This is a genomic window from Actinophytocola sp., from assembly GCF_035762905.1.
Classification (GTDB): domain Bacteria; phylum Actinomycetota; class Actinomycetes; order Mycobacteriales; family Pseudonocardiaceae; genus DASYTH01.
Genome location: NZ_DASUCC010000130.1, coordinates 1 through 57,671 on the forward strand (window position 1 = coordinate 1; position 57,671 = coordinate 57,671).

Consider the following 57,671-nt stretch of genomic DNA (forward strand, 5'->3'; position numbering starts at 1 on the left):
CAGGGTGGCCACCGTCTCCTGGTTCGTCGTGACCCCCTCGCCGAACGTGGTGTAGCTGATGGAGACGTTCTCCGCCGTCCCGGTCACCTCATACACGATCGTGGCCTCCCGGTTCGACTCCTCCTGGACATCCGAGATGGCTTCCCGATCACCGCCACCCACAGAATGCACACCACCAACCCCAACGCCGACAGCACGACCCCCGCCGATCGCCAAACCCCGGTTGGTGGCCCGCCCCTGTTTGACCCGGCCCAGACCCAGAACCGAGAGAATCAACCCCAGGATGACCAGCGGCCAGGCGATGAGCCCGATCACCGGAATCGGCAAGAAGATCAGACCCAACCTTCAGGCTCATCCGGTGACCGACTGGCACACCGTGCTCGACAGACTGCCGATCGGAACCGTGCCAGTCTCGCCTGAGATCGCCCGCACCGCAGGACGAATGGCCACCCGTTGTCCCCCATCCGGGTGGGACCGCTGGCATCATCCCCGACGTCGACCACTTGGCAGCTCCAAAGAGCTTCGATGACAACGAGCTGGGTTGAACTGACAGATACTCTCGCCGGCGCGAGCACCGCGCGCAGATCGTCGCCTATCCTACGATTTCCGGAATAAAGTCCGGTAGGGAGCGAAGAAAGCGGTAACCGACTTTGCGAAGCCAATCCATCCAATAGCTCGCATCTCGATCTGTCGGTGCGCACGAGCACGGCGGCCATGATCTCTGGCGAGCCGATGATCATCGGGTGGTCGTTGTTGTCATGACCGGCTCATGATCGAATTGGGGGTACGGTGCGTCACGGATGTTCCACGCCACGTGGTGCAGTACTCCCCATGCCACGGGTCCGTGCCCGGCAGTCGGCGCTGGTCCTGCGCTGCTTCCACCAAGCCCGAATTAGTCGATCTTGTGAAGGAGTGTTCTGGCTGATGGAGCGGGGTGGGGCGGGTGGGACTCGAACCCACGGCCAAGGGATTATGAGTCCCCTGCTCTAACCGGCTGAGCTACCGCCCCGTGGAGGGGAGGTTAGCTTACGGGGGGTGAGCGGGGGTCTTGGTATGGCGGGGAATGGGGGTACGGGGGTGGTCTGGGGAACTGGAGGGGAGGGTGTTGGGGCGGTAGCTGCCGATGGCGGGGCGCCAGGTTATGGGACGGCGATGGGGGTGGGTTGGGGCGGGCGCGGGCGGCCAGGGTGGGCCAGGGTGGGTAGTTCCAGGCGGGCTGGGGGGCCGCCTATGCAGTAAGTGGGGCCTCGGGGGGTGGGGGCGGGAGGGGACGGTGATGTCGAAATAGCGCCGTTCGGGGAGGCTTGGGGTTGCGTTGGGCGGCTTTGACGTCGATCAGGAACATGGTGTGGGCGGGGATTTGTTCGTTGTGGGAGGTGAAGGGTTCTGCGGTGAACCGGAAGGCGGCGTTGGAGGGGAGCCAGCGCTTGAGGTCCACGGCGGCTTGGCCGGCGAGGTGGGGGCAGCGGCCGAGGAGGGGCCACTGGGTCGGGGTGCTCGGCGGAGGTGACCAGGGCGTTGGCCAAGTTGGAGCAGGGTGGTGTCGCGACCACGGCGCTCGCTCCGGCGGTCTGGCTGTGGCCGGCGCTGCTGGGCATCTGGGCGGTGCTCGGCGCCGGCTGCGGCGCGGCGATCACCACGGTCGGCCGGTTGATCCGCGGGTGCGGCTCTGGCGGGTAGTGGCCGGCGCTGTTCGCCGGCCAGTTCGCGGTCTCGCACGCCGGCTGGTTGCTGACCTACCTGCTTGTCGGTCCACTCGGGACGGTGGTCGGCGGGCTCGGCGCGGCGGGTGTGCTCACCACCCGCCTGGCCGGGCCGACACCGCCGGCCGGGTGGGAGCTCCGCCCGGCGGTGCTGCCCGTTGGGGTGGGGGGCGGCTCCCCGACGCGCTCCCGGAAGGGGCTGACCGGCCCCGGTCCGCGACCGCCATAGTGGCCCGAAAGCCGGATGTCGAAGGGGACCGTCATGAGCAACGTTCCGCAGGGCGCGACGCTGTCCGATGACGGGCACTACTGGTGGGACGGCACCGACTGGCAGCTCGTGCAGGACAACGGTGACGCGGGCGGCGCGGGTGGGTCGGACGGCTCGGCCGACGCTGGCACGCCGGTGATCGTCTTCGTCGACGTCTACGCGGGGTCGGCGAATACCGGGCCGGGGCCGCGGGTGATCGTCGACCAGGACGACAACCCGGACGACCACCTGGTGCTGCACGTCGATGCGGGCTGCCTGGCCGTGTGGGGCGAGGGTAACGCCGGCACCGCGGACGGTGTGTACTCCGACAGCTGGTCGCTCGAGGACGGGACCACCGGGACCCTGGACGACCTCAGCCTGCTCCCGGAGCACACCGTGACCCGCTCGGTCCGGCTTGGCCGGCTCGGCGCCGGCCGGCACACCTTCTCCGTCACCCTCAACGGTCAGGCCTTCGGCGAGGACCGCGACTTCGACGTCGCGGGCTGACCACCGCGGCCACTTCGATCGCCGTTCCGGCACCGAAAACCACGGTCGGCGAGACACCATTACGCAAGCCGCACGGCGGGCGGGTCTCGGCGAAGCCCGGTCGGCGAGCGGCGGCGACGGGTGCGCCTTTCGCGGCTCCGGAATCGGAATGATGATTCTGCACAAGCGTCCGGAATCCATGAACGCAAGGCGATCGCCGAACTCTGGGCGCCAGGGGCCGTTTCGCCGAGGAACACGAAGCGGCACATGATCTCGGCGCCGACCCCTTCAGTGGCCGCACACGTGCCCGGGCCGGCGACGCGGACGGTCACCGCAACGTCGTCAAACAATTGACGCCGAGCGGCACTCCGATCGGTGCCGCGGCGTCAGTTGAGGAAGGTCAGGCCGACCGGCCGGCCGAACAGCGGCGCGAACGGGCGGGCCTTGCCGGTGGCCAGGTCGATCTCGACCAGGAACGCCCAGCCGTAGAACTCCGGCGCTACGGCCGCGACGGCCCGGTAGTCGGCGGGGTTGAACGGGCCGGCGGGCGCGGCGCCCGTGATGTCGAAGGCGAGCGCGTCCCGCACGCGCAGGCCCAGCCCGCCGACACTGAACAGCTGTCCGGTGTTCGGCGACACCGGGGTGGCGGCTCCGGGCACCGAACCCTGCAGCACCAGCACATCCCGGGCCGAGTCGATGCCGTAGAGCGCGGTGCTCGTGGCCCCGGTGACGCTGTTGGTGTAGCCGGACCCGACGACCCGGGGCGAGCGGCCCGCGGCCACGTCGGTCGCGGCGTAGGCGAGGTTGGTGTCGGTTCCGGCGACGGCCCCGTTGTCCGGGTTGAGCCGCAGGTTCTGCCCGGTGGCGGTGACCACCCGGATCCGGTCCACGGTGGGGTTGAAGTCGAAGCCGACGGCCCGGCCGGACAGGGCGATCCTGGCGCCGACCGGCGTGACCCGGCCGGTCCGGTGGTCCACCGTGTACAGCTGGCCGGCCGAGGACAGCGCGTACACGATGCCGTTGGCGGGTCGGGTGTCCAGGCCGATCAGGCGCTCGCCCGCGGCCAGCCCGACGACCTTGACGCGGGCGCGGGGCAGCACCGGCCGCCGCACGTCGTGCCGGCTGAGCACGCCGTCGTCGGTCAGCACCAGCAGTTGCCCGGACAGGGCCGGGCGCGGCGCCGCGGTCGCGGTGCCGGCGCCCAGCGTCGCGGCCGCCAGGGCGGCGACCGCGATCGTGGTGATCGTCTTGCGCATGACTGCTCCGTTCTCGAAGGTGACGTCCACCTGCATTCGAGACGGAGCCGGACAAAGTTCGCCGACACCGCGAACTTTCCCCCATCGAGTGAGTAACCGGGTGATTACCGGCCGACATCCGGCGCATCAGGACACCGCATTAGCAAGATCCTCTTGGGGGTTACCAAGATCGCCTCGTCGTTGCATGACCCACCCCATCGTGATAACGTGGATGAATTGCAAGATCTTTTGTGGTCTTAAAGGGGGAAGATCATGACTGCGGACATCACGCCTATTCACGATGTGGCGTTACCGAACAACCGCAAAGGTCTGCCGATCGTTTCGCTCGACGAAGCGCACGCGCCCACGAAAGTCCTTGCACACGAGGACGCGCTGCGTAAATTCGTCGAGGGGCAGGAGATCCAGCCGATTCACATGCGGATCGGGATCATGGGCGCCTGCAATATGCGCTGCAATTTCTGTAACTTCCACTCGCCGAACGAAGAGAACTTCTACGACCTCTTCTCGTTCAAGGATCTCATCCCCACGGCCAAGGCGATCAAGCTCATGGGCGAGTTCGCCGGCACCGGCGGGCGGGCCGTGACGTTCTGCGGCAGCGGCGAGTGCACGATCCACCCCGGCTACACCGCGATCTGCCGGAACGCGCACGAGTTCGGGTTGCGCGTCGGCCTGATCACCAACGGATCCAGGCTGCACACCGAGGATCTCGCCACCTGCGTGGCCGAGACGCACACCTGGGTGCGCATCGGCATGAACGCCGGGACCGAGGCCACCTTCAACATGATCACCAGGGACCGGGAGCAGACGTTCTCCCGCTTCGTCTCCTCGCCCGCCCGGCTGCGGGCGCAAGCCCGTGACCCGGAGTTCCGGGTCGGTTTCAACTTCGTGATCACCCAGCAGAACTACCGGGAGATCCGGGAAGCCGCCGAACTGGCCAAGGAATCCGGCGTGCACTACATCCGGTTCGAGCCGGAGTTCTACAGCGCGTTGGGGCACGAGACGGTCGAGTCGGTGATGTCCGAGGTGACCGACGCGCTCACCGAGGTCGCGACGCTGGCCACGCCCGACTTCGAGGTGTCGGTGCCCAAGCTCGACCGCGGGCCGATGGACGTGACCGACAACGTGGAGGGCGATTTCGAGCACTGCCACTACAGCCGGTTCGTGACCGCGGTCGGCGCGGACGGCCACCTCTACCCGTGCCCGCAGGTCCACCTCAACAGCCGTTACCGCATCGGAAACGTGCTGGAGGAGGGTTACCAGCAGGTGCTCGAAGGCGGACCCCGGGCCGAGTGGGAGGCGTCCAACCCGCGCCGGACCGACCTGTGCAAGTCCTGCTTCTACCGGCCGCAGAACGAGTTGCTGGAGTGGCTGCACCGGGGCCAGATCTCCCTCGACGACGCCCTGGCGAGCTACCGCGTCGAGATTCCCCGGACGCTGCACGCCGACTTCGTCTGACGGCACGACCATGAAAACCGACCTGACGGGTGCCGTCAGCTCGAACGGCATCGAGCTGCCGTTCTCCGCGGAGTTGTTCGAGCCGATGCGGGACAGCACCGCGTTGTGCGGCGATCCGGCCGCCCTGCGTGGCCGGTTGCGAGCCGACGGTTACCTGCTGCTGCGCGGAGTGCTCGACCCCGCCGCCGTCCTGCGGCTTCGAAAGTCCTATCTGGACAGTTGGGCGGCGGACACCTCGAGCCAATCGGCTTACGGGGTGGCCGGGCATCCGGCCTACAACTTCGTCCGCTCGGCGGAGTTCGCGGACTTCGTCGACCAACCGGCGCTGGCCGACCTCGCCGCGAAGCTGCTGGGCGGCCCGGCACACCGGCTGCCGCGGGCCATCCTGCGGCATTTCACCGGCGGCACAAGGCAGTCATCCCGGGCCCACACCGACTTCGCCTACATGGACCAGGGTTCGGAAGACCTGATCACCATGTGGATCCCGGTCGGGAACTGCACGCCGCAAGGCGGCGGGCTGGTCTACCTGGACGGTTCCCATGACGTCGAACCAGATGGCCTGACCGCGTTGCGCTCGGTCACCGACCGGCCAGACGATCCGAGGCCGTTGAGCCATGATCTCGGCTGGGTGGCGCGCTCGCTCGGCCGGCGTTGGCTGTGGACCCACTACCGCGCCGGCGACGTGGCGATCCACACGCCACACCTGGTGCACGCCGCGTTGGACACCAACACCCCGACCGCGCGGGTGTCGGCCGACATCCGGTTCCTGCGCAACGGCGCGCGGGTCGACCCACGCTGGACCCACCCGTGGTCCGCCGTCGACGGCGCCTGACAACGCCCGGCCAGTACCCCGGATCTTCCGTGCGAAGCCCGCACCCGACCGACAGCCACCTCAGGGGCACCGTAACGAAACCCAGCCACAATCAACCCGCGATCCGCACGTTCGCTGGAACGCAACAACAGCAGTTGATCCCGGAGAGGCGGAACAGCTAAATCCGGAGAGGCGGAACAGCGATCAGGGTGTCCACCAGCGACGCGTCGGCGAGCGGGCACACCGGCGCGGTGGATTCGCGGACGGCGCGGGCGAAGTCGATCACCAGCGGGGTGTGCGGGTTGGCGGCCAGGCCGGCGTCCAGCGGGTCGAGCACGATCTCCCCGCCGGGGCCGGTGATCGTCATGCGGTCGGCGGCCGGCCCCGCGCACCAGCTGAACCGGCAGTTCGCGACCGGTCCGGACGACCAGCCCAACCGGACCTGGGCGGTCCGCTCGGCGCCACCGGGGAACGGGTCGGCGATCCCCCCGGCAACCGTGTCCGGTGGGCCGAACAGCCAGCACAGCAGGTCCAGCCGGTGGCTGCCGGCATCGGCGAGCACGCCGCCGCCGGCGACCGAACGCTCGGTGCGCCAGTGCATCGGGTGGTCCCGCGCCGGGTCGAACGGGTGCCGGAAGTCCACCTCCACCTGCCGGACCGGTTGCACGGCAAGGGTTTTCCGCAGCTCGATCAGCGTCGGGTTGAGCCGGCGGTAGTAGGCGACCCCGACCGTCACGCCGCGCTCCGCGGCCAGGGCGGCGAGCCTGCCGGACTCGCTGCCCAGCGCTCCCGCCAGCGGCTTCTCCACCAGCGTGTGCCGGCCGGCGCCGACCGCGGCCAGCGCCACCGGCACGTGCGCGACCACCGGTGTGGCGACGTAGACCGCGTCCACCCCGTGCAGCAGCTCGGCCAGATCCGTTGTGGCTACCGGGATCCCGAACCGGGCGGCGACGTCGGCGGCGCGGGCCCGGGTGCGGCCCCAGATGCCGGCCAACTCCTCGCCGGCTTCGCGCAGGGCCGGCAGCACCCGGCGGACCACGACGTCGCCGTACCCGGCGACCGCCCACCTCACGGGCAGATCGCGATTTTGAGCACGTTCGGCGGTGGGCCGGCGTGCACCTCCGCGCCCTCCGGGGCCAAGGTTCGGTTGGCGGACAACCGGTCGATCGCCTCCGGCAGCTTCTCCAGCGGATAGACGTCGGTCAGCAGCTCGGCGAGCCGGATCCGGTCGGTGTAGACCAGCCGCTGCGCGATCGCCATCGACTCGGCCCGCGCCTGGTCGGTCGGCTCGGCCGCGGTGTGCACCCGCAGGCCCTTCTTCTCCCAGGTGACCAGGTCGAAGGTGACCTTCGTGTCGACGTGATGGGTGCCGAGAAAGACAACCAACCCGTTGTGCCGCACCAGATCCACGCACGCGTTGGCGGTGGTCGGGGTGCCGACCGCCTCGATCGCCACGTCGAAGCCGGTGCCGATCTCGTGCAGCGCGGCCAGGCTGCCGTCCACCTGCTCGGTCCGGTCGGCCCCCAGCTGCCCGGACCGGGCCAGTCGCCACGGGTCCAGGTCGGCCACCACGATCTCGGCCGCGCCGCGCAGGGCGGCCACCTGCAGTGCCATCAGACCGACCGGGCCCTGACCGATGATCACCACCCGGTCGCCGAGCCGCACCCCTCTGGTGGCGTGCACGGCCAACGGAAGCAACTGGAGGATCGCACCCTGCTCGAACGGGATCCGCTCCGGCAGCCGGCCGAGCGCGATCGTCCTGGCCAGCGCGAAGTCGGCGAACCCGGACGTCAGCGGCGTCCGCACGAACACCCGCTCGGCCACGGAGAACCCGGTGACCCCGGCACCCAACTGATGGACGACGCCGGCCACCTCGTGTCCGAAGCAGCCGGTCGCGCAGTGATCACGCAGCCCGAAATAGTGGTAGTAGGCCAGATCGCTGCGATTGCACAACGTGTTCGCGCGTACCATGACCAGCACTTCGCCCGGTCCCGGTACCGGCACCGGTGCCTCGTGCGTGAGCCGAATCTCCTTGCGGTCCACCAACTCGAACTTTCGCATCACTCCCCCATCCCCGATGCCGCGCGGCGGCGCAACCGTCCGTCCGCGCAACATGCGATCAAAGCGCCGGCATACCCGGCGAGCGCCGTCGCCCCGGGTCCGCACCCACCGTCCACCCACTCGGACCCGTCAGCACATAATCGGCTGCGCACACCACCGCGCCCGGTCACGGCGAACAACCGCCCGCTCACGCCGGCCAACGAGATCACGTCGGCGGCGTCACCGGCGCACCGCCAGGCCCCGGCGTCGTGCGGCGTGGCCAGGGGCACCGACCACAGCACGCCGTCCGCCGTCACGGCGAACAAACTCTGGTAGCACACCGCTATGTCGATCGTGCCGGCCGGAACGCGGCAGAACGGCTCCCAGGGTGCCGGCTCGGACAGCGGTTCACGGAAGGCCACCGTGTCGTCGCCGAACAGGCCGTACAGGCCGACCGGGCAGCCCACGATGGCCTCGCGCGGTGCGGCCACGGACCGCAGACCGGGTGCGGTGTCCACGGTCCGCCAGGCGAGGTTCTGTGCGCAGTAGTCCCGGGTGGTCAGCGCGCCACTCCCGGTCACCCCGAACAGCCGGTGCTCGCAGGCCGCCAACGCACGGATCCCCGCGCTGGAGCCGATGTCCTCCCAGTCCTCGGACACCGCGGTCGGCGCCGCCAGCCGGTCCACGACGTTGGCGGTGATCCGGGCCACGATCGGATCCCCCAGCCGGTTGGCCCAGTTCACGGTGGCGGCGTTGAACACCGTGCCGCGGCCGCGCCGGAAGATGCCCATCGTGGCGTGCCCGCCCTGCCCGTAGCGGCGCCAGTGCCGCAGGTCGGCCGTTGCCAGCACGACGAAATCCGGCGGGGTGCCGTCCCGGCCGGTGACCCGCGGCACCCCGTCGAGCTCCTCGAAGTCCGCGGCGTCGGTCTCATAGCCGACCGCTCCGGTGGCGAACTCCTGCCCGTCGCACAGTCCGGTGCCCTCGAACACCCAGTGCTGCGCGAACCGTGCCGTGTAGCCGGCCGTATCGACCTGGGCCATGTCCTCCCAGCAGCCGGCGCCACGGCGGAAACTCACGCCGGTCATGCTGTTCTCCGCGCGGTTGACGGGCGCGCTGGACCACTCGACCGTCGTCCGGTTCGGGTGGACCGCCGCAACCGGATCGCGCACCGCGTCGCGGTAGCAGATCATCGTGCGCAGGTCGTCGGAGAACCGCACCTGCCACCAGCAGGTGTTGCCGGTGAAGAACGCGAGGTTGCCGCCGGCATCGACGAATGCCTCGACGCTGTCGCGCATCTCCCACGACCAGTACTCGTCGTGGCCGGCGCAGATCAGCAGCCGGTAGGAGTCCAGGGCGGCGGCGCCGGTGTGCAGGTCAAGGGCCGAGCAGTACTCCACCGTCCGGCCGGTGGCCGAAAGCCAGCGGTAGAACGGCAAGTCCCAGCCGCCGGCGGTCACCGGACCGCCGCCGGGCCGGTCGAACCGCACCCGCACCGCCCGGTCCGGCTGCTCGGTCAGATACAGCCCCTGACCGGGCACCCCGAGGTGGTTGTACGCCTCCCAGGTCGGGAACGGCACCGAGACCAGGATCGCGGCGGTGGAACCGGGATCGGCCGGGCGCACCACGAAGTGCGGCCGGCTCCGCTCGTCGTCGTCATCCCCGAACTCGGCGCGATAGAGCGAGCTCGGCCACGGCGCCCGTATCGTCCACTTCGGACCCGCGGCGATTCCGGTATGCACCGCGGTTCCGGTCGCGACGTCACGGATGGACACCGGAACCCGGCCGGGCGGCAGGCAGAAGTCGAGTAGGTCGCCCTGGCGTACGGAGGTGTGCGCGGCATAGGCCCCTACCGTCATCGAGACGGCTCCGGGTCCGGTTGCCACGGCCCGGACAGCCGCCCATATCCATACCCCGCTCGCCAGCTCAACGGCTCCAGGTGGGCGTTGAACGGCGCGCCGCCGTCGTCGACCATCGGCGGGCGCGGATGGTCCAGGTGCAGGAACGGGTCGGTGAAGCGCCGCACCGGGCCGTGCAGTTCGAGCCGGGCCAGCAGGTCGTCGTCCTCACCGCCCCAGCCGGCGAATCGTTCGTCCATGCCGCCCACCCGGTCGTACGCGTCCCGAGTGATCCACATGCAGGCGCCGGGCGGCCGAACGAGCACCAGGGATCGCAACACGTCGAGTGGCACGTCGGGTTCGCCACCGGCCACCCGGTCCCGGATCGCGCGGTGGCTCGCCGCGGCGTCCAGCGAGAACATGTTGACGTAGGGCAGATGCGCGTGCCCGTCGGCCACCAGGCGTTCCCGGTTGCGCGCCACGAAATCGCGGTCGGCGAGGATGTCGGCGTCGAGAATGCACAGGTAGCGGGCATTGCCGGCACTGTTCGCCACGCCGACGTTGCAGGCCCAGGACTTGTTGAACGGCCCGTCGTAGGGCAGGAAGAGGTACCGGTCCACCAGTGGATCCACGACCTCGCGCCACCGCGGTTGCTCGTCGGTCTCAACCAGGGTCACCGCGACCGGCCAGGTCTGGTCCCGCAGTGCCATCAGGCAGGCCAGGAGATTACGCACCCGGGAGCCACCGACACTGTCCCGCAACGAGATCACGACGAGCACGTCCGGCTCGCCGGACGGCCGGTGCGGGCGGCGCGCCGCCCATTCCCGCAGCAGGGCGAGGTCGACCGGCTCCGCGTCCGGCCGGTATCCCGGACCGTGGTGGTAGTCGATGCGGATCGCGGCCGCGGCCCGGTCCAACTCGGCGAGGACCGGTGCGAGCCGCTCCGGGCGACCCGCGAGCACCTCGGCCAGTTCCCGGCGCAGCGGCACCTCGGCGGCAATGTTCCCGGGCCGCGCGGTGAGCCGGCGATAAGCCGGCTCGGCGGCCGTTCCGGCCACGAGATCACGCACGTGTCCGGCCACGGCCAGGTAGTACGGCCGGCTTTCCTCCCAATAGTCCACTGCGATTTCGGCTACGGCCGGATCAAAGGCCAGCACCACATAACGAACCAGACGATCCGCCAACGCCTCGGCCTGCATTTTTCCCCCAAGGTCATCGATCAGCGCGGCTCGATGGCCAAATCGCGAAATGTGACGGAGAAGCCGTCCCCTTCCGGCGCGGCGCACATGACGCCGACGTGGGCCTCCCGACCCGCCGGCAGGTACACCAACGACGCCAGGTCGTAGCCCGCCCCGTCGAGCGAGTAGTGCACCTCGACCGCCTCGCTCTTGCGCTGCAGCCGCAGCCACAGGGTGGCCGTGCCCTCGGGCAGCGTGGCGAATGCCCAGTTGGAATGGCCGATCGTGACGACGGTGCTCAGGCGCAACTGCCCGTCGAACAGTTCGACGCCCGCCTTGAGCCAGTGATCGTCATCCACCCAGGCCATGACACCGGCCTGGTCGTACTGATCCCGGTAGTTCCCGTCGATCCGGACGGACACGGTGACGTCGCCGGAAACCGACTCCCCATAGATGTGTCCACTGGCCCGCACGTAGCCATAGCCGGTCGTGTGCCAGAAATCGGTATGATCATCGGCCCTGGCCTCGAGCACGCCCGCATCGTCCGCCCACTGCTTTGGCTCGTTGCGCCAGTGCATTGCGGCACGATAACACCCTCTGAATCGAACTGACAAGCGTCGAATCTGCTTGACAACACCGCTGCGACGTGGGCTAATTCGTCGAACGACGTGGGGGTTTCCGCAGTGCAACGAGACCGAGTCGATGAGCTGCTGCGCGCCCTGCCGGTGGAGCGTGTCCGGGGCGCACCGCTGCGGGCGGTCGTCGCCCGGCTCATCGCGGCGCGTCCGGCCCGCCTGGTGGTCACCAGTGTCCACACGAGACAGAGCGATGGCCTGTGCCGGGAGCAGTACGTGCTGCGGCACGAGCACCGCGACTCGATCAAGGCCACCCTGCTGCGCCCGCCGGACCCGGCGGATCGGCCGGCAATCCTTGTGTGTCAGGGGCGAAACGCGCGACTGGACCAGGTGACCGGCGAGCAGCCGCCCGACTACCCGGACCGCAACGTGGCCGAACAGCTGGCCCGTGCCGGGTTCGTCACGCTGACCCTGGACTACGGCCTGGCCGGCGGTCTGCCCGCGGAGTCGTTGCGGGGCCGCAACGAGGCGGTGGTGCTCGCCCAGGCGCTGGAGCTGGGCGGGCGGTCCCTGCTCGGCGCGCTGGTCGAGGATGCCGTCGCCGGGCTCGACTGGCTGGCCGGTCGCCAAGGGGTGGACCGTGACCACATTGGACTGTTCGGGCACAGCCTCGGCGCCGCGGTCGCCCTACACACCGCGCTGGTGCACGACCGGCCGCTGCCGGTGAGCGCGGCGAGCCATCTCGGCGGCTACCCGACGCTGTTCGGCCGGCTGCTGACCCTCGGCGAGGGCGCCGCGCTGCCCGGCATCCTGCGGCACGCCGACCTCGCCGACCTGTACGGCGCGCTCGCGCCGGCCCCGCTGCAACTCCAGTACGGCCTCGACGATCCGAACCTCGACCGCTCCGACGCGGCAGCCGCGGGCGAGGTCGTCGGCAAGCACTACGCCGACGTCGAGGCGGCCGACCGGGTCGAGGTGCTCGCCCTGCCCATGGGACACGGCAGCGGGATTCCCCAGGCTGCCGAGTTCTTCACCCGGGCCTTCGCAAGGGAGGAACCCGGCGTCTCGGTGCCCGCCGCCCGGATCGTGTTCGACCCGGTGGCACGCGTGGAGATCGCCGAGCGGATCGACCGGGCACTGGCCTCCGGTGCGCTGACGCTCGGCCCGTTCGGGCGGCGGTTCGAGGAACTGGCCGCCCCGTGGACCGGCCGGCCGACCGCCGCGGTGTGCTCCGGCTCGGCCGCGCTGGAGATCGCCTGCCGGATCGTCGGGGTGGCCGGACGGACGGTTCTCGTGCCGGTCAACACCTTCTTCGCCACCGCGGCATCCGCGGTGCGGGCCGGCGCCACGGTCGACTTCGTCGACATGGAGCCGGACGGGCTCGGCATGGATCCGGACGCCCTGGCCGTCGCACTGTCCACACAGGACGACGTGGCCGCCGTGGTCCCGGTGCACATCGCCGGTGTGGTGTCGCCGGCCCTGCGCGACCTGTTGGACCGGTGCGCGGCCGACGGGATCGCGGTGATCGAGGACGCGGCGCACGCGGTCGGCAGCACGCTGGCCGGCCGCCCGGCCGGCGCCTTCGGCCGGCTCGCCGCGTTCTCCTTGTATCCCACCAAGGTGATCACCAGCGCGGAGGGCGGAATGCTCGCCTGCGCGACGGCCGAGGATCTCGACGAGGCGCGCCGGTACCGCGATCAGGGCAAGCTGTCCTTCGAGACCAACGTGCACGGCAGTCTCGGCAGCAACTGGCGGATGAGCGAGCCGCACGCGGCGATCGGCATCGCGCACCTGGAACGGCTCGAGGCGATGCTCGACGAGCGCCGCCGGCTGGCCGCCTGGTACGACGAGCAGCTGCCGTCCGTGCCGCGGATCCGCCCCTACCCGGTCCCGGCCGGCGTGCGCAGCAACTACTACAAGTACGTGGCGCTGCTCGACGAGGAGGTGTCCCGTCCGGACCTGAAGCGGCGGCTTCGCGAGCGGCACCGGGTGGCGCTCGCCGGCGAGGTGTACGACACGCTGCTCTCCGAACAGCCGTACTTCGCCGATGCCTTCGCCGGCCGGGTGTTCGGGCATGCGGCGTGGTTCGCGCGGCACCACGTCTGCCTGCCGCTGTTCAACGGCATGACCGAACGCCAGCAGCGGACCGTCGTGGCCGCCCTGCGCGAGGAGCTGTCGTGAGCGGAAGCGAGGCCGCGGTGCCGGCTGGACTGAGCAGCAGCGCAGCCGCGAGGAACGAGCGGCGAGCAGCGCACGAAGGAAGCCGGCGCCAGCAGCGGCCGAGCGGAAGCGAACCATGGGCACCGTGAGCGGAAGCGAGGCCGCGGTGCCGGCTGGACCGAGCAGCAGCGCAGCCGCGCGGAACGAGCGGCGAGCAGCGCACGAGGGAAGCCGGCGCCAGCAGCGGCCGACCGGAAGCGAACCATCCAACACCGCGAGCGCGAGCGAACCATCCAACACCGCGAGCGGGAGCGAACCATTGAACACTGCCCCGGCGCCGAGCTTGCGAGGCGGCGGGGTTCGACGGCACCGAGCTTGCGAGGTGCCGTCATGAGACCCGCGCCGGGCGCGGCGGGTGTCCTACGGTGTTTCCGCGGTGGCCGGTGGTACGAGTCGGCGGACACCACGGCGGTCGTCGGCGGTTTGCGGGTGTGCCTGGCGCCGGAGATCATGCTGCGGGGCGACGCCAGGAAGGCGCCGGCCGGCCCGTTGCGCATGGCCGGCGCCGCCCGGCGCGAGATCCTGCGCCGCGCGGTGTCGTCGTTCCGCGACGGGGCACCGGTGGTCGGCGGGATCGGTGCCCAGGACCCGGCCGGCTTCGCGGCGTCCCTCGGTGAGATCGTCGGCCTGCCGGAGTCACTGGTGTGGCGGTGGTGCGATCTGCTGGCCGCCTCGATAGCGGAGTTGGCCGAGGTCGCACCCGATCGGCACAGTACGTTGGTCTGGTTACCCGGCAACACGTTCACCTGTCTGGTGGCGGTCGCCGAGGCGGTGCTGCGCGGCTCGGTGGTGGTCGTTCGGCCGAGCAACCGGGAGCCGCTGTCCAGCGCTCGGTTCGTCGCCGCGCTGTTGGACGCCGGCTGGCCGGCCGATCGGATTCGCTTCTGTCCCACCGAGACCGCGATGCTCGACCCGCTGATCCGGCTTACCGACCGGCAGATCGTCTACGGCGGGGAGACCGTGGGGGCTGCCGTCAGCGATGTGTCCACTGTGGAGTTTCGCGGTCCCGGCCGGGCCTGCGCGATCGTCGCGGCGGACACGGATCCGGATCACACGGCGGCGTGGCTGGCCGGCCTTGTCGCCGCGGACTCGGGCCGGTTCTGCACCAACGTGTGCACGATCGCGTGCCTCGGCGACCCGGCGGCGCTGACGAACCGGCTCGGCGCGCTGCTGGACGGCATCGAACTGGCGGCCGACCCGCGCTGGCCGGTCGGCTGGGTGAGCGAGCGAACGGCCGACCGCACCGCGGACTTCGTCGCCGGCCGGACAACGGCCGCCGACCGGCGGCTGACCACGCGCGAACTCGTCGTGCACTCCGGCGGCCGCACGTTCCTCGCGCCCACGCTGCTGCGGCTGCCGTCGCCGGCCGGACACCCGCTGGCCGGCTGCGAGCTTCCGTTCCCGTTCGCGTCCGTGGTCGCCGCCGACGAGCCGGCCGTCCAGCGGCTCGTCGCCCGGTCCCGGTTCGTCTACCGCACGGGAGTCTCCGCATGACGGTCCCGCGACCCGAACCGCCGCTCATGGACGCCATGCGGGACCTGGTACCGCCGCTGCGCCACGACCGCGACGACTGGACCCGCCGCATGATGCGCTGGCACTTCTCGGCGGAGACCGGATCCCCGTTCTGGCTGCGCCGAAAGACCGAGCTGCCGTTCGATCCCGTTCGCGACGTGACCGAGTACGCCGCGCTGGAACTGTTCGGCTACTTCGACAAGACCGCGCTGCGCTCCGCACGGGCACGTGACCTGCTGCCCAAGGGATTCGCCGGCCGGCCGTTCCGGGTGATGGAGACCGGCGGCACGACCGGCCCGCCCTGCCGGGTCGTCGACGTGACCAGGGGTCGCTATGACGTGGCGATGTACCGGGCGATGCTGACCGCCCGCGGCCTTGCGGGCGGCGACGTGCTGGCGATGACGCCGAGCGGGCCGCACGCCTACGGGCATTTCGTCGCCCGACTCGCCGACAGCTGGGCCGGTGCCGTGCACTTCATCGACTTCGACCCGCGTTGGGTGAAGAAGTCCCTGCTCGGCCGCGGAAACGCGCGCGACTACGTTGGGCACCTGATCGAACAGACGACCGTGCTGCTCGGCGCCGAAGGTCCCGACCTGCTGTTCACCACGTCCCGGCTGCTCCTCGAACTCGCCGCCGAGCTGCCGAAACCGCTTGCCGCCTACGGGGTCCGCGCCGTGTGCACCGGCGGCACGTCCTGCTCGCGGGAGGAGGTCCGGTACCTGCGCGCGGAGCACCTCGACGGCGTGCAGTGGATCGACACCTACGGCAACACCCTGATGGGACATGCCCTGCAGGCGGACCGGCCGGACGGCACGCACAGCTATCACCTCCCGCCGCCGCTGGCCTTCATCGAGGTGGTCGACCCGGTACGGCCGCAGCGCCGGGTGGCCACCGGCGAGCGCGGCCGGGTGCTGGTGAACACGCTGCTGGAAGACCTGTTCATCCCCAACCTGCTCGAGCGGGACAGCGTGCTCCGGGTGGGTCCGCACGAGTGGTTCCCCTGGGACGGCGTGGCCGATGTCCAGCCGTACGCCGACGACGAGACCGAAGCGACAGAAGGCGTCTACTGATGGACGAGCAGAACGGCTCCGCCAGGGCCCGATGGGCGGTGGCCGGCCTGTTCTTCATCGTCGGCATCGTCCTGTCCACCTGGTTCACCCGCATCCCCCAGTTCAAGTCGGGCCTGTCGCTGTCCGACGCCGAGTTGACCGTCGCCCTGCTCGCCCCCACCGTGGGTGCGCTGACCGGCATGCAGTTCGCGGGTCGGCTCACCGCCCGGTACGGCAGCGCGCCGATCGCCCGCGTCGCAACGGTCCTCGCGCCCCTCGCCCTCGTCGTTCCCGCCGCGGCCGGTGATCTGACCATCGCGATCCTGGGCCTGCTCGTCTTCGGCATCGTCGACGGGATCACCGACGTGGCCGTCAACGCCCAGGGCGTCGCGGTGGAACGAGCACTGCGCCGCCCGGTGCTGTCCGGCATGCATGCCGCCTGGGGCATCGGCGCGATCGTCGGCGCACTGTCCGGAGCCGCCGCCATCGCCGCCGGACTGACCGTCCTGCAACACTTCGCCGCGATGGCCGCCGGCACCGTCGCCGTCGCCCTTGTGGCCGGCAGCCAGTTGCTGCCGGCCGGCGTCGACCGCAGCCAGACCGGCGGGGAGAGCCCGAAACCGAAGCGGTCGTGGCGTTCCGGGTGGACCCGCCGGGTCCTCGGGCTCGGCCTGCTCGGCGGTGCCGCCATGCTCTGCGAAGGTGCGATCTCCAACTGGAGCGCGGTGTTCCTGCAGGACGAGCTGGCCGCGACCGCCGCCGTCGCCTCGCTGGGCTACTCGGTGTTCACCGTCGTCGAAACCGGGACCCGGCTGGTCGGCGACAGCGTGCGCGGCCGGATCGGCCCGGTGCTCCTGGTTCGGGTGTCGGTCGCGCTGGCGATCGCCGGGCTCGCCCTTGTGCTGCTCGGGTCCCCGGCGGACACCGTGTGGCTGGCCATCGTCGGCTTCGGCGTCCTCGGTGCGGGCCTTGCGACGCTGAACCCGATCGTGTTCAGCGCCGTGGGCCACGGAAGCGTGCGGGATGCCGGCTCCGCGGATGCCGCGGGCGAGGCGATCGCGCACTACACCACCATGAGCTACGGCGGTGTGCTCGCCGGTCCCGCCGTCGTCGGTTGGCTGTCCGGCGGGATCGGCCTGACCGGCGCCCTTGCCTGCCTGTTCGTCCCGCTGCTCGGCATCGCCATGTTCGCCAGGTTGACCGCTTCCGCCGAGCCCGTGGTCAAGCCCTCGAGTTGACGACGTAGCGCCGGTACGTCTCCGCCAGGGTCGCGGGTACCAGACCAGTTCGGTGCGGTGTAAGGAAATGCGAGCTGACGATGTCGGTGTCCGCGGCCGGCGCGGGCCGGGACGATGCCGGCAGCACCCAGGGCCTGCCGGCCCGGTTACCGTGCTGACCCGGGGCCGGCAGCCAGGATTCTCGTTCGTCCACTTCGGACAGTAGGTCCGGAAGTGCCGTGTCGGGGTTGCCGACCATGATCTCGGCGGCCGCGGCCGCGCGGGTCAGCAGCTCCGGGGGCGGTTGGTCGCGGCCCGGCTGCACCAGCGGCAGCACCGACCGGGCGGTCAGCCATTCGCAGGCCAGGGCGTGCAGCAGCACCGAGCCGGGTGCCGGCGGTTCGTCCGGTTCCAGCATCCGTACCTGGTCCATGGGTTCGAGGCCGGCCGGGTTCGCCGTCCCGGCGCCGGCCCCGCACCACGGGCAGGGCAACGGCCGCACCGACACCCGAACCTCGGGTGCGATCAGCCAGGTCGTGTGCACCGGTTGCCGGCGGAGTGCAGCCGCCTCCCGTTCGGCCATCCGGCGCAGCACACCGTCCAGCCCGGCCGGGTCCGCGGCGGCGCCGGACCGGATTGTCGGTGCCGGGGCCTGCGCCGCGGTCCGCGTCCCGGTGTCGGCGGCCAGCGTGGCGAACTCGACGAGGGCGTCCCAGCCGGCCACGGTCAGCGCCCTGCGGTCCCGCCCGGACAGACCCATCTCGAGCCAGGAGAGCACGGCGCGGCGGCGCAGCGCCGGCACGAAGTCGGCGTCGTCCGCCTCGGTCGTGCCGGACCGGTGCAGGTCCGCACCGAGCAGGAAGGCCGCCGCCCACACCTCCAGACTCAGCGCGGCGGACAACGCTTCCGGGTCGCCTTGCGCCCGGGCGGCCCGCCACTCGGCGACGACCTGCTCGGCCCGCACCCCGGCCAGGCCGGCGTGATCCCGCCACTCCCAGGTGAACGGGTGCTCCGGCGGATCGCCCGCGGACAGCGGCCGAAGCCCGCACCGGGACTCCCGCAGCTCCACGGCAAGCCCGCCGGCACCGGCCCGCTCCGGCGCCGGCACCGGGGACCGGCCGTCGCCGTCCCACCACGCCGGCGGTGGCTTCCAGTGCTCGTCGTAGACCGTGACCGGACGGCGCCCCTCGTTCCCGTACGGGGACAGGCTCACCACGTCCGCGTGCTCCACCAGGTTGGGCACGGTGGCGAGGACCGCGATCCCCCGTTCGGCACAGAACGACGTCACCAGGTGATCGTCGTCGACGTAGGAGTCCGGCACCCCGGCCAGGTACCGCGCCAGCGCCTCGGCATGGGCCATCGGCAGCGCAAGGGCGAGCGTGGGAGTCCACTCCACCGCCGACAGCTCGGCGAACGGGTGGCCGGCCACGGCGGCCCGGCGGACCGCGTAGGAGTTGCGCGGGCTGGTCTGCTGCACCGACAGCGTGACACCATCGGCCGGGCGAGCGGCCAGGGCCTGGTGCAGGTGCTCGGCGAACCCGGCCATCGGCAGGATGTCGTCCTGGAGCACCACATGGTGGGTGGCGCCGGGCGCGATCGCCGCCCAGGCCCGCTTCGCGGTCCGCAACGGGCTGCGCGGACCGCCGGGGTCGGGATCCACGACCACCCGGACGGGCAGCGGGTCGCACGCGGCGAGCAGTGCCGGAATGCGGTCGTGCCGGCTCGGGTGGTGCATCACCACGACGCTGAGCACAACCGGATCGTTCGCAGCCATGGTGATCAGTCCTTGCCGATGCCCATGTGGTGCAGGACGTTGCGGGTCAGCACCTGCAGGCCCGGGTCGACCGCGAGCGCACCGGGATAGTTCGTCGCGCCGGCGTTGAGCACGCGTCCGCCGGCCGGGCGTTCCCAGTAGATGAGGTCCGCGCCGTGGCCGGAGTCGGCGCCCCAGTGCGCGACGAACCGCGGTCCGTGGTCGGCGTGGGCGAGCACGGTCAGGCCCTTCGGGTCCAGCGCCGGCATCCCCTGCACCTCGGGGAGGCCGTCCACCTCGTACCCGCTGACGGCGGGGCCGTCGTGCGATCGGGTGCCGATCAGGCCGCCGGGCTCCAGTGGCACCGGATCCGGGTGGTGCAACAGGAAATGCTCGGGTGCGGTGACCGTGAACGGCGCGAACGCGGTGCGGTCGCCGCTGTCGACCCAGCCGAGCGTCTCCAGGCCGAGCAGTTCGCTCGGCGCCTGCCCGAGGTAGGACCACTTGCCGCCGGGCCGGCCGTCGGTGTGCCAGCGCTCACCCCACTCCTGCGGCGGCAGCCAGGCGACCCCGGTGCCCTCACCGGGATGCGTGGTCTTGCGAGTCTCGATCACCTTGGTGTCCTGGTCGTAGCCGACCCGCCAGAACGCGGTGTTGCCGCTGAAGCAGAGCACGTTGCCGCCGCCACTGAGGTATTCCTCGACGCCGTCGCGCATGCGCTGGGTCCAGTACTCGTTGTGCCCGACGATCATCAGCGCCGAGAACTCCTCGAGCAGGCCGGGATCGGCGTCGAGCTCGGCGTCGGTGATGCACTCGTAGGCGTAGCCCTCGCTGGCCAGCCAGGACTCGGCGTGCCGCTCCGGGCGGACCAGGTGCTGGTGCACCGTCGCGTCGCACAGGTGGCTGGGGTGGCGGAACGGCCGCACCCGCGGCATCGGCAGCTTCATGCCCAGGTTGAAGAACAGCCGGCCGCTGATGTTGCGGGTGTAGGCGGACGAGGCGAGCCCGGGGATGTTGACGCCGTCGGTGGACCGGCGCGCATAGGTGGTCCAGGTGAACGTCGCGTACAGCAACGCGACCGAGCGGGGCCGCCGCGGCACCGGGCGGACCACCACGAACGGCAGCTCGAGCGGGTCGTCGTCGGCGCCGGCCAGCGTCACCCGGACGTAGTAGGTGCCGCTGTCGGCGTCCGGCGGCACCAGCACCTCGGCCGCGGTGGGCCAACCGCAGTCGACGAGGTCGTCGGAGGAGAACCGGATGCTGCCGCCGCGGGTCGGGTCGGTGTCCGGGTCGTAGCCGGGCCGGCCGATCGCCGAGGAGGCCGGTGGGCCGGGAATGTTGAGGGTGGGGGTGTTCACCAGCGTCAGGTGCCGGTCGTGCCCGCTGACGTCGGCCGCGGTGCTGCCGGCGATCTCCCGCAGCGGCCAGTGGGCCAGCAACGCCGCCGACGCCACCGGCACGGCCTTCGACATCGCCCGGTCCTCGGTCAGGGCGACCACCTCGTGCCGGGTCAGCGTGCGGGAGAACAGGGCCACGTCGCTCACGTCGCCGTCCAGGAGGTGGTCGACCAGGCCGCTCTGCGCGGCGGCCGCGACCCGGACCGTGCCGGGCGGACCGGCCGGGGCGGCCGTGCCCTCGGCCGCGACGGTGCCGTCCACCCACAGCCGCACCCGATCGCCGTCGACGGTGAACGCGAGGTGCACCCACTCGCCGAGCCGGTGCAGCAGCGACGACCCGGAGAAGGTCCAGTTCGCGCGGTCGTGGTGGTCGCCGTCGCCGAGGTAGCAGCCCGGATGCCCGTCGGCGTCGACGCCGATCGCCCAGCCGCACCGGTTGGGGTAGTCAAGGTCGCTGACCACGGCCGCCCAGCTCGACGTCTCAACGGTGGCCGGCAGGTGCCACACCCGGACCCAGGCGGAGACCGTCATGGGGCGGCCGACCGGTGCGCCCCCGGCGACGCCGTACGAACCGGGGTGCACGTCGTGCCGGTTCGCACTCGGCACCGACGCGCTCGCCAGCCAGGTCACCTCGGCCCGGTCGGCCGCGTCGTCGGGCTCGGGCAGCAGCAACGCGCCGCGGCCCAGCCGGCCGACCGCGATCTCGTGCGCCGCCGGCGCCGAGAGATGCACCCGGAGCACCTCACCCGGGCGGACGCCGAGCGGGTCCACGTAGCCCATGAGGCTGGCGATGCGGATCGGACGGTGCCTTGGCGCCCGGTGCGCCGACCGGTCGCCGACCCGCACCTCCCACGCGCCGGCCGATGCTGCCTGTCGTGCTTCCGTTGGCATGTGCCTTCCCAACCTGTGAGTGCGTACCGAACGATTGCCGATGCTTCAGCCGACCGGCGGTGGGGACCGCAGAGGACGGGTCAACTCCTCGAACTCGACGCCCCCGGCCATCGCCGAGGTGAGCTCTTCCCTGCTGATCTGCTCGCGGGACCAGGACCCCATCAGCCGGCCGCGGTTGAGCACGACGAACCGGTCCCCGATCGGATAGGCGTGCTGCGGGTTGTGGGTGACGAACACGACCCCGGCGCCCCGGTCCCGGGCGGCGGCGATGAACCGCAGCACCGCCGCCGTCTGCTTGACGCCCAACGCCGAGGTCGGCTCGTCCAGGATGAGCACCCGGGCGCCGAAGTACAGGGCGCGGGAGATGGCGACCGCCTGCCGCTCGCCGCCGGAGAGGGTGCCGACGGTCTGGTCGGGGTCGCGGACCGCCAAGCCGATCTTGGCCAGCTCGGTGCGGCACACCCGCCGGCAGGTCGCCGCGTCGAGCAGCCGCAGCGGACCGAACCGACGGGTCGGCTCGGCGCCGAGGAAGAAGTTGCGCCAGATCGACATCAGCGGCATCGTCGCCAGGTTCTGGAAAGCGGTGGCGATGCCGTGCGCCCGGGCGTCGCCCGGTGAACCGAACCGCACCGGCCGGCCGTCGACCAGCAGCTCGCCCTCGTCCTGCGGGTGCACGCCGGAGAGCACCTTGATGAACGTCGACTTCCCCGCGCCGTTGTCCCCGAGCACGCAGGTGACCTGCCCACCGCCGACGGCGACGGAGACGTCGGACAGGGCGTGCACGCTGCCGTACCGCTTCGACAGGCCGCGGCCCTCGAGCAGCCATGCCGGCCGGGTCATCGCACCGCCCTCCGGACCAGGTTGTTCACCAGGACGGCGAGCAGCAGGATCACGCCGAGGAACAGGAACCGCCAGTCGGTGTTCCAGCCGGAGAACTGGATGCCGATGAACGCCATGCCCACGATCACCGCGCCGAGCGAGGCGCCGACCGGCGAACCGTAGCCACCGGAGAGCAGCGTGCCGCCGACCACCGCGCACACGATGTACATGAACTCGTTGCCGACGCCCTGGGTGGCGGTGACCGAGCCGAGCCGGGCCGCCACCATGATGCCGACCAGCGCCGCCGTCATCGACGTCGCCATGAACAGGCCGATCTTCACCCGGTTGACCGGGACGGCCATCATGCGCGCGGCCGCCGGGTCGCCGCCGACGGCGAAGATCCAGTTGCCGGCGCGGGTCCGCTTGAGCAGCAGCGCCGCGACGACCGTGATCACGATCCACCACAGCACGCTCACCCGGAAGTCCCACGTCGAGAACGTCCCGCCGAACACGGCGTGCACCTGTTCGTAGCCGGCGACCGTCCGCAGCCCGTCGACCCGAACGTTGTCGGTGATCAGCTTGGTCACGCCGAGGTTGACGCCCTGCAGGGTGAAGAACGTCGCCAGCGTGACGATGAAGCTCGGCAGGCCCGTGCGAACCACCACGAACCCGTTGAGCCAGCCGATCGCGGCGGCGAACCCAAGCGCGGCCGCGACGGCGACCCAGAGGTTGACGCCCAGCCGCGTGCTCAGGATGCCGACCAGCAGCCCCGCGCTGCCGACCATCACGCCGGCCGACAGGTCGAACTCGCCGGCGATCATGAGTAGCGCCACGGCCACCGAGACGATGCCGATGGTCGAGGCCACGTCGGTCCAGTTCGCGACACCGCCCGGGGAGGCGAACCGGACCGTGCTGACCGAGAAGAACGCGCCGATGACGATCACCGCCGCCAGCGCCCCCAACTCCGGGTGCCGCATCAGCCGGATCATCGGGCCCGGGCGGTGCGGCCGCTGCTCGGCGGGGCCGGGTGGCGCCGCCGGCTTGGGGCGCAGCGCGACGTTGCCGTTCATGGTTTCCTCCACGGTGCGCCTAGCGGGTGCCTTGCTCGACCAGCTTCCGCACGGTCGCCGCGTTCGACCGGTCGACGAAGGCCGGTCCGGTCAGCACCGGGTCACCGCCACCGACCAGGTTCGCGTTGGTACGGAACAGGCCGAGGAACACGATCGGCAGGTACCCCTGCAGGTAGGGCTGCTGGTCGACGGCGAACTCGATGTCGCCCTGCTCGATCGCGGTCAGCACGTCCGCGCTCAGGTCGAAGGTCGCCAGCTTCGCGGTGACGCCGGCCGAGGTGATCGCTTCGCGCGCCGCCACGGCGATGTCGGGGTTCAGCGTGAGCACCGAGTCGATCCGCGGGTCGGCCCGCAGTTTCGACTCGATCTCGCTCAGCGTGGTGGCGATGTCGGCCACGCCCTTGACGTTGATGGTCTCCGACTGGCCGCCGAATCCCTGCTGGGCGCCCTGACAACGCTGGACCTGGCCGATGTTTCCGCCCTCACCGTTGACACACAACAGTTTCTTGCCGCCGGCGCGGGCGAGCCGGTCGCCGGCCCTCGTCCCGGCCACCGTCTCGGTCTGCCCGACATGTGCGACGGCGCCGAGTGCACCCGACTTCTCGGCGCCGGAGTTCAGGGTGACCACCGGGATCCCGGCCGCGCGGGCCTGCTCGACCGCGTCCTGGATCGCGTCGGGGTCCGCCGCGGACACCGCGATCCCGTCGACCTTGTCGGTGACCGCCGACGCGATCAGCTGCGCCTGCCGCTCGTGGTCGCCGTCCGCGGTGTTGTACTTCAGCTCGACGCCCAGATCGTCGGCGGCCCGCTGCGCACCCTGTTTGACCACGGCCCAGAACGAGCCGCCGTCCCACTCGGTGATCACCGCGATCCGCGCGCGGTAGTCGCCCGCCGTCGCATCCGACTCCGTGGCGCAGCCGGCGGCACCGAGTACCAGCGCCCCCGCCGCGACCCCGGCGACGACGCGCTGAAGACCTGCTCGTGCAGTCATGCCTTACTCCTTTCGGGAGCCCTCATCGGGCTCTGGCTCACCAGGCGTCGCCGGCCGCGGCCGCGACCTTGGCCACGGCGTCCGCGATGTCGACCATGTCCTCCTCGTCACCGAGGAACGTGCTGTGGTGGGTCAGGACCGCGTGCCCGGCCAGGAGTTCCGCGTTCGGGAACCGGCGGTCGCGGTGCAGTTCGTTGAACCGTCGGGCCAGCGGCGCCAGGGCCGGTTTCGTGGCGGGCCGCAGCAACTGGCTGCGGTCCAACGGTTCGCGGGGCGGATAGAACCGGACGCCGAGCTCCGCGGTCAGCGCCCGCGCCAGGTCGGCGTTGGACCGGCCCTCGGGCAGCGTGTCGAAGACGATCGGCGCCTCGTAGACCGACAGCCGGGTCTGGTCCGGTCGCGGGCCGAGCAGCCGCACCCCCGGCACGGCGTCCAGCAGCTTGCCGAGGATGGCGTAGTTGCGGTTGCGGATCTCGTGCTGCTCGTCGAGCGTGCCCAGTTGCGCGCAGAGCAGCGCCGCGCTGAACTCGTCGAGGCAGAAGTTGGCGCCCATGACGGTCGCGGTCTCGGTCAGGTCGAGCTCGCCGGGGCGCGCCTGGTCCGACCGGTACCGCCTGGAGTCGGCGCGCAACTCCTCGAGGACACCGGCGAGGTGCTCGTCGTCGGTCACCACCGCGCCGCCCTCGCCGCCGGTGAGCACCTTGCCGTGCTGCATGCTGAAGCAGCCCAGCCGGCCGATCGTGCCCGCGTGCCGGCCGAGCCACTGCGCGCCGTGGGCCTGCGCCGCGTCCTCGATCACCACGCCGCCCCGACTGTCCATAGTGGACACTATGGCGGGCACGTCGGCCATGACGGACGACCAGTGCACCACGATCACCGCGCGCGGGCCGACGTCGAGGTCGAGCCCATCCGCTTCGACGCACCCGGTCTGCGCCGACACGTCGGTGAGCACCGGCACCAGCCCCGCACGCAGGACGGCCGATGCGGTGGCGACCCAGGTGAGCGCCGGCACCAGGACGAGGTCGCCGTAGTCGAGGCCGAGCGACTCCAGTGCGATCACGAGCGCGCTCGAGCCGTGATCGACCGGGACACAGTGCGCGACACCGACGTATTCGCGGAACATGCGGGCGAAGCGCCGCTCGTACAGTTCCCCGGCGTGCGGGCTGCTGATCGCCCAGCGGCCGCTGTGCAGCACCGAGGTGAGCGCCGAGGCCGCCTCCGGCGCGGGCTGCGGCCAGGCCGGCCACCCCCGGTCCGGCGGGCGAACCGGGTTCCCGCCCGCGACGGCCAGCCTGGCCGGTCTCGATGCGGTACGCGACAACGTGGACATCGTCCTCCGTCCGGGGATTGGTGAATGGCGACAGCGGGCGTGACTCAGTGGGTCAGCGCGCCGTCGTGCGGGGCCACCGATGTGCGCACACCGGTGTGCGTGGCCGTCGCCGCGGCGGCGGCGATCTCCTGGGCCTTGACCGCGTCGTCCGGGCCGCACCGGCTCGGCCCGTCGCCGGCCGCCAGCGCCAGGAACGCCCGCATCTCGGCCCGGTACGCGGTGGCGAACCGGTCCACGAACCCGGTGAACGCGGGCGCCTCGGACGTCCGGTCGGCGGCGTTGCGCCCGGCCGCCATCGACAGCCGGGTGCCGAGCACCTCCATGCGGTGGTCGTAGCCGAGCGGGTTGAGCCGGGACGCGGTGAGCACGGCGACGCCGCCGCCGGCGAAGCTCAGCACCAGGGTGCCCATGCCGATCCCCTGGCGGTCGTTTCCCGTCACCTCGCACGCGTCCGCCTGCACCGCGACCACCTCGTCGTGCGCGATCCAGCGCGCCGCGTCGATGTCGTGGATGAGGCAGTCGGTGAAGATGTCACCGGCCGTGGTCCGGTACTCCGGGCCGGGCGGCTGGTGGTCGAACGCGGTACCCCTGATCATGAGCACCTGCCCGGCCGCGCCGGAGGCCACCATCCGATGCAGCCTGCGGTATTCCGGGTCGAACCGGCGCTGGAACCCCACCTGCACCCGGGCACCCGTACGGCGGGCCGTCTCGGCGACCGCCCGCGCCTGGACCAGCCCGGCGGCGAGCGGCTTCTCACAGAAGACGGCGATGCCCTTCGTCATCGCCGCGTCGAGCACGCCGGACCGTTCGGTCGCCGGGGTGACCACCACCACGGCGTCCGCGTCCTCGACCAGCGCCACGGCGGTCGGGCGTACCGAGCCGCCGACCTCGTCCGCCACCTTCCGCGCAACGACGGGGTCACTGTCATGGATGAGCAGCGAACCGGCGGGGAGCATTCCCGCGAGATTTCGGGCATGCACCGAACCCATTCGACCGACGCCGACGACCCCGATTTTCATCGTGCGTTCGAGCACGAAAAACCCCCATTATTCAAGCCAGCCGCGATTCTTATAAAAGATTATTTCGGGGGTCGCCGACGAACGTCAATCGGTCTAACTCTCTGGTTGACCGGGGGCGCGCGTCATTCGTCGCGGATCGCGGCGGTGGGCAGGCGTCGTTCCAACGCGAGAACGGCCACGACCGCGAGGCCGTTGAGCACCGCGAGCGCCACCCAGGGCAGGCCGTGCCGCATGGCGAACAGCGTGGTGAAGAAGCCGGGGCCGACGATCTCGGCGATGGTGAAGGAGTACTGGAAGATCGCCAGGTACCGCCCCCGGGTCTGGACCGGCGCGGCGGCCGCGGCGAGTCCCATCGACACGGGCGCGTGGATGACGGTGGCCGCCGTGTACAGCACCGTCGCGGCGATGAGCACCGGCACCGCCCACGCCAACTGGCCCGGGCGCAGGACCGCGAGCAGCAGCGCCCAGCCGGCCCACAGCGCGCCGGCGGTGGCCACGATCCTGGTCCGCCGGAACGGTCGCAGCCACAGCACGACGGGCGCGGTGACGACCGACACCACGATCGTGTTTCCCACCAGCAGCGCCGAGATCAGCCACGCCTGGGCATCGAGGTGGATCAGCACCAGGGCCGGCAGGGCGAGCGCCAGCATCATGGAGGACAGCGCGAACACCGCGTTGACCAGGACGAGGCCCAGGTACGGGCGGTCCCGCAGCAGGTCGCGGTAGCCCCGGGTCGCGGCCGCCTCGACCCGGCCCGCCCGCGGTGCCCGCACCACCAGCGCGATGGTCACGGCGGCGGCGGTGAAACAGGCCGCCGCGCCGAACGCGATCATCCGGAACACGTGGTCGCCGGTCTGCGGGTTGGCCAGGGCGATGCCGGTCAGTACGCCGCCGATGCCGAGACCGGCCGTGCGGGCCATGTTCGTCCAGCCGTACCAGTAGTCCTTGCTCCGCCCCGCCGGCCGCCCGTCGACGTAGTCGGCGATCAGCGTGAAGATCGAGGACCAGAAGAACCGCACGCCGAGGGCGGTCAGCACGGCCGAGACCAGGATGCCGACCGGCCCGGTCACCAGGCCGGCCGCGAAATAGCCGAGCGCCTGCAGGACCTGGGCCAGCACGACCAGCGGCCGGGCGCCGTAGCGGTCGGCGAGCGCGCCGGCGAACACCGGGATCGGCAGCTGCATGACGTTGGCGACGCTGAGCAGGACGCCGATCAGCACCAGCGGGACGTCAGTGATCTTCGTGAAGAAGATCAGGCCGAGCGGCAGGAACAGTCCGTTGCCGATTGAGTCAATCACCAGGGCCGCGATGAGGACGGCACCGCCCCGGCTGCGGACCGCCGGCGGCGGCGGAGCGGCGATAGTGGTTTCCTCAATTGCCAAGGCCCTCGAACCCCTCACACAATTGACCGGAACGTCGAGTTCCGGATACTACCGGTCGGCACCGACCGACCAAACTCCAATATCGCAAGTTGACCGATATTTGCCGCCGCCAGCCGAACATTGCTAGCGTTTGTCCACCGCATTCTCATCCGCCGCGGGCAGGTCATGCCACGAGCAGGTTTCGGCACATCAGCACACTTTGGGGAATCATGATCGACGAGATGTTGCGGGCCAGCGCCGCCGCCGTGCCCACCAACGACGCGATCGTCCATCTCGACCGACGGATCAGCTACCAGGAGCTCTACCGGTCCGTGCGGGCCGGCGCGGACGGGCTGCGCCTGCACGGCGTCGGGCCCGGCGACACCGTGCTGCTGGCACTCACCAACTGCCCCGAGTTCGTCATGGTGTACTTCGCCACGGCGCTGCTGCACGCCAAGATCTATGCGATCGACCCCAATGCCGCCGAGCCGGAGCTGCGCCGGTGCATCCGCGACGCGGAGCCCGCCCTCGTCGTCACCCACGCGATGGCCGCCGGGACGTTCCAGCGCCTGCTCGCCGAACGCGCCGACCTCGGCGCCAAGATCGCGGTCGTCGGCGGCGAACGGGGCACGCACCTCCTCGCGGCCGACCTGTTCGCCGGCACCGCCAGCACGACCGCCCTGCCCGCGCCGGCCGAGCCCTACCCGGGTGACTGGTCGGTGACCTACTCCTCCGGCTCGACCGGCACACCGAAACGGATCTGCCGCACCCAACGCAACCAGGTGGCCGAGGCCGGCAACATCACCGCCACCGCCGGAATCGGGCCGGACGACCGGTTGCTCTGCGTGGTGCCGCTGTTCCACGCGCTCGGCCAGTTCTGCTGCATGATCGCCGCGGCCCGGGCCGGCGCGACGCTGGTCCTGCTCGAACAGACCGGTCCGCCGGACCAGGACGGCGGGGCGCAACTCGTGCTCGGTGCCCGGATCGACCGGGTACTGGCGATGATCGAGGCGCACCGGGCCACGATCGTGCCCGCCGTGCCCTACATCTACGAGCTGCTCGCCGACGTCGACGAAAGCCACCCGGCGGACGTGTCCAGCGTGCGGCTGTTCCTCTCCGGCGGCAACTTCCTGCCCGCCGCGACCGCGGAGCGTTTCCTGCGCCGGTACGGCAAACCGATCCGCCAGACGTACGGCAGCTCCGAGGCGGGCAGTGTCGCCTGGGACTGCCGGGATCCGCGGCAGGCGGTCGCCGGCTCCGTCGGCCATCCGCTGACCGGGGTCGAGATCCGGCTGGTCGACTCCGCCCGGCGGCCGCTGCCACCCGGCTCGGTCGGCGAGGTCGCCGTCCGAGGGCCGTCGGTGATGACCGGCTACGACGGGCGCCCGGACCTCACCGCGCGAGTCCTCGCCGACGGCTTCTACCACACCGGCGACGTGGGGATGATCGACGAGGACGGCCGGCTGCACATCACCGGCCGGATCAACCTGCTCATCGACACCGGCGGCCGCAAGGTCAACCCGCTCGAGGTCGAGGCCGTGCTGGTCGAGCACGACCGGGTCCGCGAGGCCGTCGTCACGGGCGTCGGCACCCGGGGCGGCGACGAGCTGCTCGTCGCCGTCGTGGTTGCCGGGCAGGGCAACGGTGTCGGCGACGCCGAGTTGGCCGACGAGCTGCTCGGCTTCTGCCGCGCCCGGCTGACCGACTACAAGGTGCCGCACCGGGTCGTGTTTCGCGACGCCCTGCCCCGTTCCCCGCTCGGCAAGGTGCTGCGGCGCAACCTCGACCTCAGCGCGGAGCCCGGGACCGAGCCGGCGGCCGGCACCGTCCGGCAGACCGACGAGCGGCGCGCCGAGACGACCAGGTACCTGGTCGGCCAGCTCGCCCGGCTGCTGCGCAAACCCGAGGAGCGCATCGATGTCGGGGCACCGATCCTGGCCACCGGCCTGAACTCGCTGCTGGCGATGCAGCTGCGGGTGGCCATCGAGCGGGATCTCGGGGTGCCGGCCAACCTCGGCACCCTGCTGAGCGCGCGCTCGCTCGGCGAGGTCGCCGCCGGGCTCGCCGATCCGGAGCGGGCCGCCGCCGCGCTGCTGCCCGCCGCGGACCGCACGGAGTTCCCGCTGTCCGCGGCGCAACTGCCCCACGCGGGCCCGCCGGTGCCGGGCAACGCCCACCTGATCGCGGCGCGGATCCACGGCGACGTCGACGAGGCCGGCCTGCGCGCCGCATTCCAGGGGTTGGTCGACCGGCATCCCGCGCTGCGGCTGGCGGTGCTGCCGGCCGGCGCCGGACCGGCACAGCGCATCGCCGCCCGGCTCGACGTGGACTTCGCCGCCGACCACGTGCCGCACGGTGACCTGTCGGACCGGCTCGGCACGCTCGCCGAGGAGGCGGCGCGGACACCGTCGTCCGGCGGCGCCAGGCCGCTGCGCGTGCGGCTGCTGCGCGACGGTGACCGGGCGCCGGTCATCGCGATCGGCGTGCACAAGCTCGCGGCCGACCGGTGGTCACTCGCCGTCCTGCTCCGCGACCTGTCGATGATGCTCGGCGGTCAGCGGGCCGGCGACGACGCCTACCTGCCGTCGCTTCCGTTCCGCTACCCCGACTTCGTCCAGTGGTCGGCCGAGCAGGGCCACGTCGCGACGCCGTGCGCGCCGGCCGGTGCGGCCGCCGGAACCGTCGGGCAGACCCTCGATCCCGCGCTGACCGAGGGCCTGCGGCAGGTGGCCGACCGCGAGGGCGTGACCGTCCAGACCGTGCTGCTCGCCGCACTGGTGCACGCGACCGGCGGGGACGGCTGCGCGGCGGCGGTGCACTGGGGCCGCGACCGGCCCGAGTTCCACGACCTCGTCGGCCGGTTCGCCCGGGTGGTGACCGTGCCCGGCGGCACCAACACGGACGCGTTCGCGGTGCTGCCGGCCGTGCGCGACGCGCTCGAGCACCCCCGGCCGGCCGGCCCGGCGGCCCGGGTGCTGCTGGTCGACGACATCGGCCCGAGACCGGCGCTGGCCCAGCTCATGCGGTTCGCCGCCGGCATGTCCGAAGGGCCGGTCACGGTCGGCGACCTCCGGCTGCACCCGGTCGAGCTCCCGGCCCGGCCGCTGGCGGCGCCGGTCGAGTGCCGCGTGACCCGGATCGCGGACCGGGTGTGCCTGGTCTGGCGGCGCGACGCCAGCACCTCCGCCGGCCGGCTCGACGCCATCGTCGCGGCGTTTCACGCCGTCCTCGACGCCGTCGCGGCGCGGGCCGCCGCGACCCGATAGGAGATCCACGGGCATGATTTCGCACATTCGCCAGGTCAGCCTCGGCCTGCCGGACCTGGCCCGCGCCAGGGACTTCTACGAGCACCAGTGGCAGCTCGACGTGGTCGGCGTCGACGACGACCGGGTCTACCTCGGCTCCGCCTGCGCGGAGAGCTACAGCCTGCGGCTGCGCGCGACCACCGAGCCGAGGGTGGACCTGCTCGCGTTCGCGGCGCCGCGAACGTCGGACGTGGACGCCGTCGCCGAACGCGTCACCCGCCGCGACGACGCCAGGCTGGTCGCCGCGCCCGGCCCTCGGCAGGAGCGCGGCGGCGGTTACGCGACCCGCTTCCTCGACTGCGACGGCCGCACCGTCGAGGTGTCCGCCGGGGTCGAGGAGCGCTCGTACGACCCGGTCACCGCCACCGAGAGCCGCCCGGTCGCGATCAGCCACGTCGTGCTCAACACCCCCGACGTGGACCGGTCCCGCCGGTTCTACGAGGACGTGCTCGGCTTCACGGTCTCCGACTGGGTGGAGCGCCACTTCTGCTTCCTGCGCACCGGCCCGGCCCACCATCTCATCGCGTTCACCTCGGCCGGGCACGCCTCGCTCAACCACGTCGCGTTCGAGGTGCTCGGCATCGACGAGTTCATGCGGGCCACCGGGCGGATGATGCGGGCCGGGCACCAACCGATCTGGGGGCCCGGCCGGCACGGCGTCGGCGACAACGCGTTCTCCTACTTCGCGGAGCCGTCCAGCGGGTTCGTCACCGAGTACACCACCGCCATGCAGATCGTGGACGAGGCCACCTGGCGACCGCGCGTGCACGCCGCCACGGACCAGGGCACCGACCAGTGGGGCACGTCCAACCGGCTCGACGACGTCGTTCGAACGACCCTGCGGGGACGGCCCGATCCCGGGCTGTGGACCCCGCCGCCGGTGTGACCGGGCGCGGCGCCGGTGCGGGGCGCCCGGTCGCGCTGGTCACCGGCGGAGCCTCCGGGATCGGCCGGGCCGTCGTCGATGACCTCGCCGGCAACGGCTACGCCGTCGTGGCGTTCGACCGGACCGAGCCGCGGTGTCCCCTGCCGGCCGGCGTCGCGTTCGTCCGCGGGGACGTCACCGAGCCGGCCGACAACGAACGCGCCGTCGCCGAGGCGCTGCGCCGGTCGGGGCGGCTCGACCTGTTCGTCGGCAACGCCGGCATCCACGACGGCGGCGTGCGGCTGCTCGATCGCGACGGGCCGCGGCTGGCCGAGCTGACCCGGCGGGTGCTCGATGTCGACGTCGTCGGTTACCTGCTCGGCGCGCGGGCGACCGCGGAACACCTGACCCGCAGCCGGGGCAGCATGGTGTTCACGCTGTCCGACGCGTCGTTCCTGGTCAGTGGCAACGGGGCGGGGATCGCCTACGCGGCGGCGAAACATGCCTGCGTCGGCGTGGTGCGCCACCTGGCCGCGGACCTCGCGCCACACGTGCGGGTCAACGCCGTCGCGCCGGGCGGGGTGATCACGCGACTGCGGGCCGCCGACGGCAGCGACGTCTACGCCGAGCCGGAACCGATCGCGGCGGCCATCCGGTCGCTCAACCCACTCGGCGCCCTGGCCACTCCCGAGCGGCTCGCGCCGCTGTACCGGTTCCTGGCCGGCCCGGACGCGTTCGGCCTCACCGGCGAGATCCTGCGGCCCGACGGCGGTCTCGTCGTCCGCTGACCTGTTCGGTCAGGAGACGATCACGTCCAGCACGTACGGCACGTCGCCGGCGAGCGCCTCGGCGAGCCGGGCCGGCAGGTCGGCGGCCCGGTCCACCCGCGCGCCCCGGCAACCCTGGGCGCGGGCAAGGCCGGCGAAGTCGAGGCCGGGCAGGTCGGCGCCGACCGGCTTGGCCATGCCGAGCAGCCGGGCGAAGTGGTGCACGGTCGAGTAGCCGCCGTTGTTCACCACCACCACGGTCATCGGCGTGGCACCGAGCTGGGCGGCCGACCACAGCGCCTGGATCGAGTACATCATCGAGCCGTCGCCGATCACCGCGATCACCCGCCGGTCCGGCCGGCCGAGCAACATCCCGACGGCCGAGGGCAGGCCGAGTCCGAGCCCGCCGCTGGCGCAGGTGAAGAAGCTCTCCGGCGCGTTGTTGGGCAGGTACTCGCACATGACCGGCCGGCTGCTCGGCGCCTCCTCGACGATCACGCTGTCCGGTGGGCGGAGCCGGTCGAGGGTCTGCATGAGGAACTCGACCGAGATCGGCCCGGTGGCCTCGACCGGCGCGGGCCGGCCCCGGCGCGGCGGGGCCGGCCGCGGGTCCGGCGGTGGGTGGCGCAGCAGGTCCGCCACCGCGGGGGCGATGCTCGTCACCAGTGCCGTGCCGAGCGGGGTCCAGGCCGCCTGCTGCGCGTCGTCGGTGAGCTGCCACAGCCGCGCACCGTCGGGCAGGTAGGGCCCGTCGCCGGCGAGGCGGTAGGTGAACACCGGCGCGCCGAGCACCAGGACCAGGTCGGTGTCGCCGAGGCAGTCCCGCAGGCCGGCCCGGTCCGGTGGCAGGAATCCGGCGAACAGCGGATGCGACTCGGGAAAACTGCACCGCGACGACATCGGCGCGGCCCACACCCTGGCCTGGTGCACCTCGGCGAGCCGCACGGTCTCGGCGAAGGCGGGCTCCTGGTCCACCAGCGCCCCGACCACGAACACCGGGCGCCGGGCCGCGGCCAGTGCCGCGCCGAGCTCGGCGAGGTCGTCCGCGCCCGCGCGGATCACCTGGCTCACCCGCCGCGGTGGCACGGCCGCGGCGGGTGAGTCCCAGTCGTCGACGGGGATCGACACCAGGGCCGGACCGCGCGGCGGGCTCATCGCCACGTGGTAGGCCCGGGCGATCGCGGCCGGCACGTCCTGCGCCCGTGCCGGCTCGCGACTCCACTTGACGTACGGGCGGGGCAGCGCCGCCGGGTCCTCCGAGTACAGGTACGGCTCGCCGGCCAGCAGCGCCCTGGCCTGCTGGCCGGCGGTGATCACCAGCGGGGTGCGGTTGCGGTACGCGGTGAAGATGCTGCCCATGGCGTGCCCGACGCCGATGGCCGAGTGCAGGTTGACCATCGCCGCCCGCCGGGTCGCCTGCGCGTACCCGTCGGCCATGCTCAGCGCCACGGACTCCTGCAGGCCGAGCACGTAGCGGAAGTCGTCGGGCAGGTCCCGGAACATCGGCAGCTCGGTCGAGCCGGGGTTGCCGAAGATCGTCGTCAGCCCGAGCGCGCGCATCAGCTCGATCGTCGCGCCGCGGACGGTCGTCGGCTCAGCCATCGGCAAGGCCCGCCTTGTCGAGCATGGGCCAGAGCGTGGCCGGCGCCAGCGGGGTCGCGACGAGGTCGGCGGCGATCTCCGGCACGGCGGCGGCGAGCGCGTTGCCGACCGCGGCCGCCGTGGGGATGATCCCGCCTTCGCCGAGTCCCTTGAACCCGCCGGGAATGACCGTGCTCGGCGTGCACCGGTGCTCGATGACCGGGTCCGGCACGTCCGACGGCGACGGCAGCAGGTAGTCGCTGAGGGTCGTGCAGAGCGGCTGCCCGGTCTCCGGGTCGTGCCGGATCTCCTCCAGCAGCGCCAGGCCGAGGCCCTGCGCGATGCCGCCGGCGAGCTGCCCGTCGGCGAGCATCGGGTTCACCAGAACGCCGCTGTCGTTGACCGACCAGTACGCCTCGACGGTGAGCCGGCCGGTGTCGGTCTCGGCCGCGACGGCGGCACCGGCGACGGAGTACGCGTAGGTGATCGCCGGCGGGTCGAAGTCCGCGACCTCCTCCAGCTGGATGCGGGCCGCATCGCCGCGGCCCCAACCCATCCAGCCCCGGTGGGCGACCTCGCGCCAGGTCAGCGTGCCGGTGCCGGGGCCGCCGCCGAACACGGCGCCGTTCCAGGTCACCGCGTCCGCCGGGACGCCGAGCGCGCCGGCGGCCAGGCCGCGCATCCGCTCGCGCATCCGGGCGCCGGCCTGGACCAGCGCCCCGCCCGCGAGCGTGACCGAGCGGCTGGCCTGCGAGGACAGGTCCGAGTAGGACGACACGGCGGTGTCGCCGAGGTGGACCCGGATCCAGTCGATGGGCACCCGCAGCTCGTCGGCGACGATCTGCGCCAGGGCCGTCTCGATGCCCTGTCCCACCGCCATCACGCCGGAGGTGACCGACACGCTGCCGTCCTCGTTGACCCGGATCCGGCCGCTCTCCCAACCGGCCCAGTGGATCTGGAACATCTCGAGCAGCGCACTCGGCGCGAACCCGGTGACCTCGACGCTGCAGGCCAGGCCCACGCCGCGGCGGAGCTCGCCGCCCGGCGCGTCCGGCGCCGGGCGGAACCGGTCGGCCAGCTCCGCCGCGCGCCGCAGTGCGGCCGGGTAGTCGCCGGAGTCGTAGGTGAGCATCGTGTGGGTCGTGTACGGCAGCTCGGCCGGCGTGACGAGGTTGCGCAGCCGCAGCTCGACCGGGTCCAGGCCGAGCTCCCGGGCCGCCTCGTCGATCAGGCGTTCCCGGATCCAGGCGGCCTCCTGCATGCCGTAGCCGCGGTAGGCGCAGGTCGGCACGAGGTTGGTGTAGACCCCGGTGATCGTCGCGCCGGCCGAGGCGAACCGGTAGGGCCCCTCGATGGCCAGCCCGGTCACCTGGAACGGGCCGCTGCCCGCCTGGCTGGCGAAGGCGCCGAGGTCACCGACGATGTCGGCGTGGATGGCGAGGAACCGGCCGGCCGCGTCGAGCGCGAGCCGGGCCCTGGCGCGCTGGCCGCGGCCCTGGTAGGCGGCGAGCAGGTTCTCCCGGCGGTCCTCGATCCACTTGACCCGCCCGCCGAGCACCATGGCCGCGGCGCACACCATCGTCTCGTCGACGTAGAGCGTGTTCTTGCCGCCGAACGAGCCGCCGACGTCGGTGGCGACGACGCGGACCTGGTCGGCCCGCAACCGGAGGCTGACGGCCAGCTCCTGCCGGACCGCCTGCGGCGACTGGCTGCTCAGCCACGCGGTGAGCGCCCCGGTGCCGGGGATCCACTCGGCGAGCACGCCGCGCGGCTCCATCGGGCTCTGCGCGATGCGCTGCACCCGGAACTCCCGGTCGATGACGTGCGGTGCGGCGTCGATGGCCGCGGTCAGCGTCTCGTCGTCGGACCCGAAGTGGATCTGTCCGGCGATGTTGCTGCCGTGCTCCGGGTACAACAGCGCCGCGCCGGGCGTGGTGGCGGCGACCGTGTCGGACACGACCGCGAGCTCGTCGAACTCGAGGAGCACCTGTTCCGCGGCGTCCTCGGCCTCGGCCCTGGAGGCGGCGACGACCACGCCGAGCGGCTGCCCGACGTACCGCGCGGTCGTCGTGGCCACCGGGATGCCGGTCAGGTGCTGGCCGGGCAGTCGCCACTTGGTCGGCAGCGGATCGGCCAGCCGGGCCAGCTCCTGCGGCCCGAGCACGAGCCGGGCCAGTCCCGCCGCCAGGACGGCGGTCGCGTCGAACCGGGTCAGCCGCCCGTGCGCGACCGGACTGCGCACGATCGCGGCATGCCACGCGCCGACCTCCTCGATGTCGTCGACGTAGCGGCCCTGACCGCGCAGCAGCCGCGGGTCCTGCGGTCGCGGCATCGACCGGCCGACGTAGGGCGTCTCGTGCGCCATCACGAATCCTTCCGTCGCGACCAGTGCCGCTCGATCGCCGCGCGGATGCCCGCGTAGCCGGTGCAGCGGCAGGTGTGCCCGCCGAGCTGCGGCCCGGCCGCCTCCTCGGCGGAGCACCCGGCACGCTCGGCGGCGGTCAGGGTCATCAGCACGCCCGGCGTGCAGAAGCCGCACTGCAGGCCGTGCTCGCGCATCATCGCGTCCTGCAGGCCGGACAGCTCCGCGTCGCCGGCCAGTCCCTCCACCGTCTCGACCTGCTGCCCATCCGCCTGCACGGCGAACATCAGGCAGGAACGCACCGGCTCGCCGTCGACGAGCACGGTGCACGAACCGCACGCACCCTGCTCGCAGCCGACGTGGGTGCCGGTCAGCCCGAGCTCGTGGCGCAGGAAGTCACTCAGCAGCGTGCGGGCCTGCGTCGTGCGCCGGTGCGGCACACCGTTGACGGTGACCCGTACATCCCAGTCGTTCATCTGGCCTCCCCGGTGCTGCCCTCGGTCGCGAGTTCGGTGACCGCACGCCGGATCGCGGCCCGCAGCAGGCCGGCGCGGAAGACCGGCTCCTCGGGTGGGTCGGCCTCGTCGGCCGCCGCGGCGAGGGCCCGGCGCAGCGGGTGGTCGGGCGGGTGGCCCCCTGGTCCGGGCACCAGCTCGGCGAGCGCCCGGCCGGTGAGCACCTGCTCCGCGCCGGGCAGCCGCACCGGGACCGGCCCGACCCCGCCGGCGCCGATCCGGGCGGACGTGATGACGCCGTCGTCGAGCACGAGCGCGACGGCGACGCCGACGAGCGGAAGGTCGTTGGCCCGGCGGGAGAACTCGACGAACCGGGCGGCGAGCCCGGGCGGCACCGGGAGCTCGATCCCGGTGAGCAGCTCACCGGGCCGCCGCGCGGTGGTGTGCGGCGCCAGGAAGAACTCGCCGGCCGGCACGACCCGGTCGCCTGCGGCCGAGCGCAGGTGCAGGCGCGCGCCCAACGTGACCGCGAGCGTGGGCAGTTCGGCGGCCGGGTCGGCGTGGCAGAGCGAGCCGCCGACGGTCGCCCGGCTGCGGATCTGCGGGTGGCCGACCAGCGCTGCCGCCTCGGTCAGCACGGGCAGCCGGTCCCGCAGCGCGGGTTCGCGCAGCAGCCGGGCGATGCGGACCATGGCGCCGAGGCGGACGGTGCCGGCGGTGACCTCGATGCCGTCCAGGCCGGGCACTCGGTTGATGTCGACCACCGCGGCCGGCCGCGCCACCCGCAGGTTCATCCTCGGCACCAGGCTTTGACCGCCGGCCAGGACGGCGACGTCCTGCCGGGGTCCGCCGAGCGCGTCGAGCACGCCGGCGACCGTGGCCGGGCGCAGGTACTCGAACGCCGCCGGCTTCACGGTTGCTCCAGGGTCGGGACGGTGCCGGCACCGTCCTCGGTACGGACCCGGACCAGGTCGGTGACCGCGGCCGGGGCGAGGTGGCACAGCGCTTCGAGCACCGTCGCGTCCAGCAGGATGGCCGCACCGGACCGCTCGGACACGATCTTGAGTCGCATACCGTTCCCGGTCGGCGCGGCGAGCACGGCGATCGCGGCCGACTCACAGGTGATCCGGCACAGTTCCCGTTCCTGGCGCTCGTCCGCGGTCCAGGCAAGTCCGCTCACGCCGCCACCTCGCAAGCTCGGTGCCGGCAAACCCCGCCGCCTCGCAGGCTCGGCGCCGGGGCAGTGCTCGATGGTTCGCTCGCAAGCTCGCTCACGCTTGAGACTCCTGACTACTAAAGGATGATCGACAGCTGCTGGTACGTGGGGACCTCGGTGTCCAGCAGGACCCGCCTGCGCAGCAACAGGAACCGCTCGCCGCCGAGGTGGCGCAGCACGTCCTGGCGGCCGGCGGTGACCAGCGTCGACTCCTCGACGCCCCGGTTCCAGGTGGCGATGACGTTGCTGTCGACCCGGAAGTCGTCCGGGCGGCCGGTGTCGAACACCTTGACCCCGCCCACGATGTGCCGGATGGACGCGCCGGGCCGGTCCGACCATGCGTAGTGCTTGCCGACGCGACCGAGCTTCATCGCCATGATGTGCTTGGTCGCCTCGTAGAGCATCGCCCGGCCGCTGTGCCGGGGCAGCGCGGGATCCTCGCGCAGCAGCGGCACCGGCACCTGGTAGACGAAGCCGTCGGCGAGCAGCTCCAGCCAGTCGTCCGGCCGGTTCTCGTCCAGTGCCGCGGCCTCGTCGGTGTAGAACTCGGTGACCGCCGCCGTCAGGTCGCGCCGCCGGGCGCCGCGGTCCGGGAACGGCAGGCGCTCGAACGCGCACTCGGCGACCGGCGGTGTGATCAGCTCGGTCATGCCGCCGCTCCCATCAGGCCGTCATAACCCATCAACTCGCCCCATCTGCGGTAGAAGGCGCGCTGGTTGTGCTCGGAAAGCGTGCAGTACTCGGCGTTGCCCGGCCCTGGGAAGTCGCCGACCGGCTCGCCGAGACCGAGGCCGAGGGTCAGGTCGAGCGGCTCGCCGCCGGCCACCGGGCCGTTCACGACGCTGTCGATGCGGGCGAAGTTCTCGAAGTCGTCCATCTCGAAGAGCATTCCGCCGGCCGACTGCGACCTCGCCTGGAACTGGTACGAGCGGCGCTTCCACTCCTCCGGCATCATCTTCGGCACCAGCGTCCAATAGAGACACTCGGTGTGGCGGGCATCGATCGGCGTGTGGGTGCGCCAGACCGTGTACTTGGTCAGCGGGTCGTCCTCCCGGCCGATCGCCTTGTCGTGGGAGACGCTGAGGTAGGCCGCGTTCGGGAACACGGCGCCGTGCAGCACCTCGCAGCGGGAGTTGAACCGAACCTGCTCCGGGGTCTGCGCCGCGGTGAACGCCGGCCACACCTCGCTCGGGTAGCCGAGGTACACCGGATCGGAGCTGTCGGGGTTGACGCTCCGCGCGCCCTTCTCCACGACGTAGCCGGCGCGCAGGCTGTGCCCCTGGTCGGTGCTCACGTTGATGCCGATGAGCTCGAGTGCCTTGCGCCCCAGGGTGCCGCTGGCCAGCGAGTCGCCGTAGACGCCCTGCTCGAACGCGGCCTGGTGGGTGGTGCCCATGTGGTAGCCGTCGCCGGCGAAGTTGTCGGTCGGCACCTTCCAGTTGCCCTTGGTGATCGAGCGCTGGGGCGGGCCGTACACCTCCCACTCACCGCCGGCGAGGTCGAGCATCGCGTCGAGGTACCAGCGGAAGGCGCCGAGGTAGGTCTCCAGCGACGGCCCGTCCTGCCGCCAGGTGGCGAAGACGAAGCCGCGATAGGCGCTCACCCGCGCGCGGCGCAGGTCGTAGAGCGACTTGTCGAACCCGGCGGGGTACGCGGTGCGCAGGTGCGGCACCCCGACCAGCCGGCCGTCGTTGCCGTAGGTCCAGCCGTGGTAGCTGCAGCGGAAGTGGGCCGAGTTGCCGAACGTCGCCCGGCACAGCTGGGTGCCCCGGTGGTTGCACGAGTTGAGCAGGACGGTGAGCGCGCCGTGCTCGTCGCGGGTGACGATCACGCTGTCGCGGCCCATCCTGCGCACCACGTAGTCACCGGCATCCGGCAGCTCGGACTCGAACGCGACGAACTGCCATGAGGGTTTGAACACCAACTCGAGTTCCCGCATGAGGACCTCGTCGTCGGCGAAGATCCTGCGATCCGGCCGGTACGGCCGCTGGGTTGTTCCCCAGTCTGGAACGGCGGACATCAACGACTCCCGGGATTTCGGTTCGAAATTCCTCTGAACGCGAACGCGGGGGGTATATTGGGTCACCCATTCCCGCCGCTGCGCCGAAGTATGGATGACCGGTCCCGACCTGTCCACTCTGTCCCATAGACAGGTCGACCGCCTAGTTGACCAGGGGTTGCGGGCTGCCTGACGCGACTGTTTGAATTGGTCGGCCACCGAATGCGTTGGTCCTAACTGGGGAGCCGGGCAGCCGGCCCGAATTGCACCTGTCATTGCCGGAGTGCTGACGCACTCCGGCATCTCCACGCGCCGAAAAACGCCGTTCGCTCACGGGAGTGGATATTGAGTTCTGAAGCCTTGACCCCGGAAGAGTTCACCCACAACGAGGACAAGTATATTCCCGATCCGTTCCCGTTCTACGCACGTATGCGGGCCGAGAAACCGTCCTACCACTCCGACCGGATCTTCGGCGGTGCGTGGCTGTTCTTCAGCTACGCCGACAACGTCGCGCTGATGACCGACGAGCGGCTGTCCAACGCGCGCGCGGCGGTGCCGCTGTGGTTCCTGCCGCCGGACCAGCGCGACGCCGTTGCGGACATGGTGGGCGTGTTCGAACGCTGGCTCGCCTTCCACGACGGGCCGAGCCACACGAAACTGCGCCGCCAGGCCAACCGCAGCTACGTCCCGTTCACCGACGAGTTCCTCGAGCCGCGCATCCAGGCCATCGTCGACCGGCTACTCGACTCGGTCGACCCGGCCGGCTTCGACCTGATGACCGACTTCGCGTTCCCGCTGCCGGCCATGGTGATCGCCGCCGTGCTCGGGGTGCCGGTCGAGCACCACCCCGACCTCACCCGGTGGACCGACGACATCGCGCACCTGTTCGGCTCCACCCAGGTCTCGCTCGAGCACGTCCTGCAGACCAGGAAGAGCACCAAGGAGCTGGTCGAGTTCCTTGCCTCGCCGGACATCGTGGCGCACGCCGCGCGCGCCGGGGGTCTGCTGCAGACGCTGCGCACGACCGAGGTGCGCGGCAGCCGCTTCGACGCCGACGAGGTCGTGGCGCAGGCCGCGCTGCTGCTGTTCGCCGGGGTCGCCTCCATCCGCTACCTCGTGGGCAACGCCGTCCACACGCTGGACTCGCGGCCCGTGTCCGACCGGAAGCTGTTGCTGGCGAAGGACACCGTCGACGACGCCGTCGAGGAGGTGCTGCGCTACTGCACGCCGGTGCAGTTCGTCGGCCGGATCTCCAATACCGACTTCGACTACGTCGACGCCCGGGGCACCCACTGCCTGATCGAGGCCGGCCGGCCCATGCTGCTGTACGTGGCCTCGGCCAACCGCGACGAGCAGGCGTTCCCGGACGCCGGTTCGCTGGTGCTGACCAGGCCGGCGCCGAACCGGCACCTGACCTTCGGCGCCGGCCGGCACCTGTGCTTCGGCGACCCGCTGGTGCGCCAGACCACCCGGATCGCGCTGGCGAGCCTGTACGAGCGGTTCCCGATGCTGCGGGTCTGCCCGCAGGAGCTGAACTGGAACAACAACCTCGGGTTCCACGGCTTCCAGACCCTTGCGGTGGCGGAGTCATGACCCGGCAGACGAGCCTGACCAACTTCGTCGACGGCAAGCCGGACGACGCGGCGAGCAGCGAGCGGCACGACCTGGTCGACCCGGTCACCGGTGCGGTGTACGGGACCGCGCCGTCGTCGGACGAGGCGGCCGTCGACGCGGCCATGCGCAGCGCGGCGACCGCCTTCGAACGCTGGCGGGCCACCACTCCCGCGGAGCGCCAGGCGATGCTGCTGCGGGTGGCGGACGCGCTGGCCGAGCACCTCCCGGAGCTCGCGGCGGCCGAGCTGCGCCAGACCGGCAGCCGGGCCGCGGCCGGCGAGATCCCGCTCGCCGGGGACCAGCTGCGCTTCTTCGCCGGTGCCGCGCGGGTGCTGCCCGGCCTGGCGGCCGGGGAGTACGCCCAGGGACACACCTCCTACGTGCGGCGCGAGCCGCTCGGCGTCTGCGCGCAGCTGGCGCCGTGGAACTACCCGATGATGATGGCGGTGCTCAAGTCCGCGCCGGCATTGGCGGCGGGCAACACGGTGGTCCTCAAGCCGGCCGAGACGACGCCGGCGACGGCGCTGCGCTACGCCGAGATCGCCGCCGAGTTCCTGCCGCCAGGGGTGCTCAACGTGGTCTGCGGCGGGCCGGAGACCGGCCGGCTGATGGTCGCGCACCCGGTCCCGGCCGCGGTGGCGCTCACCGGATCCATCGCGACCGGCATCGACGTGGCGACCACCGCCGCCGGCGGCCTCAAGCGCGCCCAGCTGGAGCTCGGCGGCAAGACCCCGGTCGTGGTCTGCGCCGACGCGGACCTCGATGCCGTCGTGTCCGGCATCGTGACCGGGGCGCTGAGCAACGCCGGGCAGGACTGCACCGCGGCCTCCCGGGTGCTGGTCGCCGACGAGATCCACGACGAGCTGCTCGCCGCGCTGGCGAAGGCGGTGGCCGCGGTGCGCACCGGCGGTCCGGACGACGAGGGCGCCATGTACGGGCCGCTGAACAACGCCGACCAGTTCGCCAGGGTGAGCGGGTTCGTCGAGACCCTGCCGGCGCACGCGCGGGTGGTGACCGGCGGCCGGCGGGTCGGCACGGCCGGATACTTCTTCGCTCCGACGATCATCGCCGGCGTGCGCGACGACGACCGGGTCAGCACCGAGGAGATCTTCGGCCCGGTGATCACGGTGCAGCGCTTCGGATCCGAGGCGGAGGCGGTGCGCTCGGCCAACTCGGTGGTGCACGGCCTCGCGTCGTCGGTGTGGACCACCGACCACGCGCGCGCCATGCGATTGAGCACCCAGCTCGACTTCGGCTGCGTCTGGGTCAACACCCATCTCATGTTCCCCACCGAGATGCCGCACGGCGGGTTCAAGCACTCCGGCTACGGCAAGGACCTGTCCCTGTACGGGCTGGAGGAGTACACCCGGGTCAAGCACGTCATGCACCGGTACGCGTGAGCGCACCGCGGTCAGATGGCGGTGATCGGCCCGGCGGCGCGCTCGGGCCTGGCGAGCGCGCGCAGCACGGCGGCGTGACCGTGCCGGCGGGCCGCGAGCCGGGTCAGCAGCCCGAGCACCAGATCGGTGGCGGCGCCGGGAAGTTCCGGCGCCGCCACCGGTGCGCTCGCCGCCAGGTCGTCGGCGTGCACCACCATCTCCAGCAGCCTGGTGACCAGGAAGTCGTCGAGCCGCAGCCGGCGGCCCGACCACGGGATCAGCACCACCCGGTCGTCGGGTTCGGCGGGCAGGGCCGCGCGCAGCCGCTGCACGGCCGCGCCGACGTCCGCGGCCAGCGCCGCCTGGCCGCCCGCGGCGAGCCGCTCCCCCTCGTCCCGCACCGACACGTTCACCGGGTCGTCGAGGTCCGCGCCGATCCAGGCGGCCCGCGCGTAATGCGTCTCCACGGCAAGAACTTCGCCGGCGCCGGGCGGCTCGGCGAGCACTCGCTCGATGTTGAAGACCTGGGCGCCGAGATGTCCGGCCAGGCCGCGCACCAGGAACCGCGGCAGCGCGCTGGCGCCGTCCCAGGCCGGCGCCAGCCCGGGGTCGCGCAGCAACGCATGGATGGCATCGGCGGTCGCGAGCGCCAGACCCCGGACATCACCCATGGCCAAACCCTAGATCACGAGGAGCCACCGACCGTGCGAGTACTGCCCATGACCCCCGGACAGGCCGTCTACCACGACTTCATCGTCGCGCCGACGACGTGCGGGCCGGCCAAGCGGCTGTTCGCGGCCTACGTGGTGGCGGCGGAGCTGTCCCTCGACCGGCTGGCGGCCGCGGCGGACCGGGTCGTCGCGCTGCACGACAGCCTGCGCACCGCGATCGAGCCGGTCGACGGCGAACCGGCGCAGGTGATCCGCGAGCCGGACGAGCTCGACGAGCAGGTCCTGCGGGTGGTGCCCTGGGACGGCACGCCGCAGGACGCCGCGCGCCACGTCGGCGCCCTCGACGACTGGTGGGCGGTGCCGAGGCAACTCGCCGTGCAGGTCCTCGCCGGGGTCGCCGGCGGTGCGACGCTCGTCGTCTGCGTGCTCAACCATGTGTGCAGCGACGGCATCTCGGCCGAGTTGGTGTTCGACCAGCTCCGCACCGGCTACGACGGCGGCACGATCGAGCCGGCCGACGTCGAGCAGTTCGCCGGCTACTACGCCGCGATGCTCGACGAGGGCCTGCGGGACACGTTCGACGACTGGGTGCGGCTGCTCGACGCGGGCTCGCCGGCCCTGCCGCAGTGGATGATCGACGAGAAGCTCGCGACCGGGAAGGTGTCGATCGGCTCGCACGGCTGGACGCTCGCCCCGGAGACCGGGCGGGCGCTCGCGGCGGTGGCGCAGGACCGGATGTGCACCCAGTTCGAGGTGCTCGCGGCCTGCGCCGGGCTGTACTTTCGCCGCGCGGACGGCCGGCCGGCGAACATCGGCATCATCCACAGTGGACGGCGCCGGTTCCGCGGCTTCGCCGTGCAGGGCCTGCTGCGCAGCTACGTCGTGGACCTGGTGGACCACTCCGAGACCCCGACGGTCATCGACGCCGTCGACCGCCGCCGGGACCTGCTGCGGTACCGGACCGAGCACTTCGCGAAGCTGCCGTTCGAGGAGGTCTGCGCGCGTACCGGGCGCTCGCCCGGCTGGCGGGCGGGACAGCTCGGTGCCTGGGAGATCGAGCTCAACGGGATGTACGCAGCCGCGCCGGACATGACGATGCAGCAGGCCCCGGTGCGGGTCGCCGACGTGCCGCTCGCCGAGGACACCACCTGCGAGAACGGCGGGCCGACGCTGCTCGTGTCGTTCGTGCTCGGCCAGGACGGGATCGACGCGTCCCTGCGGTATGTCTCACCGCCGCTGGACGCCGCCACCGTCGAGTGCATCGCCATGGACCTGGAGGCAACGGTCCGCTTCGTCCACGAGCACCCACACGCGCCGATCAGCGAAGCCCCAGTGATCCACTAGTCCGCCTCTCCGGGATTAACTGCTGTTGTTGCGTACCGGCGAACGTGCGGGTTTGCGGGGCGATTGTGGCCGGGTTGCGTCACGGTCCCCTGAGGTTGCGTTGGTCGGGTCAAGGCTTCATGCGATGGATCCGGGGATGACCACCTCGCTCTCCTTGGCGCAGCACTAGCTGGTTTGGCTGGTTTGGCGTAGGTCGATGGTGTCGGCGAGGCTCTGCCAGGTTCGGGCGAAGCCTCGGGCGAGTTCGGCGATCCGGTCGGCGCAGTGCGGTGGAACCGCTGCCACGACCCAGTTCCGGTCGTCCTCGCGCAGCGCGTGCACGTCCAGCCAGCGCAGCAGCCGTCGCCCCGTTTCGGTGAACCGTAGCGACGGGTCCTGCTTGAGGCTCTGCACGATGGCGAGCAGGCCGGTCACCTCGTCGAGCAGGGAAACCGGCGCGGGCAACGGATCCGCCTTCGCCTCCGGCTCCCGGCCCGCGCGTTGCCGGACCGGGATCGGGTCGGCCCCGCGCCTGATGCGTTCGCGCACGTCCCGCGCGGTACCAACGGCGATGCCGGCTTCCCTTGCCACCTCACGCAACGACGCATCGGGGCGGGCCGCGAGCAGCCTGCTCGCGCGCAGCCGCCCCTTGGCGGGGTCGACCGGGCGGACCCGCCCGTCCCGGCCCACCCGCACCTCGAGTTGCGTCGACCCGGCGGTCACCCGCCTGCGGACCGCCGCGACCGCGTCCGCGGACAACCCGACCGCCTCGGCGATGGCCCGGTCGGACCACTCGGAATACCGCTCCATGACCCGGCGGGCCGCCTCGCGCCGGTCGGCCAGCGAGAGGGGCAGACCGTGGGCCAGGTTCGCCTGCACGCCCATCAGGTAGGCCGCGTCCTCGTCGCCGTCGAAGTACGTCACGGCGATCTCCGACCGCCCGTTGAGCAGGGCGGCGCGCACCCGGTGCATCCCGTCGATGACCCGCATCGTCGACCGGTGCACCAGGATCGGCGGGAGCTCCACCTCCAGCGCGGCGAGCAGCGCGGTGTGCTCACTGTTCTCGCCGGCAAGCCGTGGCGAGTCGGTCAAGGTCAATGACCTGATCGCGGCGAGCTGCGGCCACGAGGCGAAGCCCTGCTCGGCCATACAGAAATTGCACAAACCAATTGGCTCGTTCAACCGTCGATTACCGACACTTGAACGGCCGGCGCGCACCACCTTCCGGCATTCTTCACAAGAAACGCCGACCGAATCCGCGGTACCGGCTTCCGCCTCCAACAGTTGGATCGCGCCACTTGTCGCCCCCTGGCGGTCGCTCATTCCATTCTCCTCGCACTCTCCGGCAACCCCGATCGACCCGTGTCGATGTTGGATGGTCGCCCGGTGCGATCCTCAAAGGCTCCCCAAGCGGTCCTCATTCGCTGTGGATCAAATCACCATGGAATGCAATACTCAAGCAACAATTCAGCCAGATGCCAGCGACGGCGCGACACGTATATCAGATGGTGGCAAAATCCCGCTTGAGTTCGACCGGATTCAGCGGTCTCGATGGACGGCGTCGAGGCGGGCGCGCCGGCCGGGGGTCGCGCGGGGCCCGCGCTCCACGCCCAGGTTCGAAGATTCTGCGTGTCCGCAGTACTTGCGTATCCGCATATTCTGCGTATAGTTGCCCCGTGACAGACGAGATCGACTCGGGCCGGCTCGACGCCGTCCGGACGTGCCTCGACGCCGCCGCCGGACTGCCGGCGGTCGACGCCCTACCACACCTGCGGGAGGCGGCGGACCGGCTCACCGACCTGCTCGACGAGACCATGGCCGTTGCCGTGCTGAGCGGGCGGGCCTCCCTGCGGTCCGCCGGGCACCGCGCGGGACTGACCGAGAACGCGGTCGGCCCTCGGCTGGGCCGGACTCGGCTGCTCGGCGGATACGCCGACGCGCGCGGCCGGGTGACGGCGGCCGGGGTCGAACGGGCGAAGTACGACCGCGAGTCCGGCACCCCGACGCCGGAACCGAAGTCCACCACGGCGATGCGCTTCAAACCGCGTCGCTCCACCACCTAGAAGGAGTGCCGATGACCCGTGCCGACCTGACCCGGATCTACTTCCTGCTCGACCGCAGCGGATCGATGCAGTCCATCAAGGCCGACACCGAGGGCGGCTTCGCCGCGTTCGTCGACGAGCAGCGCGATACCCCGGGCACCTGCCAGGTGACGCTCGCCCAGTTCGACAACGTCTACGACGTCGTCTACACCAACGTGCCCATCGCCGACGTGCCCCCACTGGTGCTCCAGCCACGCGGCTCCACGGCATTGCTCGACGCGATGGGAAAGCTGATCACCGACGCGGGCGCCGAACTCACCGCGTTACCGGAGGGTGACCGGCCCGGCACCGTCATCGTGGCCGTGATGACCGACGGCCACGAGAACGCCAGTCGCGAGTGGACCCACCCGGCGATAAAATCCTTGGTGGAACAGCAGACCAAGGACTACTCCTGGCAGTTCCTCTACATGGGTGCCGACCAGGACGCCATCGAGGTGGGCACCAGCCTCGGCGTCGGTCGCGACTACTCGGTCACCTACGCCCGCGGCAAGGCCAAGCAGGCACTGAGTTCCGCGGCCGGCAAAGTCAGCAGCTACCGCGCCGCGCGGATGGCCGATCCGGCCGCCGTGATGCTCGCCTACACGCCGAAAGAACGCTCCGACCTCGGCGACTGACCGGCTCGGGGCAGAAGTCCGGCTTCACCGGAAATGACAGGTTGAGCTCGGCGCCGGCGGGCGCGTTTTCGCACGTTTCACGAAGACCCCGCCGCCGTGCCCTCGGGAGGATGTTGCGGGCTGGCAGTCGCCAGCACAGCAGAACCCAGAGGGGTGGAAATCAGTGAAGGCATGGATCAAGAAGGGGATCGCGGCGGCGGCAGTGGTGGTTGCCTCGGCCGCACTGGCCGTCGGGTCCTCGACCAGCAGTTCGGCCGCGGCGCCCGGGCTGCCGGCGTTCGGGATCACCAGCGACGGCCTGATGGCCTCGTTCAACACCAACAATCCGGGGGTGCTCAACTGGGTCGCGTTTCCGACCGGGTTCGTCTGCGGTGAGAACTTCCTGATCGGGATCGACTTCCGCGTTCAGGACGGCAAGCTGTACGCCCTTGGCAACCGCGGCTGCATCTACACGGTCACGCTGCCGAGCAACCCCAGCGTGCCGATTGTGACGCTCACGCAGGTCTCCCAGCTCAGCGTCGCGTTGCACGGCACGAACTTCGGCTTCGACTTCAACCCGGCGGCCGACCGGCTCCGGATCGTCAGCGACACCGGACAGAACCTGCGGCACGACCTCAACACCCACGTCACGGCGGTGGACGGCTTGCTGAGCTCCGGACCGGGCACCGCGACGGTCACCGGCATCAGCGCCGCCGCCTACACGAACAACGACCTCAACTCGACCACCGGGACCACGTTGTTCGACATCAACCCGGTCACCGGCCAGGTCCTCATCCAGTCGCCGGCCAACACCGGCTTCGTGATCATGACCGGCATGTTGGGTGGAACGTTCGGCCCCAACGCGGGCTTCGACATCTTCGCGGACCTGGTCGGCGGCAAGACGGTCTCGAACACCGCCTTCGCCGTCCTGACACCCTCGGGTTCCCGGCCGCTGCTCGTCACCGTGGAACTGCTCACCGGCGCGCCGACCACCGTCGGCCAGTTCCCGCTGTTCATCAGCGACATCGCCGTCGCGCTCGACTCCTAGAGCAGCCGGTCCGGCCGGCACAACGGTGAGCCCGTCCCGCATTCCCACCGGGACGGGCTCACCCGTCGAGGGTCACGGCGGTGGTGAAGACGCGGATTCCGTTGACGGTGCGGGGATCGACCCCGGTGAGCTGGTGCGCCCGCTGCAGCCGGTAGTCCAGGGTGCGGGGGTGGACGTTGAGCGCGGCGGCGGTGCGGGAGCGGTCGAGGTCGTGGCGATAATAAGCATCGAGGGTGGCGCGGAGATCGGGGCCGGTAGCCAGCCGGGCCGCGAGATCGCGCAGCCACCGGTCGAGTTCCGGCAGCTCCGCGACAGCGATCTCGATGAACAGGTCGGCCATGGTGCACAGGTGATCCGGCCTGGTCCGGGGCGGCACGGCCTGGCTGACCCGCCGGGCCAGCTCGAACGTCTCGGCCAGTGTGGACAGTGGGCCGGTCGCGGTGCCCGCCGCACAGGGCCGGCCGACGATGTCCGCGACCTCGCGCACCAGCGCCGGCGCGGCGGTTTCCTGGTCCGCCGGCAGGAGCACGACCAACTCGCCGGGACGGTGCCAGGTGGCCGGTGCCCGGTGCCGGCGCCACACCAGCTCAACGGCGGCCTCGTCCGGCTCACCGGGACCGGGTGCCCGGATGACGACGACCTGCCAGTGGTCGAGCACCGCGATTCCCAGTTTCCTGGCATACCCCGGGGCGGCCGGGTCGCCGGCCAACGCCAGCCCGACGAACCGCCCGATCTCACCGATGACCGGCCGGTGGCGGTTCTGTCCCCGTAGGACACCCGCGAGGTAGGCCTGCTGGGCGATCGGGGCCTGTCGCCCGAGCCAGCCGAGCAGGTGCATGCCCTCGTCGAGATCCGCCGGGCCGCACGTCTCGTGGATCTCGCGCAGGGTCGCGGCGGCGTGCAACGCCAGGGCGCTGCGCGCGGCCGGCAGCGAAATGCCCTGCCCGCCGCGCTCCGCACCGAACGCACCGACAATGGCGAGGTCATCGCCGGTCAGCGGATGATCATTGGGGGCCAGCTCGAGCGTGCGCCTGCGCAGGAACACGGCGAACTCGAGCATCCGCGCGTAGTCATCCGGATTCGCGGCGACCGCCTGAAACTCCGGCAGTTCCTTGACACAGCTGTCGACGACCCGCAGGGCACTGGCCGGCGCCTGGCTTGCCAGTTCGGCGTAGAGGGTTCCCATGGCTATGTCCACGCTCCGGCCAGCGCGCGGGTCACGGCGGTGCTCAGGATCCGCACTCCCCGAACCGACACCGGATCCAGGCCGGTGACCTCGTGGGCCCGGCGCAGCCGGTAGTCCAGCGTACGTGGGTGGATGCCCAGCGTGGCCGCCGTCAGCATCCGGCTCATGTCGGTGCGGTAGAACGCGGCCAGCGTAGGCACCAGGTTCGGACCGGCGGCGAGGCGGTCCGCGACGTCCCGCAGCCACGCCTCGACCGGTGGCACCCTGGCCACGCCGAGTTCGGCGAACAGGTCGGTGCGGTAGTGCACCGTGCCCGGCGAGGTGTCGAGCGGGGCCACCCGGCAGACCTGCCGGGCCTGCGCCAGCGGGCCGGCAAGCTCGCCGGTGTCACCGACCGCGGCACCCACCGCACACGGCAACTCCACCAGCTGCCCGAAATCTCGCGCCACGGCAAGCGCCCGATCCTCGGCCGACACCGGCCCGTCCGCCCCGACCAGCGCGACGAACTCTGCTGGCGTCTCCCACGACATCGGCATCCAGTGCCGCGCCAGCAGATCCGCCACGACCTCGGCGCGTGGCGGGTCCGCGTGTCCGGGTCGGGCCGGCGGTGTCCGCACCACCAGCACCACACACCGGGCGGGCACGGTCATGGCCAGGCTGATCGCCAGCTGGGCGGCCATCGCATCGCCGGCGAGCAACAGACCGGCGAGCACGCGCACGCGGTCGGCGTCCGGCAGGTGCGCCTGCTGGCCCCGCAGGAACCCCCGCGCATAGGCGGCCTGCACCGACCGGCTCTGCGGGGCGTACCAGCGCAACACCCGCATCAGATTGTCGATGTCATGCGATCCGGCCGCCCCGTACAACTCGCGCAGCGTGAGTTTCGTGTGGATGAGAACGGCTCGCCGTTGGGCGGCCGGGGAGATTCCCGCGGCGCCGTGTACCCGCCCGCCCGCCGCGATGGTCTCGAGGTCATCATCGGTGAACTGCCCGCCCTCGGTCGCCAGATCGACCGTGCGCCCCCGCGCGAACACCATGAGCTCCACCAGCTCGGCCCGTGCTCTCGGATCGGCCACAATCCGCCGGTAATCAGGAAGCTCCGCGCCATATGCGTCCACCACCCGCAGACTGACCATATCCACGCGACTGCGCCACACGGCGAAAAGATCACCCACTGTTCCCCAGCCCCTCGAGTATCTCTTCCGCCGCCGCAGGCAGATAGTCACGTGCCGGCACCCATATCGGTACCGCCACAAGGAGTATTCAACGGACGAGAAAAAATACCAATGGGCACCAATGTCGACCACGGAATCAGGGATGCGAGTTGATACATCCCTTTCCCGATCGTTTTCAATCTGTTAGCCAACGGGATGGTCGCTGACCGATGACCTACCCGGCGGCAGGTGCCGGTTGGCACCCGCCGCCGGGTTTCCCTTGACGGGGTCAGGAGTTCAGCAGTGCCACGATGGCGTTGAGCAGATCGGTCAGCGCCCGCAGGTCCGGCGCCGGCCCGTTGAGCAGGTTCGCCACGGCACACAGCAGGTTGCCCAGCAGGTTCCCGGGCCCGGACTCAGCCGTGATGTTCAGGTGCACGGTGTCCAGGTGGACCACCAAGCCGAGCAGGTCCAGGTCAAGCGGTCCGAGTACCAGATCGAGGATCTCGCAGCTCGCCTGCGTCGACACATCGCCGGGGGCGACCGCAACCGGCAGCCGCACCGTCGGGGCCGCGGTGCCGACCGGCTGACCGGCCGAGTCGGTCAGCCCGAGATCGGCCACGCCCTCGGCGAGCACCTGGTCACCCTCGACCAGGAACCGACTCGGGGTGAACGTTTCGGTTGCCGTGCCGGTTCCGCCGGCGGCATCGGTGAACGTGCCGGTGACCGGCGCGGTCAGGGCATCGGCCGGCGCTACCGGCTGCGCCGCGGCCGCCGCGACACCACCGGCTCCGAACAGCGCTGCCAGGGCCGCGACCAGCACGCCGATGATCGCCGCGCGTCGGGTGGAGGCAAAACTCACCCTGTACTCCTTCCGATCGGAATCATGACCTGTCTGGGGTCGACCCGATCATCACCAGGCAAACGGCGATCACCCTCATCCCCACCATGGCAAGACTCACCGCAACCTTGCCGCACCTGGCTCGTTTGCCCGCATATGCCCTCATGAGGACAACTCCCTCGCGCGGTCCGCATCGCCGGGCGTTTCGGTGGAACCGACCTGGCGCAAAACGACCAGCACCACGGCCACCGGCGTCGCCACCAGGCTCGCCGCCGGAACGAGCAGACCGGCAAGGCCGGCGCCGCGGAGCAGAAGACCAGCACTCGGCCCATGCCGAACGTGCGGCCGAGCCAACCGGTGCAGGTGGCGGCGATGACTCCGCCGACGCCGCCGAACATCGTCGCCACGCCGAGCAGGAACGCGCTCAGCTGCAACTCTCGTATGACATAGAGCGTGTACAACGCGAAGAACATGGCGGTGAACAGGTTGAAATGTGCGGCGGACAGCGCGAGCGGGCGCAGGATCGGGTTGCGCCACAGCAGTCGAAGACCATTCTTCACGGATCGGAAGTGCGATCCACCGCTTTCCGGTCATGCTCCGGCCGGGCCCGTGGAAGCGTCGCCAGCGCCGCGGAACTGACCAGATAGCTCACGCTGTCCACCAACATCGTCACCGGGGCGCCGACGATGAAGGCCACGATCAGCAGCACCCACAATCGAAAGAATCCGGTGCCTGCCAATTGGCCCTTCTCGGGCGGGGCGCTGGCCACGCGAAGATCCCACGTTGGTACCCCACGATTCGCTGTTCGACTCATGCGCCCGTGAGAACAGAGCAGCAAGAAAGCCCGAAATGCACCTGGACGACGGCGACGACTCGCCGAACCAGCCGGGCCCTATTCGCCGCCCGCCTTCTTGAGGTAGTGCTTGACCAGGGTGGTGTCCGGCTGGCCCGCGCGCAGCCGTAGGGAACGCTCGAGCAGCGACCGGGCGATCGTGGCGGCGTCGGCGGGGTCGTCGGAAAGCCTGGCCGCCACGGTCTCGTCGGCGAGGGCTGCCGTGCCAAGGTGTTGCAGGCAGCGTGCCTGCCCCTGCTCCTCGCCGATGGATTCGAACAGTTGCAGGGCCTCCTGCCAGAGCGACACGGCCGCGGACAGATCCGTCGCCGTCTGCGCGATTCCGCGCAACTCCACGGCCTGCGCCTGGCAGCCGACATCGTGCCGGTCGCGGGCCATGGCCTCGGCCCGGTCGAGGTACTCCTCCGCCTTGCCCCGCGAGCCATCGGCCAGGTGCAGTGCACCCAGGTTGACCATGGCGATCCCGGCTCCGGGATGCCGTTTGCGGAAAGCGATCTCCTCGAGCGACCGGCGCACCTTCGTTCGTTCCGGATCGTCGCGTTTGGACGGACCGTTGCCCAGTGCGAGCAGGGCTTTCTCGACCTGCAGCCGGGTGACGAGCTCGCTGCCGAGGTCATGAGCGGTGGGGAGGCGCACTTCGCCGGCCACCACGGTCAGCCGTTCCTCGGCCTTCGACCGCTCGCCGAGCATCCGGTGGGCCGTGGCTTCCCGGGCCGCGGCCAGCGCGCAGAGCTCGGGGCGCTGGGCGCTGCCGGCCAGCTCGCGCAATGCTTGGCTGACTCTGAGCAGGCCGTCCGCCTGCTGCTCACGCACGTACCAGTACTCCAGGGCGCTGGCGATCCGCGCCAGGTCGTCGATCACCGCGAGGAGCACCACGCCGTCCCGGTAGTTGTCCGGGAGGAACAGTGGGCGCAGGGTGGGCTCCTCCTCGTGCAGCCACGCCGCGGCCCTGGGGCCGACCGAACGCACGTCGAGCTGGTTCGCCCGCCGCACGACCCGGTCCGCATGGTGGCGAATCAGCGCGGGCACCGCGATCCGAGCCGTCTCGACGTCCTTCGGGTCGGCCTGACCGGTGAGCGCCCATCGGATCTCCAGCGGCAACCGGTACCGGTCGCCGACCTCCTGCACGAAGCCCCGGACGCGCAGCTCGTCGAACGCCGCCGGCGGAGTGGCACCGGAGCCCGGGTCCGCGTCGGGCGTATGCGCGGTCACCAGCGCCGCGATCGCTTCGACGGTCAGCGCGGTCACCGGGAGCACGGCCAGCGCGTGCAACAGCCAGGCGGCATCGGGGCTGAGACTGTCCTCGGTCCGGCGCAGGATGGCCCGCCAGATTCCCACCAGCGGGTTGTTCTCGTCGGAGTCCACCGATTCCACCAGCTTGCGCACCTCCGCGTCGCGGTCGGTGCCGCTGGTCTCCCTGGCCACGGCCTTGATCGCACGCGGCCGGCCGCCGCACACGGCCAGCAGTTCGTCGATCGGGTCGGAAGCGGGTTGTGGCAAGGAAGTCGTCCGGTCCCGCCGGGTTGCCAACAGCTCGCGCAGCCACCGCGGCAGGTTCCGGCGCCGCAGCGGCGGCGGCGGCTTCGGCACCGTGTCCGTGTCGGCGTACCAGATTCTGCGCATCCCCTCGGTGGACAGCGGGCCGACCGGTACCCGGCTGCCCGGCAGCACCGACCCGATCGCCGCCTCGCCGGCGATCACCAGCCATGGCTGGCCGCTGCCCCGGTCCGTCCACCGTGGAACGAGCCACTCGATCTCGTGCGGCACCGCGGCATTGTCCAGCAGCAGCACCGAATACTGCCTGGTGAGCACATCGTGCAGCCGTTCCGCGGCGTCGGCCAGCACCTTCGGCGTCCCGTCCGCCGGCTCGTCCAGCCGGAACGTGGACAGGATGCGACCCGCCGTCGCCCGCGCGTCGTCCGGGTTCCGGCTGGACCGGCTGCGCAGGTCGAGCCGAACGACGGGCCGGTTCCCGGCGAGCCGGTCATCGATCAACCGTTGCACCGCCGCTTCGGCGACGGCGGACGTGCCGACATCGCGCGGCCCGCACACGACCGCGATTCCGGTGTCGAGCAGCCTCCGCACCACCGCAGCCACCGCGTCGTCCCGTTCGTAGATGGGGCCGGGCGGGCGCCAGTCCGGCGGCGCCGGCTCGGCCGGCCAGGCCATCTCCGGCGGGGGTGGCAGCTCCGGCGGCGCCGGGTGCCGCCACTGCCAGAGCTTGACCGCGGCCCATCCCGCCGCGGTCAGCGGCACCACGACGAGTCCGGCGACCAGCAGGTACCGCCCGATGCGCTGGCCGATGTCGGTGGCGTTGGCCTGGTTGCCGAGCAGCTCCGCGGACAGGGTCAGCAGAAACCAGGTCAGCACGGCGACCGGGACCAGGGCGAGCCGCTTGAGGAAGTTCCGCTCCGACGGGCTTGCGTCCCGGCCCGGCCAGTTCATTCGGTCGCACCCCCGGTCAGCCCGGAGATCACCTTCGGCCAGGTGACCAGCAACAGCGCGACGGGAATGACCGAGGCGACCACGGCCCCGGCGGCGACCGTGCCGGCCGAGATGCCGAACTGCCGGGCCTCGCCCCACAGCAGCAGGTTGAGCGGGGTCGATCCGGGCCCGCTGATCAGAAAGCCGACGATGAAATCGTTCCACACCAGGACGAACTCGAGCACCACCACCGCGATCAGGGCACGTCGGTACCGGCCGCGCCACATGGCGTCCAGCGCGGGCCGGCGGGTGCCGGACAGATCCGGCGGCGCCGCCTGGAACGCGGTGCGCAGTACGAGGGTGGCGAACGGCAGTCCGGCCGCCGCGTGCACGAGAGCCAGCGGTGCCCGGGCACCGGCCAGCCCGAGCTGGCCGAACAGGTCGCCAAGCGGGCCGGCGTACATCTGCACCGGCGCGACCGCCAGGACCACGAGCAGCAGGGTCAGCCCGCGGGACAGCCAGCCGGGCAGCCCGCCCCAGGTGAGCAGGTAGGCCGCCGGCACCGCGGCCGCGACCACGAGCGCGGTGGCGAGCCCGGCGAGAAAGACGCTGCCGAGCACGGCGGGCCACAACCAGCTCGCGCTCACCTCGGCGAACGAGCCGGGCCCGAGGCCGGAGAGCCCCCACCAGCCGGCCGATCCGGCCGTGCGGGGCTCGTGCAGCGCGGTGCCAAGCAAAACCACCAGCGGCAGCAGGAAGAGCACCGCCAGACCGAGCCCGATCAGCCAGCTCAAGGCGCGGCGCTTCGCCGGCTTCCGGTCGGGCGCGGCCGCGCCGTTCTCGGCCGGTCCGGGGGTCGGGCGGTCCGGTTGGGTCGTGCGCCTTCGCATACCGGCCAGGCTGAGCAGGCCCACGATGATGAACAGCAACACGGCGAGGGCGGCGGGACCGCCGGTGTCCGCGCTGCGCGTGGTCATCCGCCACCAGTGCAGCCCGACCACGTCGACGTCGTCCTGGATGGAGCCCGGCGCCGCGATCAGGACCAGGTCGAACACCCGGATCGCGGCGACCAGCACGGTCAGCACCACGATGGAGGTGACCGGGCCCGGCCTTGGCAGCTTGGGGTGACCGAACAGCCCGGGTCCGGCCGCTCGCGTGTCCAGACCGGCCCGGAACAGCACCACGACGAAACCGAGCCAGGTCCAGGCGAACGACAGGGCGAGCACGATCCAGATCAGTCCCGGGCCGAGCCACACCACGTCCGCGCCGAACAGCGCGCTGGCCATGCCCCGTTCGGGAGCCGGGTCGAAGATCATCCGTGCGATCGCGCCGGAGACCAGCGCGGACACCCCGAACGGGAGGATCAGGAAGTACAGCAGGACCCGCCACGGCCCGCGGACCAGCCGGCTGGCCACCGCGATCCCGTAGCCAAGCGCGACGACGATCAGCGCGATGCCCACCCACAGCACGCTGTTGCGCGCCGCCGCCAGCGCGCCGTCGTCGGTGATGACGGTCAGGAAGTTCCCGAGCAGCACCGGGTCGCCGTTCAGCGCCCACACCACGGTCCACCCGGTCGGCACCAGCAGCACGAGCAGCAGCAGCACCGCCGGCACGCCAAGCAGGAACCGGGCCGGCCGGCCCTGCTCACCGGTCGGGTCGAGCGCCCGGCCGGCCACCTCGCGCCCGACCACCTCGAACGTGAGGCCGTCCTTGGCTTT

The 57,671-nt window shown here is 71.6% G+C and carries 47 protein-coding genes, 1 tRNA gene and 1 pseudogene (1 of these 49 running past the window's edge); 17 read left to right on the top strand and 32 right to left on the bottom strand.

All coding sequences use genetic code 11. The annotated features are described in order from the left end of the window. A pseudogene (locus VFV67_RS27095) lies at positions 1 to 342 on the bottom strand (DUF4190 domain-containing protein); the annotation flags it as partial. A gap of 593 nt (positions 343 to 935) precedes the next feature. Further along, positions 936 to 1,009, bottom strand: a tRNA-Ile gene (locus tag VFV67_RS27100). Between the two features lie 497 nt (positions 1,010 to 1,506). Between VFV67_RS27100 and VFV67_RS27105 the strand changes: the two genes are divergently transcribed. Then, positions 1,507 to 1,680 carry a hypothetical protein gene (locus VFV67_RS27105; RefSeq protein ID WP_326473484.1) on the top strand — a complete coding sequence of 58 codons (174 nt, stop codon included), beginning with the start codon at positions 1,507 to 1,509 and terminating at the stop codon, positions 1,678 to 1,680. A 285-nt stretch (positions 1,681 to 1,965) separates the two neighbouring features. Then, on the top strand, positions 1,966 to 2,457 hold the full coding sequence (locus tag VFV67_RS27110; RefSeq protein WP_326473485.1) for a hypothetical protein: 492 nt from the start codon (positions 1,966 to 1,968) through the stop codon (positions 2,455 to 2,457). A gap of 365 nt (positions 2,458 to 2,822) precedes the next feature. On the opposite strand, the gene VFV67_RS27115 is transcribed toward VFV67_RS27110, so the two are convergent. After that, positions 2,823 to 3,692, bottom strand: a complete 870-nt coding sequence (locus tag VFV67_RS27115; protein WP_326473486.1) for a DUF4394 domain-containing protein — start codon at positions 3,690 to 3,692, stop codon at positions 2,823 to 2,825. Positions 3,693 to 3,944: 252 nt separating this feature from the next. Between VFV67_RS27115 and VFV67_RS27120 the strand changes: the two genes are divergently transcribed. Beyond that, entirely contained in the window at positions 3,945 to 5,147 is a 1,203-nt protein-coding gene (locus VFV67_RS27120) for a radical SAM protein (protein WP_326473487.1), read from the top strand. A 10-nt stretch (positions 5,148 to 5,157) separates the two neighbouring features. Further along, on the top strand, positions 5,158 to 5,979 hold the full coding sequence (locus VFV67_RS27125; protein ID WP_326473488.1) for a phytanoyl-CoA dioxygenase family protein: 822 nt from the start codon (positions 5,158 to 5,160) through the stop codon (positions 5,977 to 5,979). Positions 5,980 to 6,136: 157 nt separating this feature from the next. On the opposite strand, the gene VFV67_RS27130 is transcribed toward VFV67_RS27125, so the two are convergent. The 5 genes from VFV67_RS27130 to VFV67_RS27150 form a co-directional block, all read right to left on the bottom strand. Beyond that, positions 6,137 to 7,030: a Gfo/Idh/MocA family oxidoreductase gene (locus tag VFV67_RS27130; protein ID WP_326473489.1), complete on the bottom strand. Its 894-nt coding sequence runs from the start codon at positions 7,028 to 7,030 to the stop codon at positions 6,137 to 6,139. Further along, positions 7,027 to 8,019, bottom strand: a complete 993-nt coding sequence (locus VFV67_RS27135; RefSeq protein ID WP_326473490.1) for a zinc-dependent alcohol dehydrogenase — start codon at positions 8,017 to 8,019, stop codon at positions 7,027 to 7,029. The genes VFV67_RS27130 and VFV67_RS27135 overlap by 4 nt, the downstream gene beginning before the upstream one ends. Further along, positions 8,019 to 9,857 carry a N,N-dimethylformamidase beta subunit family domain-containing protein gene (locus VFV67_RS27140; RefSeq protein ID WP_326473491.1) on the bottom strand — a complete coding sequence of 613 codons (1,839 nt, stop codon included), beginning with the start codon at positions 9,855 to 9,857 and terminating at the stop codon, positions 8,019 to 8,021. Before VFV67_RS27140 ends, VFV67_RS27135 begins: the two co-directional genes overlap by 1 nt. After that, the gene (locus tag VFV67_RS27145; protein WP_326473492.1) at positions 9,854 to 10,957 is read right to left on the bottom strand and encodes a galactosyltransferase-related protein; all 1,104 of its coding nucleotides are present in this window, start codon (positions 10,955 to 10,957) and stop codon (positions 9,854 to 9,856) included. Before VFV67_RS27145 ends, VFV67_RS27140 begins: the two co-directional genes overlap by 4 nt. Before the next feature lie 98 nt (positions 10,958 to 11,055). Further along, the gene (locus tag VFV67_RS27150; RefSeq protein ID WP_326473493.1) at positions 11,056 to 11,592 is read right to left on the bottom strand and encodes a DUF1349 domain-containing protein; all 537 of its coding nucleotides are present in this window, start codon (positions 11,590 to 11,592) and stop codon (positions 11,056 to 11,058) included. A gap of 105 nt (positions 11,593 to 11,697) precedes the next feature. Here VFV67_RS27150 and VFV67_RS27155 point away from each other — a divergent pair, with 105 nt between their 5' ends. The 4 genes from VFV67_RS27155 (at position 11,698) to VFV67_RS27170 (ending at position 17,608) form a co-directional block, all read left to right on the top strand. Further along, positions 11,698 to 13,770 carry a DegT/DnrJ/EryC1/StrS family aminotransferase gene (locus tag VFV67_RS27155; protein ID WP_326473494.1) on the top strand — a complete coding sequence of 691 codons (2,073 nt, stop codon included), beginning with the start codon at positions 11,698 to 11,700 and terminating at the stop codon, positions 13,768 to 13,770. A gap of 369 nt (positions 13,771 to 14,139) precedes the next feature. After that, positions 14,140 to 15,303, top strand: coding sequence for an aldehyde dehydrogenase family protein (locus tag VFV67_RS27160; protein WP_326473495.1), 1,164 nt, complete (start codon positions 14,140 to 14,142; stop codon positions 15,301 to 15,303). Further along, the gene (locus VFV67_RS27165; RefSeq protein WP_326473496.1) at positions 15,300 to 16,391 is read left to right on the top strand and encodes a hypothetical protein; all 1,092 of its coding nucleotides are present in this window, start codon (positions 15,300 to 15,302) and stop codon (positions 16,389 to 16,391) included. The genes VFV67_RS27160 and VFV67_RS27165 overlap by 4 nt, the downstream gene beginning before the upstream one ends. Further along, the gene (locus VFV67_RS27170) at positions 16,391 to 17,608 is read left to right on the top strand and encodes an MFS transporter (protein ID WP_326473497.1); all 1,218 of its coding nucleotides are present in this window, start codon (positions 16,391 to 16,393) and stop codon (positions 17,606 to 17,608) included. The genes VFV67_RS27165 and VFV67_RS27170 overlap by 1 nt, the downstream gene beginning before the upstream one ends. On the opposite strand, the gene VFV67_RS27175 is transcribed toward VFV67_RS27170, so the two are convergent. The 8 genes from VFV67_RS27175 to VFV67_RS27210 form a co-directional block, all read right to left on the bottom strand. Further along, positions 17,592 to 19,361, bottom strand: a complete 1,770-nt coding sequence (locus tag VFV67_RS27175) for a hypothetical protein (protein ID WP_326473498.1) — start codon at positions 19,359 to 19,361, stop codon at positions 17,592 to 17,594. The genes VFV67_RS27170 and VFV67_RS27175 overlap by 17 nt on opposite strands. Positions 19,362 to 19,366: 5 nt before the next feature. Then, positions 19,367 to 21,628, bottom strand: a complete 2,262-nt coding sequence (locus tag VFV67_RS27180; protein WP_326473499.1) for a N,N-dimethylformamidase beta subunit family domain-containing protein — start codon at positions 21,626 to 21,628, stop codon at positions 19,367 to 19,369. 45 nt (positions 21,629 to 21,673) lie between these two features. Next, a complete protein-coding gene (locus VFV67_RS27185) occupies positions 21,674 to 22,468 on the bottom strand; it encodes an ATP-binding cassette domain-containing protein (protein ID WP_326473500.1) in 795 nt (264 codons plus the stop codon). Further along, positions 22,465 to 23,517 (bottom strand): ABC transporter permease, encoded by a 1,053-nt coding sequence (locus VFV67_RS27190; RefSeq protein WP_414636355.1) that lies wholly within the window; start codon positions 23,515 to 23,517, stop codon positions 22,465 to 22,467. The genes VFV67_RS27185 and VFV67_RS27190 overlap by 4 nt, the downstream gene beginning before the upstream one ends. Before the next feature lie 19 nt (positions 23,518 to 23,536). After that, positions 23,537 to 24,508, bottom strand: coding sequence for a substrate-binding domain-containing protein (locus VFV67_RS27195; protein WP_326473501.1), 972 nt, complete (start codon positions 24,506 to 24,508; stop codon positions 23,537 to 23,539). Positions 24,509 to 24,545: 37 nt separating this feature from the next. After that, entirely contained in the window at positions 24,546 to 25,838 is a 1,293-nt protein-coding gene (locus tag VFV67_RS27200) for a DegT/DnrJ/EryC1/StrS family aminotransferase (RefSeq protein WP_326473502.1), read from the bottom strand. A 44-nt stretch (positions 25,839 to 25,882) separates the two neighbouring features. Beyond that, the gene (locus VFV67_RS27205; RefSeq protein ID WP_326473503.1) at positions 25,883 to 26,857 is read right to left on the bottom strand and encodes a Gfo/Idh/MocA family protein; all 975 of its coding nucleotides are present in this window, start codon (positions 26,855 to 26,857) and stop codon (positions 25,883 to 25,885) included. A 122-nt stretch (positions 26,858 to 26,979) separates the two neighbouring features. Continuing rightward, positions 26,980 to 28,155 (bottom strand): MFS transporter, encoded by a 1,176-nt coding sequence (locus tag VFV67_RS27210; protein WP_326473504.1) that lies wholly within the window; start codon positions 28,153 to 28,155, stop codon positions 26,980 to 26,982. Between the two features lie 293 nt (positions 28,156 to 28,448). On the opposite strand from VFV67_RS27210, the gene VFV67_RS27215 reads away from it, so the two are divergent. From VFV67_RS27215 to VFV67_RS27225, 3 genes are read left to right on the top strand one after another with little or no spacing between them, the layout of a single operon-like run. After that, positions 28,449 to 31,484, top strand: a complete 3,036-nt coding sequence (locus VFV67_RS27215; protein WP_326473505.1) for an AMP-binding protein — start codon at positions 28,449 to 28,451, stop codon at positions 31,482 to 31,484. Between the two features lie 13 nt (positions 31,485 to 31,497). Next, on the top strand, positions 31,498 to 32,409 hold the full coding sequence (locus tag VFV67_RS27220) for a VOC family protein (RefSeq protein ID WP_326473506.1): 912 nt from the start codon (positions 31,498 to 31,500) through the stop codon (positions 32,407 to 32,409). Then, entirely contained in the window at positions 32,406 to 33,176 is a 771-nt protein-coding gene (locus VFV67_RS27225; RefSeq protein WP_326473507.1) for an SDR family oxidoreductase, read from the top strand. Before VFV67_RS27220 ends, VFV67_RS27225 begins: the two co-directional genes overlap by 4 nt. A gap of 9 nt (positions 33,177 to 33,185) precedes the next feature. Here VFV67_RS27225 and mdlC read toward each other — a convergent pair whose 3' ends face one another. The 7 genes from mdlC to VFV67_RS27260 all read right to left on the bottom strand — a co-directional run bounded on the left by mdlC (position 33,186) and on the right by VFV67_RS27260 (position 40,789). Then, on the bottom strand, positions 33,186 to 34,757 hold the full coding sequence (mdlC, locus tag VFV67_RS27230) for a benzoylformate decarboxylase (protein ID WP_326473508.1): 1,572 nt from the start codon (positions 34,755 to 34,757) through the stop codon (positions 33,186 to 33,188). Continuing rightward, positions 34,750 to 37,101: a xanthine dehydrogenase family protein molybdopterin-binding subunit gene (locus VFV67_RS27235; RefSeq protein ID WP_326473509.1), complete on the bottom strand. Its 2,352-nt coding sequence runs from the start codon at positions 37,099 to 37,101 to the stop codon at positions 34,750 to 34,752. Before VFV67_RS27235 ends, mdlC begins: the two co-directional genes overlap by 8 nt. Continuing rightward, a complete protein-coding gene (locus tag VFV67_RS27240) occupies positions 37,101 to 37,574 on the bottom strand; it encodes a (2Fe-2S)-binding protein (protein WP_326473510.1) in 474 nt (157 codons plus the stop codon). The genes VFV67_RS27235 and VFV67_RS27240 overlap by 1 nt, the downstream gene beginning before the upstream one ends. Continuing rightward, a complete protein-coding gene (locus VFV67_RS27245; RefSeq protein ID WP_326473511.1) occupies positions 37,571 to 38,467 on the bottom strand; it encodes a xanthine dehydrogenase family protein subunit M in 897 nt (298 codons plus the stop codon). Before VFV67_RS27245 ends, VFV67_RS27240 begins: the two co-directional genes overlap by 4 nt. After that, on the bottom strand, positions 38,464 to 38,733 hold the full coding sequence (locus VFV67_RS27250; RefSeq protein ID WP_326473512.1) for a hypothetical protein: 270 nt from the start codon (positions 38,731 to 38,733) through the stop codon (positions 38,464 to 38,466). Before VFV67_RS27250 ends, VFV67_RS27245 begins: the two co-directional genes overlap by 4 nt. Before the next feature lie 113 nt (positions 38,734 to 38,846). Beyond that, entirely contained in the window at positions 38,847 to 39,419 is a 573-nt protein-coding gene (locus tag VFV67_RS27255; protein WP_326473513.1) for an aromatic-ring-hydroxylating dioxygenase subunit beta, read from the bottom strand. Further along, a complete protein-coding gene (locus tag VFV67_RS27260) occupies positions 39,416 to 40,789 on the bottom strand; it encodes an aromatic ring-hydroxylating oxygenase subunit alpha (protein WP_326473514.1) in 1,374 nt (457 codons plus the stop codon). The genes VFV67_RS27255 and VFV67_RS27260 overlap by 4 nt, the downstream gene beginning before the upstream one ends. 324 nt (positions 40,790 to 41,113) lie before the next feature. Here VFV67_RS27260 and VFV67_RS27265 point away from each other — a divergent pair, with 324 nt between their 5' ends. Then, the gene (locus tag VFV67_RS27265; protein WP_326473515.1) at positions 41,114 to 42,361 is read left to right on the top strand and encodes a cytochrome P450; all 1,248 of its coding nucleotides are present in this window, start codon (positions 41,114 to 41,116) and stop codon (positions 42,359 to 42,361) included. Next, positions 42,358 to 43,782 (top strand): aminobutyraldehyde dehydrogenase, encoded by a 1,425-nt coding sequence (locus VFV67_RS27270; protein ID WP_326473516.1) that lies wholly within the window; start codon positions 42,358 to 42,360, stop codon positions 43,780 to 43,782. The genes VFV67_RS27265 and VFV67_RS27270 overlap by 4 nt, the downstream gene beginning before the upstream one ends. Before the next feature lie 11 nt (positions 43,783 to 43,793). On the opposite strand, the gene VFV67_RS27275 is transcribed toward VFV67_RS27270, so the two are convergent. Then, positions 43,794 to 44,432 carry a maleylpyruvate isomerase N-terminal domain-containing protein gene (locus VFV67_RS27275; protein WP_326473517.1) on the bottom strand — a complete coding sequence of 213 codons (639 nt, stop codon included), beginning with the start codon at positions 44,430 to 44,432 and terminating at the stop codon, positions 43,794 to 43,796. Between the two features lie 33 nt (positions 44,433 to 44,465). Here VFV67_RS27275 and VFV67_RS27280 point away from each other — a divergent pair, with 33 nt between their 5' ends. Next, positions 44,466 to 45,776: a condensation domain-containing protein gene (locus tag VFV67_RS27280; protein WP_326473518.1), complete on the top strand. Its 1,311-nt coding sequence runs from the start codon at positions 44,466 to 44,468 to the stop codon at positions 45,774 to 45,776. A gap of 165 nt (positions 45,777 to 45,941) precedes the next feature. Here VFV67_RS27280 and VFV67_RS27285 read toward each other — a convergent pair whose 3' ends face one another. Then, positions 45,942 to 46,904 (bottom strand): ParB N-terminal domain-containing protein, encoded by a 963-nt coding sequence (locus tag VFV67_RS27285; protein ID WP_326473519.1) that lies wholly within the window; start codon positions 46,902 to 46,904, stop codon positions 45,942 to 45,944. 527 nt (positions 46,905 to 47,431) lie between these two features. Between VFV67_RS27285 and VFV67_RS27290 the strand changes: the two genes are divergently transcribed. The 3 genes from VFV67_RS27290 to VFV67_RS27300 all read left to right on the top strand — a co-directional run bounded on the left by VFV67_RS27290 (position 47,432) and on the right by VFV67_RS27300 (position 49,498). Further along, complete coding sequence (locus VFV67_RS27290; protein WP_326473520.1) at positions 47,432 to 47,818, top strand: hypothetical protein; 387 nt, start codon at positions 47,432 to 47,434, stop codon at positions 47,816 to 47,818. Positions 47,819 to 47,829: 11 nt separating this feature from the next. Next, positions 47,830 to 48,471: a vWA domain-containing protein gene (locus tag VFV67_RS27295; RefSeq protein ID WP_326473521.1), complete on the top strand. Its 642-nt coding sequence runs from the start codon at positions 47,830 to 47,832 to the stop codon at positions 48,469 to 48,471. Positions 48,472 to 48,634: 163 nt separating this feature from the next. After that, the gene (locus tag VFV67_RS27300; RefSeq protein ID WP_326473522.1) at positions 48,635 to 49,498 is read left to right on the top strand and encodes a DUF4394 domain-containing protein; all 864 of its coding nucleotides are present in this window, start codon (positions 48,635 to 48,637) and stop codon (positions 49,496 to 49,498) included. A 58-nt stretch (positions 49,499 to 49,556) separates the two neighbouring features. Here VFV67_RS27300 and VFV67_RS27305 read toward each other — a convergent pair whose 3' ends face one another. The 7 genes from VFV67_RS27305 to VFV67_RS27335 form a co-directional block, all read right to left on the bottom strand. Beyond that, positions 49,557 to 50,684: a PucR family transcriptional regulator gene (locus VFV67_RS27305; RefSeq protein WP_326473523.1), complete on the bottom strand. Its 1,128-nt coding sequence runs from the start codon at positions 50,682 to 50,684 to the stop codon at positions 49,557 to 49,559. 2 nt (positions 50,685 to 50,686) lie between these two features. After that, positions 50,687 to 51,817, bottom strand: coding sequence for a helix-turn-helix domain-containing protein (locus VFV67_RS27310; RefSeq protein WP_326473608.1), 1,131 nt, complete (start codon positions 51,815 to 51,817; stop codon positions 50,687 to 50,689). Between the two features lie 307 nt (positions 51,818 to 52,124). After that, positions 52,125 to 52,697, bottom strand: coding sequence for a hypothetical protein (locus tag VFV67_RS27315; protein WP_326473524.1), 573 nt, complete (start codon positions 52,695 to 52,697; stop codon positions 52,125 to 52,127). Then, the gene (locus VFV67_RS27320) at positions 52,694 to 53,236 is read right to left on the bottom strand and encodes a hypothetical protein (RefSeq protein WP_326473525.1); all 543 of its coding nucleotides are present in this window, start codon (positions 53,234 to 53,236) and stop codon (positions 52,694 to 52,696) included. The genes VFV67_RS27315 and VFV67_RS27320 overlap by 4 nt, the downstream gene beginning before the upstream one ends. Continuing rightward, complete coding sequence (locus VFV67_RS27325) at positions 53,233 to 53,445, bottom strand: hypothetical protein (protein WP_326473526.1); 213 nt, start codon at positions 53,443 to 53,445, stop codon at positions 53,233 to 53,235. The genes VFV67_RS27320 and VFV67_RS27325 overlap by 4 nt, the downstream gene beginning before the upstream one ends. Positions 53,446 to 53,568: 123 nt before the next feature. Continuing rightward, positions 53,569 to 55,974, bottom strand: a complete 2,406-nt coding sequence (locus VFV67_RS27330) for a hypothetical protein (protein ID WP_326473527.1) — start codon at positions 55,972 to 55,974, stop codon at positions 53,569 to 53,571. Then, positions 55,971 to 57,671: the 3' portion of a hypothetical protein gene (locus tag VFV67_RS27335; RefSeq protein WP_326473528.1), read on the bottom strand. It continues 18 nt past the right edge of the window; the window shows 1,701 of its 1,719 coding nt (coding positions 19-1,719); its start codon lies off the right edge, out of view; it ends in the stop codon at positions 55,971 to 55,973. Before VFV67_RS27335 ends, VFV67_RS27330 begins: the two co-directional genes overlap by 4 nt.

Excerpts from the sequence above, each read along its gene's own strand:
- VFV67_RS27305 (WP_326473523.1), bottom strand. The coding sequence starts at position 50,684 with ATGGGAACCCTCTACGCCGAACTGGCAAGCCAGGCGCCGGCCAGTGCC.
- VFV67_RS27135 (WP_326473490.1), bottom strand. The coding sequence starts at position 8,019 with ATGCGAAAGTTCGAGTTGGTGGACCGCAAGGAGATTCGGCTCACGCAC.
- VFV67_RS27180 (WP_326473499.1), bottom strand. The coding sequence starts at position 21,628 with ATGCCAACGGAAGCACGACAGGCAGCATCGGCCGGCGCGTGGGAGGTG.
- VFV67_RS27125 (WP_326473488.1), top strand. The coding sequence starts at position 5,158 with ATGAAAACCGACCTGACGGGTGCCGTCAGCTCGAACGGCATCGAGCTG.
- VFV67_RS27185 (WP_326473500.1), bottom strand. The coding sequence starts at position 22,468 with ATGACCCGGCCGGCATGGCTGCTCGAGGGCCGCGGCCTGTCGAAGCGG.
- VFV67_RS27275 (WP_326473517.1), bottom strand. The coding sequence starts at position 44,432 with ATGGGTGATGTCCGGGGTCTGGCGCTCGCGACCGCCGATGCCATCCAT.
- VFV67_RS27235 (WP_326473509.1), bottom strand. The coding sequence starts at position 37,101 with ATGGCGCACGAGACGCCCTACGTCGGCCGGTCGATGCCGCGACCGCAG.
- VFV67_RS27160 (WP_326473495.1), top strand. The coding sequence starts at position 14,140 with ATGAGACCCGCGCCGGGCGCGGCGGGTGTCCTACGGTGTTTCCGCGGT.
- VFV67_RS27310 (WP_326473608.1), bottom strand. The coding sequence starts at position 51,817 with ATGGTCAGTCTGCGGGTGGTGGACGCATATGGCGCGGAGCTTCCTGAT.
- VFV67_RS27110 (WP_326473485.1), top strand. The coding sequence starts at position 1,966 with ATGAGCAACGTTCCGCAGGGCGCGACGCTGTCCGATGACGGGCACTAC.
- VFV67_RS27330 (WP_326473527.1), bottom strand. The coding sequence starts at position 55,974 with ATGAACTGGCCGGGCCGGGACGCAAGCCCGTCGGAGCGGAACTTCCTC.
- VFV67_RS27165 (WP_326473496.1), top strand. The coding sequence starts at position 15,300 with ATGACGGTCCCGCGACCCGAACCGCCGCTCATGGACGCCATGCGGGAC.
- VFV67_RS27215 (WP_326473505.1), top strand. The coding sequence starts at position 28,449 with ATGATCGACGAGATGTTGCGGGCCAGCGCCGCCGCCGTGCCCACCAAC.
- VFV67_RS27170 (WP_326473497.1), top strand. The coding sequence starts at position 16,391 with ATGGACGAGCAGAACGGCTCCGCCAGGGCCCGATGGGCGGTGGCCGGC.
- VFV67_RS27270 (WP_326473516.1), top strand. The coding sequence starts at position 42,358 with ATGACCCGGCAGACGAGCCTGACCAACTTCGTCGACGGCAAGCCGGAC.
- VFV67_RS27195 (WP_326473501.1), bottom strand. The coding sequence starts at position 24,508 with ATGACTGCACGAGCAGGTCTTCAGCGCGTCGTCGCCGGGGTCGCGGCG.
- mdlC (WP_326473508.1), bottom strand. The coding sequence starts at position 34,757 with ATGGCTGAGCCGACGACCGTCCGCGGCGCGACGATCGAGCTGATGCGC.
- VFV67_RS27205 (WP_326473503.1), bottom strand. The coding sequence starts at position 26,857 with ATGAAAATCGGGGTCGTCGGCGTCGGTCGAATGGGTTCGGTGCATGCC.
- VFV67_RS27190 (WP_414636355.1), bottom strand. The coding sequence starts at position 23,517 with ATGAACGGCAACGTCGCGCTGCGCCCCAAGCCGGCGGCGCCACCCGGC.
- VFV67_RS27150 (WP_326473493.1), bottom strand. The coding sequence starts at position 11,592 with ATGCACTGGCGCAACGAGCCAAAGCAGTGGGCGGACGATGCGGGCGTG.
- VFV67_RS27255 (WP_326473513.1), bottom strand. The coding sequence starts at position 39,419 with ATGACCGAGCTGATCACACCGCCGGTCGCCGAGTGCGCGTTCGAGCGC.
- VFV67_RS27115 (WP_326473486.1), bottom strand. The coding sequence starts at position 3,692 with ATGCGCAAGACGATCACCACGATCGCGGTCGCCGCCCTGGCGGCCGCG.
- VFV67_RS27240 (WP_326473510.1), bottom strand. The coding sequence starts at position 37,574 with ATGAACGACTGGGATGTACGGGTCACCGTCAACGGTGTGCCGCACCGG.
- VFV67_RS27220 (WP_326473506.1), top strand. The coding sequence starts at position 31,498 with ATGATTTCGCACATTCGCCAGGTCAGCCTCGGCCTGCCGGACCTGGCC.
- VFV67_RS27200 (WP_326473502.1), bottom strand. The coding sequence starts at position 25,838 with ATGTCCACGTTGTCGCGTACCGCATCGAGACCGGCCAGGCTGGCCGTC.
- VFV67_RS27260 (WP_326473514.1), bottom strand. The coding sequence starts at position 40,789 with ATGTCCGCCGTTCCAGACTGGGGAACAACCCAGCGGCCGTACCGGCCG.
- VFV67_RS27285 (WP_326473519.1), bottom strand. The coding sequence starts at position 46,904 with ATGGCCGAGCAGGGCTTCGCCTCGTGGCCGCAGCTCGCCGCGATCAGG.
- VFV67_RS27120 (WP_326473487.1), top strand. The coding sequence starts at position 3,945 with ATGACTGCGGACATCACGCCTATTCACGATGTGGCGTTACCGAACAAC.
- VFV67_RS27295 (WP_326473521.1), top strand. The coding sequence starts at position 47,830 with ATGACCCGTGCCGACCTGACCCGGATCTACTTCCTGCTCGACCGCAGC.
- VFV67_RS27140 (WP_326473491.1), bottom strand. The coding sequence starts at position 9,857 with ATGACGGTAGGGGCCTATGCCGCGCACACCTCCGTACGCCAGGGCGAC.
- VFV67_RS27175 (WP_326473498.1), bottom strand. The coding sequence starts at position 19,361 with ATGGCTGCGAACGATCCGGTTGTGCTCAGCGTCGTGGTGATGCACCAC.